This window comes from Gemmatimonadaceae bacterium (assembly GCA_019752115.1).
Classification (GTDB): domain Bacteria; phylum Gemmatimonadota; class Gemmatimonadetes; order Gemmatimonadales; family Gemmatimonadaceae; genus Gemmatimonas.
This window is the reverse complement of record JAIEMN010000077.1, coordinates 1-57,329: the sequence shown is the minus strand read 5'-3', so window position 1 is coordinate 57,329 and position 57,329 is coordinate 1. Positions and strand designations below refer to the sequence as shown.

The following is a 57,329-nucleotide window of genomic DNA, read 5'->3' as shown; positions in this document are numbered from 1 at the left end:
TCTATCTGGCTGGACTCATGGTGGCCGTTCAGCTGAGGCAGCCTCTCTCGCGCGGCGAGTAGCTACGGCACCGAACGGGTCGCTGCTGCCGACGGGGCTGTTTGTGGAGAGCGACTGGCTCGCGACGCTCGACTGTCGCATTGTTATGAGGCCCTGCGGCGGAGCTTTGCGTTCGGTGGCAGCTGCGCGGCGCAGGCATTCCTGCGGCGTTCGGTATTCCTCGGTGATAGTCATGTTCCCTGCTCCTGACGTCTCGCTCGATGCGGTGCTCCTAGGCCCTGCCGACCCCGAAATCGTCGCGCTCGAAGCCGCGCTGCGACGTGCCCAGCTGGCCGCTGATGTTAGTGGCTTGGATGCGCTGCTGGCGGACGATCTGTTGTTCACCGGGCCCGATGGCGTCGTCGGGACGAAGGCCCAGGATCTCGCCGCGCATGCGTCAGGGCAGGTGCGGTTCCTCGGCCACGATCCAGAAGAACTTCGCATTCGACGCGTCGGGCCGAACGTCGCGATTTGCGCCCTCTCCACACGACTGGCGGTGGAAGTCGCGGGCTCGACGGTGCGCGGTCGCTTTCGCTATACGCGCGTGTGGGCGCGCGAACACGACAGACCGTGGCGGGTCGTCGGGGGGCACGTGGCCGCCGTCCCCGATGCGGGTGCCCCCCCGGCAGCTTGACGGTGGGACAGCGATTCGAAGGAGAATGCCGTGAGATCGAGTCCACGTCTGTCGCAATGTGCGACCCCGCGCGGAGGGGTCCTGCTCGCCGCGCTTGCCGTACTCGCGTGCGCCGGGCGCCGCGATCTCACGCCGCGCATGGACGCCGCGGCACTGACCTATCTGTCGTCCGCGCCACCGGATTCTGCGTTCGTCTCATTCGGTATCGCCCGCTCGCCCGACGGCCAGCTGTTCGCTCGGAGCGATTCCACGGGCGAACACGAGCGGCGGGTGGTCGTAATTCGCGTCGCGCAACGTGATTCCATCCCGGTCATCACGATTCGCGAGGCGGATCCATGGTCTGGAATCTCGCATCGGTACGCGTGGACCACGGATGGTACGGCGCTGCTCATACGCGGAAGCGGCGCAGTCACAGGACGCGAATCGCGCGTCCTGTGTCTCGTCTATCGAGTCGCCGAAGGGGACTTGCTCGAGCCAGACGCGTGTCCACCGTGATCGGCCGTCGGTGGCGTGAACCGAGCCGGACTCAGCCGAATGGATCGCTGCGGCCGACGAGGCGAATCCAGGAGGGCGACTGGCTCACGGCGTTCATCTGTCGCATTGTTATCGGGCCCCGCGGAAGATCTTTGCGTGAGCCCACGATCAGTCTCCAGTGAGGACACATGCCTCAGGGAAGGCGCCACGATCGGCCGACCAACGGCCTGAACCTTGTGCCGTTCTCCAGCATGGCTGGCGGCTGGCTTGGTCCGCTCCTGATGTTTTGGCTCTACATCTGGGGGCCACTGCGGCCATTCGCGTATCCCGCCGGCGATCTACTCCCGGACGCGTGGTTCTCGGTACTCGTCGCCGCGTGCATCGCGATGTGGTGGCTGCTGCCACGCGGCTACTTCGAACTGCGCGAGTTTGAACGCACCGGGCGGATCTACCGCCGGCTCGGGGTTCTGCTCTTTCGGCGCTTTGCGCCGAATGGCGATTTCGCCAATCGGTGGGAGCGTCGCGCCAATCCACACTTCCGAGTCATCCGGGGGCGGCGCTCCGCGGAAGCGTTCCTCGTGCGTACGGAGCAAAGCGAGCGAGGACATCTGGTCCTGTTGGCCTTGGGAGCCGTATCTGCCGCGTACGCCCTCAAGGTGGGATGGTTCGGCTGGGCGTTGTACTTGAGTGTGGGAAACGTGCTGGTGAACGTCTATCCGATTCTCTTGCAGCGCTATACGCGATCCCGCTTGCGCGCGGTGCTCGGAGAGCGCCTGCACAGGTAGGCGACCACTTCGGGGCGCCACACACCGCGTCGTCCGGCCCGTCTGCGCGCTACGGCTGTACCCGAGCGAGGAACGCGCGCATCTCCTGCTCGACGCGATCGCCCGCGCTCAGGAAGACGTAGTGCGTGGCGTTGGTCAACGCGACGATCGTGGCACCGGGAATTCCGGTGCGGAATCGCTCGCGCCCCGTGGTGGTCACCCGATAGCCGATGCGATAGGTGGAGTCGGCGAGCGCGCGCAGTGTGGGGGGCAGCGACCAGTACCCGTCGATCAGTACCTCCGGCCGATCGGGTGGCAACACGTTGAAGATGCCCAGTACGGGCACGCGCACCTTGGTGAAATCGATGACGGCCGTCCCAAGAATGACCTTGCCTACGGCGTCGGTCGCGACCTCACCCTCGAGCCGACCGTCGGCCCGAAAGCGCATCAGCGTGGATAGTTCGCCAACCGGCACGGGGCCACCGATGTTCTTCAGTCGTGTCATGTACCGGGCGAACGCCGCGGGCGAGGCGGAGTCCGCGGCGGACGGCTGTGGCGTCAGTGCCTCTTGCGACGGCATGCTCGCGAGCTCCTTCACGCGCGCCGGGCCGTAGTCATAGGCATCCAGGTAGATCAGCGCGTGCAGTCGCTCCGGTGCCGTTGCCGCAAGCGTGCTCAGTTCATCTCCGGCGATCGAATGCCCCGCCAACACGGCACGGCGTGCGCCAAGGCTGTCGAGCACCGTGACGATATCGCGAGCGCGTGTCGCGGCATCGTAGCCACCCGTCGTGTTCGTCGACCGGCCGAAGCCGCGCCGCGTGACGGCCACGACGTGAAAGCGATCGCGGAAGCGCAGAGCGAAATCGTCAAAGATGTGGGCACTGTTGCCCAACCCCGACAGAAACACGAGCGTAGGGCCGGTACCGCCCCAGTCCAGCACCTCGAGCTGCACCGACGGCGCAACGGTTATGAGGCGCATCTGGTGTGGTGACGGATCGACGGGGGAGCCACCGGCGATCACCAGAGCGGCAGCAAGCACCAGTGGCTTCACGGGTCTCATCTCCTTGAGCGGGCGCGTCCGGGACAGGTATTTCGATAGGGCGGCGGGGCGTTGGCGGCCGTCCCCGGCACCGGCGTCACATCCGGCGCCCGTGCATCGGCACCTTCAGCTGGTATACGATGCTTTCATCGGGGGAGCCTTCGAGCGTGTCCACACCGTAGCGCACGGCTCGCGGGTCGCCATTGACCATGGTGCCGAGGAGGCGGTCCCAGAACGAGAACACGTTGCCGAAGTTGGTGTCCGTCCAGGGCAGTTCCATGTGGTGATGGAACTTGTGCATGTTGGGGGTCACGAAGACCCAGCTCAGGGGGCGATCGATCCACGCCGGCACGTTGATGTTGGCGTGCGTCAGATACGTGAAGAAGATCGTCACCACGCGATAGAAGACGTAGAACGCCAACGGGATGCCAAACACCAGCACGGTGGCGGCGGAAAACAGCTCCCGAATGACGTAGTCGAGCGGGTGGTGCCGAGTGCCCGTGGTGGCATCGACGTGCGTATCGCTGTGGTGGACGAGGTGAAGCCGCCACATCCACTTCACGTGGTGCAGCAGGTAGTGGGCGAACCACTGCGCCACGAAATCGAGCGCCAGCACCGCGATCACGAGTTCCACCCACATGGGCCACGCCACCAGGTGGAGCAACCCGAAGCCGTGCGCGTCCGACCACACGTACGCGCCGGCCATCGCGGCCGTGAACAGCCCATTGATCAGCATGGACGTGGTCAGGAAGAACAAATTGACGCGGGCGTGCTTCCACTTCGAGTACGGGAAGCGCACGAGCGGGACGGCGCCCTCGAGCGCCCAGAAGATTGTCAGGCAGGCGAACGCCCAGCCGAGCTTCTGCCCCGACGACATGGTCGCAAAGAACTGCGCGAAAGAATTCATGGCTCGAAGCTGTGCCGCAACGCCGGCCAAGTCCAGCTATCGCGACGCGGCGGCTCCCTTCAGCAGCGCCGCGAGGTCCGTCGTGACAATGCGCTGCGTGGTCTGATATCGCAGATAGACGACCGTCTTGCCGTCCGGCGTGAACTCGCCACCGAGTTCGTTTTCAGGTGTGTGCGTGAGCCGGCGAATCGATCCGTCGGCGATCGTGAGCAGGTAGAGATCGTTGGCGCCCTGGTCGGGGAGTCGAAACGTGACCTGCTTCGCGTCCATGGTCGGCCACCCGAGGTCGGCATTGGCAGGGAGAAGCATGCGCCCACCGCCGCCGGTCGTCGACAGCAGCATGCCCCGGTGGGTTCCTCCAGGCTGCTCCACCATCGCGAGCATGGAATCTGCCGACAGCGGTCGATAGCTGAAGGTATTGGAGCGGCTCCAGATCTCCTGCAGGGTGCCGTCATCCCGGACACCCACGACTCCGAACTGCCCGCCCTTCGGGTTGAGCAGCATGGCATACTGGCCCGGATAGCCGGCGCGCGCGAACAGATCGATGATCGCGCCGTCATTGGTCACCCGGACCGGGGTACCGCCAGCGCGCGGCACCCGCCAGAGATCCCCCAGGCGACTGTCGCGGTCGGCCTTGAAGAGCACCTCGGTGCCGTCGGCACTCCAGATCGACGCGTCTTCAGCACCGGGCCAATTCGTAAGCTGGCGCGGAGCGCCGCCCCCCACGTCCACGATCCAGACGTCCCGACTTCCGCCACGATCCGACGTGTAGACGAGCGACTGCCCGTCGGAGGAGAAGAGCGGACGGGAGATGTCGTACTCACCGGACACGAGCGTGCGGATGGCGCCACCGGTGACCGGAAGGACCCCAAGCTCACGCGATCCACCGCCGCGGTTGACGATGACGGACGCCGTTTTCCCATCGGGGGCGACCCAGAAATCACTGAGCCGCACTGAGTCGGGCGTGAGTCGGTGTTCGCCACCCGTGGCGACATCCATTGCCCAGAGGCCGTTCCGCTCGCTCGCGACGTTGAACGCCACCCGTAACGAACCGGGGCGCCACACGAGGGAGTTCGTCTCCTCGTCCCGGCTGTTGGTGACGCGGTGCTCTTCACCGCCGGCGGCGGCCACCACCCACACGTCGGTTTGTCGCCCACGATCGGAGAGGAACGCCACCCACGCCCCATCGGGTGACCACGCGCCACCGAAGTCGTTGCGCACGTTGTGCGTGAGCTGGCGCGGTGCGGCACCGTCGATCGGAGCGATCCACAGGTCCGCCGTCCCGGTGCGCCGCGACTCGTACAACACGGATTTGCCATCGGGCGACCACGGTGCTGTCACCGCCAACTCGAACCCCTCGGTGGTGAGCTGCCGAGGCGTGGCACCGAGACTGTCCATGACCCACAGCGTGTACTTCGAGCCGTCTCCGATACTGACCAGGATCTGCGGCCCCACCGGGGACGGTATGGCATTGTACGGCCGCTGCTCACCGGGCAGCAGCGGGCGCGTCGTCCCGTCGGCGATCGAGAGCAGGTCGGTGCGTAACGATCCATCGGCAGATGACCGCAGGAAGGCCAGCGCCCGCCCGTCGTGAGTCCACCCGATCGGTAACTCGATTCCCGCATCACGGGTCAGGCGATCCAACTGGCTGGTGGCGAGCGTGACGGCGACCACGTCCATGGCACTGAACTGGTTCGATGCCGCCGCGATCCGCGAACCATCGGGGCTCCAGACGGGCGAATTGGCGCCGCCGCGAATGCCGAGCGACTTCGGATTGCTCAGGTCGGCATTGGCGACCCAGAGCATCTGGTCCGTCGTGGAGTCGCCCGCCGGCGCCCAGTAGGCGACCTGGCGGCCATCCGGCGAGAATGCGGGATACGCATGTCGGGCGCTGTCGGGCGAGAGCGCCACCACAACGGGCGTTGCGGCGGAGGATGCGGTCTCGCTCTTGGTGCACGCGGTCACCGCGACGGCCAGCCCGAGCAATGAGGTGAGGGCCCAGCGCTTCATTTCCGTTCTCCCGATGCCGGTGTTCCACTCAGGGCACTGCCGATGCCGCTGGCCACCAGGGCCACGACTTCGCTCTGCGCCGCAAGCACGTTGCTGACGTTGCGTTCGTAGCTGTCCGACCAGAGCACGCGCGTGCTCACCGGGTCACTGAGCTGCACGTTGATGCGCATGACGTCTCCCGCACGAAACACTGTCGTCTCGACGATGCCGCCGAGCGCCAGTTCCTTGGCGATTTCCTCGGTGCTCTTACTGCTCTTGTTGTAGCGCATCATCGCCGAGCGGGATGCCACCCCCGTCACGTTGGCGCGCGTGAGCGCGCTGGTGAGCGCGTCGTGCATCGCGGCGACGAACACGGAGTCCTTCCCGGAGATGTCTTCGATGGGCATCACGCCCAGTTTTGCGATGCGCGGGGCGGAACCGGCACTCCCGTTGGATCGATTCAGCAGCAACGCACCGGCGGCACCACCAAGCACCAGCACCGCCGCGGCGACCGCCAGCCACGGTCTGCGCGCCCCCGCGGGCCGTGCCACCGTCGCCTTGTGCGGCGCGGTCTGCGCCGGGGTCATGCCCCCACTCGGCGCATTGGGAATTTCTTCGAGTCTCGCCAGCAACGCCTCGGCGCTGGCCCAGCGATCGGTGCGGTGCTTGGCCAGGCAGCGCATGACGGCGTCACCGAGGATGGCCGGCGTGCCGGGGCGCACCGTGCGGATGTCCGCCGGCGTCTCCATGACGTGCGCGGCGAGCATGGCCTGCGCCGTGGGGGCCTCGAACGTGGGGCGACCGGCGAGCATCTCGTAGGCCAGCAGCCCGAGCGCGTAGATGTCGGCGCGCGCGTCCACGTCCGCTTCGCCCATGGCCTGTTCGGGGGCCATGTACTGCGGCGTGCCCACCGCCATGCCCGTGGTGGTGGCCGCGTCCGTCCCGGACGCGGTGACGGCCTTGGCGACCCCGAAATCGGTGACAATCGCGTGGCGCCCGGACAGCAGCACGTTGGCGGGCTTGATGTCCCGGTGGATCACGCCGCGCGCGTGCGAGTACGCGAGCGCGTCGGCCACTTCGTGCATGATGCGGATGACGTCCCCGATCGGCAGCTGGCCGTCGCGATCGAGCCGGTCCCGCAGCGACTCCCCCTCCACGAAGGGCATGACGTAGAACAGGAACCCGTGCACCTCGCCCGAGTCGTACAGCGAGAGGATGTGCGGGTGGTTGAACTGGGCGACCGTGCGGATCTCGCGTGGAAAGCGATCCGCACCGAGGGCCGCGGCCAGCTCCGGCTTGAGCACCTTGAGCGCGACGTTGCGGTGGTGCTTGCGGTCCTCGGCCAGGAACACGGTGGCCATCCCGCCGACCCCGATCTCGCGGAGAATGGTGTAGCGGTCCGCGATCGCGCGGACGAGGTCGGCAGGCGGGGTGCTCACGGCGTGAACGATACGGCACGGCGAGGGACTCGGACAGGGTCGCCGGGCGCCGCCACCACCCGCAGCAGCAGCCGGCGTCATGCCGCTGTCTCATACGGCTGAACTCACGTCGATGGACGGCGCGTTGAACCGCGGTAGAGACGCGACGGGGTAACGAACGGGCTCGCGGGACAGGTTCGCGAACCCAACGGCTTGACACGCGGTGAGCGACGGGACCAACGTCCCGCATGCAGGAATGGCTGAGTCGCCTCACCAACGCCCTCGCCGGGACGTTCCGCCTCGAGCGCGAACTCGGCGCCGGGGGAATGGCGACCGTGTATCTCGCGCAGGACGTGCGACACCAGCGCGCGGTCGCGATCAAGGTGCTGCGTCCGGACGTCGCACTCGCTCTCGGCCGCGAGCGCTTTCAGCGCGAGATCGCCATCGCCGCGCCGCTCGCCCACCCGAACATCGTCGCCGTCCTCGACTCCGGGGAGGCAGACGGGATGCTGTACTACGTGATGCCGTACGTGCCCGGCGAGTCGCTGCGCGCCCGCATGCAACGGGAGGGAGAACTCCCGATCGCGGATGCCCTGCGGATCGTGCGTGGCCTCCTGCGCGCCCTCACGTATGCGCACGCGCACGGCGTCGTGCATCGCGACCTCAAGCCCGAGAATGTGCTGCTCGCGGGCGACGAACCGCTGCTTGCCGACTTCGGGATTGCGCGCCCCTCAGCGCCATCGCCGGACGAGACGCGCCTGACGTCGACCGGCATGGCCGTCGGGACTACTGCGTACATGTCGCCCGAACAGGCCGCCGGTGATCCCCGCGTCGATCATCGAACCGATCTGTACGCGCTGGGTATGCTCTGGTACGAGATGCTCGCCGGGGCCCACCCGTTCGCCGCGCTGTCGCCCCAGCAACAGGTGGCGGCGCACTTCACGCACGCGATCGAGCCCGTGCACGCCGTACGCCCGAGTGTCCCGGAGTCGGTCGCCGCGATGCTCGCGCGCTGTCTTGAGAAGAGACCCGCCGATCGCTGGCAGGACGCGACCGAGCTCCTGCGCCAGCTCGACACCTTCTTGGCGAAGGGGACGGGCGACTCGTGGCGCGAAGGCGCCCCGGTTCCGATGATGCGGGCGTTCCGCCTCGACGAGGAGGTCCTCGTTCGCATGACGGATGGATTCGATCCGCGCATGCCGGGTGATGCGATCCGCTATCTCGACAACGGGAGGATCTCCGACACCCTCATCTGCTACCTGCCGCGCTGGGGGATCGACGCGACCGACGGGGTGGATGTCCTGCAGCAGACGCCGTTCCGCGCCATCAGCCCGGAGCTCTTCGGCTTCGATCCGGATCGTCGCTACCGCATCGCGCTCCCGATTGACGACCACCTCGTCCTGCTGGGGGCGTTGCTGGAGTCGGTTGCGACGACGAGCGGCGCGACGCGCATCGTCGTCGTGGGCTTTTCCACCGGCGCCGACCTCGTGATGCGGCTCGCCGCGGCGCCGCGCGAACGCGTGGCCGCGCGGATCGACGGCGTGCTTGCGATCGGCGGGAATCTCGCGACCGAGACGGCCTTCCTGAGCAGCGTCCTCGCGCAGTTGGGAAACGCGCGGGAGGATGGGCTCCTCCCCTTCCTGCTGCGCGTCACCGGCCGACAGGAGCAGCTGCAGGACTGGCTCGATGTGAACGAATACCTCGTGCGCCTCGTGCGGCGGTTCCGCGCGGATCCGGCGATCCTGCGCAACTTCGCGCACGGCATCGCCTCGCCGTTCGCCGAGGAGGGGGCGCTCGTCCCGTTCGTCCGCTGGTACCGCGCCCTCGCCGAGCGTGGGAGCCGGATCCGGTGCGTCTTCGAGGACAACGCCACGTACCGCGGGCTCGTCCGGCAGCTGCAACCGACGGGCACGGGTTCGCCGTTCGGCGCGAGCTACCAGCCCGGCTCCCTCACGATCGAGCCGGGGGCGGGGCACTTCGACCTCGAACGCCCGGAGATCGTCCTTCGCCACCTCGACCAGTTCGTGCAGCTGTTGCGTGGGGCCTAGGTGATTCGGCGTATAGGGTCGGGGCGACGCGCAGCGGCGCCGCCACCACCGCGGTCGCTCTTGCACCGCTGTCCGCCAATGCTCAATTCGACGTGATGCGAACACGCTTCCTGATCAGCGCTGCGGTCTGCACCATGGGCGCGGCCGCCGCGAGCGACGTCCCGGCGCGCCCGGGGGCCAGCGTCGGCCCCGTCCCGATTCGCTTCACCGCCCACCCGGTGGACTCGTCCGTGGTCGACGGCTACCAGGTGGTCGTCGCCGACATCAACCACGACGGGCGCCCCGATCTCCTCGCCCTGAGCGAGGAGCTCGCGTGGTACGAGAGCCCCCGCTGGCAGCGGCACGTCATCGTCGCCCGTGGCGAAGATCCCATCAACGCGGCGGTCGCCGACCTCGACGGCGACGGCATCCCCGAGATCGCGCTCGCGCACGGCTTCTCGACCCGCTACGCGGAGAGCGCGGGATCGCTCACGCTGCTCACGCACGTGGGCGATCCGGCGGGCCCCTGGAGCCGACGCGAGATTGACCGCGTGCCGACGTCGCACCGCCTCCGCTTCGTGCAGGTCGATGGCGACGCACAACCGGTGCTCGTGAACGTTCCGCTCATTGGCGCCCAGTCGGTCGCGCCGGACTATCGCGGCACGGTGCCGGTGCTGGCGTACCGACCCGGCGCGTGGACGCGCGAGGTGATCACCGAGGAGCTTCACGGCGTCATTCACGGCATGCTGGTGGCGCGATGGCCGGGCGAGTCGTACGAGTCGGTGCTGAGCGCGGGTTTCGAAGGGGTACACCGCTTCCACCGCGAGCAGGGCAGGTGGGTACGCGAACGGCTCGTTCCGGGCGACCCGAGCGCGTGGCCCAAGAGCGGGGCGAGCGAGATTGTGGTTGGTCGCGCCGGGCGCGCGCGGTTCCTCGCGACCATCGAGCCGTGGCACGGGAACCAGGTGGTGGTCTATCGCGAGGCCAACGGCGCCTGGACGCGCCACGTCATCGACTCCACGCTCGTTGACGGCCACACGCTGGTGCTCGGCGACTTCGACGGCGATGGCACCGACGAACTCGTGGCCGGCGAGCGGCAGGGGCGCAAGAGTGCCTATCTCTACCGCCTCACGAATGCCAAGGCTGACACGTGGACGCGCATGACGCTCGACGACAGTCGCATGGCGGCCGCAGGTTGCGCTGTGGCGGACCTGAACGCCGACCGGCGCGCCGACGTGGTGTGCCTCGAGCAGGCGCGACTCACCTGGTATGAGAACCGGCCGTAACGCGCGCGCCTTGGCGCGGGGGGCTGTGTTGAGGCAACGGTCGCGTCGTGCGGGTCGCGTCTACCAACGGGGCTGACACGTGGGGGAGGCTGGCCCGCTGCGCGGAACCGCTGCATTGTTGTGAGACCCCGCGGCCGAAGTTGGCGGTAGGCAATTCAATCGGAGTGCGTAATGACGGATGTTCCCGTGGCGCAACGCGACGCTCGACTTCCCGGGCGTTTACGCTTCGGTGTGGCGGTGCTCCTGATAGAGGCAGCCTGGTCGTTCTGGCTACTGATCGGCGGCACCAGCGGCTCCCTGATCGCGACCGCATGGGGGCAGACGTTCCTGTTGGCGGCACTGCTGGCCGCGCTCGTGCCTCAGTGGCAACGGACGGCCGCGGCGCCGCTGGGTTCAGTGCGCCTCGCGCCGCGTCGCGGTCGGACGTTCGGCGCCGCGGTCGTCGCCGGGTTCTACCTGGGCGCGGTGCTCGCATATGGCTTCTCGTTTCGACACGCGTGGAGCGAGGTGGCGCCGTGGAGCACCGGTGCGGTGTTCCTGATCGCGGTGTACGGCGCGCTCCTCGGCGTTCCCTGGCTGCTGTGGCGGTCGCTGCGATGAGCGCGCCGGCAGGCGCCGCGGTGTTGGGCGGGCGCGCGCGGCAGCACGTGGCGTTCTGCGGTTCCACACCGTGATCGCGTCCTTCTCGATTTCCTCTCCTCTTCCGTCTCCCCCTTCCGTGTCGCTCGCGATCGATTGCAGTGGTCTGCCGGACGGCGTTGCCCGGGTCGCACGCGCATTGGCGGCGGCGGCGGGGGCGCAGGCGGTGGTCCTCGCTGGCTCCCGGAGCTCACCGGCGGCGGTCGATGCGGCCAGCGATTGGGACCTGACCGTCTACTATCGCGGCGCCCTCGATCTCACACCGCTCGCCGCGTTCGGCGACGTGCACCCGCCCGGCTCGTGGGGCCGCCTGATGAACGGGGGCGCGTGGCTCACCGTCGATGGCCTCGCGGTGGACGTGATGCTCCGTGACCTCACCGTGGTCGAGCACTGGACCGCGGAGGCGCACCGCGGCGTGTATGAGCTTGACGCGATCCTCGGCTATCTCGCTGGGCTTCCCACCTACGTGCTCATGGCGGAACTCGCTGCCGGCCGAGTCCTCGCGGGCGAGCTCCCGGTTGTCGGCGCGATGCCACCGGCGCTCGTCGCCGGGGCCCTGCCGCGATGGCGGTTCGCGCGCGACTTCAGTCTCGAGTACGCGCGCATGCACGCGGCCCGGGGGAACGTGGTTGGCGCGGTTGGACAAGCCGCGAAGGCCGTGGTCGAGGAAGCGCATGCGCGTCTGTGCGCGCGCGGGCAGTGGGCGTTGAATGAGAAGCGCATGCTCCGCATGGCCGGACTCAAGGACGCCGAGGTGCACTTCCAGTCGCTCCCCGCGGCCACCTCAGAGGTGGCGTCGTGGCTCCACGCGCTCGAGGACCTCTTGGCCGGCCGTCCGCGCACGACCGGATAACGGCGCGTTCGCCGGAACCATTGCCCCCTTCGGTCATGCCACACAAACCGAACGCTAATGAAATGCGCCGCGCCGCCGCGCGCCGCCTCGGACGAAATCTCGTGGCCATGACGGAGGCATCTGAGGCCGAGTTCGAGCAGGTGGATGAGGTAGTTGGCGGGGGGATCAGCTACCTGCTCGGCACGGTCTTGCTCGCGCTGTTCGGCGCGATCCTCGGCAGCGGTTGGGCGCTCTGGCTGCAGGGCCTCGTCGGAGTTGCGGTGGCCGCTCTCGTGGTCGTCGCGCGCCAGGTATGGCGCGCCAACACACCGCCGCCAGCACCTCCTGATCCGGATCCCCCGTTTGTCCGGGTGACGCCACGCCGTCGCCGCAGGGGAGGAGGTCGCAACCGCCGTTGATGGGGCCCGACCGGTGTCGCACGGCCGTCCCGTGCCTCACCGATTGCTTGTGGTGCGCGACGTCGCGCGCTGCCGCCGACGGGGTGCATCACGAATGGCGACTGGCTCGCGGCGCTCGCCGGCCGCATTGTTCTGAGGCTCCGCGACAGCACCTGGCGTGCGGTGACACCCACCAGCGATTGATTCCGTCCACTCCGTCCACCGAGGATGCGTCGCCATGACACGTCGGTTGCTCGCGAACCTCACGTTGATGGCGCTGATCGTGAGTTGCCTGGTGCAGGTCGGCGCACAGTTGTTCGCGGTCTCGATGATCGCGCGGGTCCTCCAATCCGCGCCCCCGCGCTCCTTTGCCATCCTGGAAGGGCCTTACCACTACGACAGCAGCGCCTTTTGGGACGTGGTTCCGGCGCTCACCGGCGGACTGTTTCTGCTCGCCCTCATCGCCAATTGGCGGACGGACCGTCGAACACTCCTCGGCGGCGCCTTTGCGCTGTTTCTCCTCGCCGGTGTGGCGGCGGGCACCTTCGTCGAACCGATGTTCGACCGGCTGGTCGCCGGGGGCTATCGCGACGTCGTAGACCCGGCACTGCAGGCGCAGGCGGCGACCTGGTATGCGTGGGATCGCGCCATCTGGGTGCTCGGTCTGGCCGCCGGGATCCTGCTGCTCGCCGCACTGACCCGGCCTGTTATCCACCGCGCCACCTAAGCGGGCGTTCGCTCGGTTAGTAACGCTTGCCGATATTAACGGAATGCGTTAACATTCTCCCGTGATCACCTCGTTCGCCGACCCGGCTACGGAGCGCCTCTTCCGGCGTGGGCGGCCCCGTAGTCTACCGCCCGAGCTGCACCGGCTCATGCTGCGCAAACTCGTGCTCCTCGACGCGGCGGAACGGCTGGAGGATCTGCGCGTGCCACCCGGAAATCGGCTGGAGAAGCTCCGAGCCGATCGGGCGGGTCAGCACAGCATTCGTATTAACGATCAGTGGCGCCTTTGCTTTCGCTGGGAGAGCGGGAACGCGCTGGACGTCGCGATCGTGGACTACCACTAGGAGGAGCCATGGCCACAAAGAAGCTGGCGCCGATTCACCCGGGCGAGATCCTCCAGGCCGACTTTCTGGAAGCGTTCGGGCTCTCGCAGTACCGGCTCGCCCAAGACATGAGTGTGCCGGCGCGACGCATCAATGAGATCGTGCTCGGGAAGCGTGGCATCACGGCGGACACGGCCCTGCGCTTGGCGCGCTACTTCGGAACGAGCGATCGGTTCTGGCTCAACCTACAGGCGCGCTTCGATCTCGAGACGCAACGGGACCTGCTTGGCGCGCGTCTCGAAGAGGAAGTGCAGCCACTGCAGCACTGAACAGCCGGGAAGATAGGTGACACTTTGTCCGGGGACATGGTTAACAGTCTTTCTTGAGTGACGGCGCGCCGGTAATGGTGCGTGTGCGCTCGTCGAATCGACCGAGCAGGGTTTGGTAGTAGAGCACGTTCCAAATGCCATCGTCGATCTCTTCCAGGCCGATCATTTCGTCGTTGAGCGCCTGACTGAGGAACTGTTGGCCGTTGTGCAAGCGGAAGGTGCCGGCGCTGCTGACGCGCCGTACTTCGAAGTGGCCGGGATATGTGGGCGGGGTGACGCGCCTGGGAAAGGGGCGGGTCGAGGGATGCCAGCGCGAGGCCGGCGTCTCGTCGTTGAGGGCTTCATGCGGCCTGATCTCGTTGTACGTCTGCACGAACGCATTGAACACCCGCTGTTGCAGATTGGCATTCGCGGCCGCGGGCTTCGCGGCTTGCGCCTTCAGTACTCGATGCATGCGTTCATGGGCGCCGTTCTCTTGCGGACTTGCTGGCGTTATCCGTTGATGCACGATCCCGAGTTGCAGCCACCACGCGTTGAGGCGATTCAATCCGTGAATGCCATTCGAAGCGAACGGTGCCCCGTTGTCACTGCGGATTGCATCCGGGAGTCCAAATCGACGGAAGAGCTGTCGCAGCTGGCGGCGCACGCCGTCCGCTTTCACGTCCGGAAAGCTCTGGCAACACAGCACATAGCGACTGAAGTGATCGACGATGGTCAACGGATAGCAATAGATGCCATCACGGGTCCGAAACTGTCCTTTGAAGTCGATGGTCCACACTTGATTGGGCGCCGACGTCTGCAACGGCGCGGCACCCGGGTGCTTCCAATGCGTGCGCGAGCGGCGGCGTCGAACACACCCGTTTCTCGCCAAGATGTCGAAGATCGTGCTCCGTGCCGGCCACTCGGCGGTCGGGTCCTTGGTCTGCAGTCGCTTCAAGATCTTTCGAGCACCCCATCCATATCGGGCGTGCTCCGCGAGGATCAGCGCGACGGTGTCGGCCGACGTCTCGCTGGGCGAGCTCAGCGGGGCACGGCTGTGTTCACTCAGTCCCGCCACGCCAGCGGCCAGGAAGCGCTCGCGCCATTTGTACCCGGTGTTGCGACTGATCCCGTACCGGGCGCACAGTTCCGTCATGGTCCACAGGCCGCTGGCGAGGTCCTGCGCGAAGTGATGTCGCTCGAACATGGGATTGGTCTCCAGCCAAGGCATCGTCATCACTCCGAAAAGGGATTCGGAAAGTGTTAACCATGTCCCCGGACAAGTGTGAACCATGTCCCTGTACTGTACCCACGCGAGCTAACGGGTCGCTGCTGCCGACGGGGCTGATCAAGGTGAGCGACTAGTTCGCTGCGCTCACCTGTCGCATCGTTATGAGGCTCCGCGGCAGAGCTTGGCGTTCGCTGACCGCCCGTCTGAACCGTTTGATCAGTTGGTCCACGCCTAACTCTCGCAGATCAGGAACTCCGCCGCGCTGCACTGTTGCCCATTTTCACCTCGCCAGTTGCGAGTCGCGACGAATGCGGTCGGGCACGCGGTGGTGTGACGCGCTCCGACCGATCGCCATTTCAGCAGATCAACCGAGGCTATGAGCGACCGCCTGTTCGCGTATGACCGCCGGATCGTGGTCAATAGTATTCGCGCCACATTGGCGCCGTGGCAGGACAAGCTGATCGCAGTGATCGGCCTGCTCATGCTTGTCGCCGGACTGCGCACCTCACTCGCGCATCGCCCATGGACCGAAGCGTCGTGGGCCGCTTTGGCCGTCGGAGGTGCAGTCGGCCTCACGGCGGGACGAGTGATCGCGGTGCGCCTGGCTTTCCATGCCTGTGACGGTGCCTTGGCCGCCGATGCGTTGCGCGCGCCGACGCGCCAACGCTACCTGATCGCTGGGCACGCGGTCGGGTTGCTCGTGCTGGCCGTCGTCACGCTCGTCGCCCGTCCCTCCCTCATGCTCGTGAGCCTGCCGGCCTACGCGGCCGGTGCCCTGGTCGGTGGTGGGATACTCGGTTTCGGCCCCTCCGAACGAGCCGTGCAAGCGCTGCGATACCGGCGGATGATCAGATCATGGGTGCAGCATCCGCGAGCCGGAATGGTCAGTGCGGCAACGTTGTCGTTGTCACTCTGGCTTCTGGCAGGCGTTGTGGGCACCATCGCCATCAGGGCCATTGCTGGCCTTCAGGCGGCCATCATGGTCCTGGCGCTGACCGTCGTTGAGCATGGACTCGTTCGCTTTTTGACGATCGCGGGACAGAGTCCATGGCAGATCATTGCACGACACGCGCGGGGCGCGCTGCTGTTTGTGGCACTGGCTCCGCTCATGTGCGCACTGGCCGTGGATGTGATGGCGGCCGGCATTGTCGCGGCGATCGCGATCGCGGCCTTGCTGCTCATGACCATGCGCATCTTGGCCTATCGCCTTCACGGCAAGCGCTCCGCTGATGTGCTTGTCTCGATCCTGGTCGCGCTGCTGATATTGGTCGCATTCTCTCTGCCCATCATGACGCCCCTCGTCGCGATCGCCATGCTCTGGCTGTTGCTGCGGCGGTCAGCGACAACGACGTGGATGCTCGCGTGACGCCGATCGTTCACCTTGATGCCGTATCCGTGGAGCGCTCCGGGGTGCGGGTCATTCACGGCATCAGTTTCGCCGTGAGCCGGGGATCGTGGTTCGGCTTGATTGGGGCGAACGGATCGGGCAAGTCTACCCTGCTGCGCGCCGTCGCCGGCCGGTTGCCATTTGCCGGTGGGTCCTGCCGCATTGACGGCGATGAACTGAGCATGGATCGAGCCGCACGCGCAACACGATTCGGTTTCGCGCCTCCGACTGACACGCTACCCGATGCCTTGCGGGTGCGCGAGCTGCTGGAGCTGATCGGCGGAAGCGTGGACCACTTCTCCCCGCGCATGGCTCCGCTGCGTACCGCCCTCGGACTGGATGCCCTACTTGACCGCTGGATCGGTGACTGCTCGGCCGGGACGCGGCAGCGCATTGCGATCATGCTCGCCTTTGTGGGGGACCCGGCGTTCGTGGTACTGGACGAGCCATTCAATTGGCTCGATCCGGTCGCCAGTTTTGATCTACGACACGCCCTGCGCGTGATGGTTGATGGCGGCCTCACGCTGATGACGGCGCTGCATGATCTTGGCACACTCGCGAGCGCGTGCGATACCGGGCTGGTGCTCGCGGATGGCAAGGTCGCCATGGCGTTGGACGAGGAGCTCCTTCGGTCCGCCGCCAGGAATCCGCAGGCGTTCGAACAGCGAACGATCGAACTGCTGCGGGCCAACAGCGCGCTGGCGGTTCCTGGACGCGTTTGGGGAGAGGACGAATGACTCCGGTTGCCGACGGTCAAGGCGGAACTACGGACCGACGTCGGGGCGACCGCTGACAGTCTCGTCGAAGACGGCAGGCTTGTACGCGGCGTTTACCGCGCACGTGCTGCCGTCGGGCGTGTCGTTCGGCGGGTTGCCCGAGCCATGTCTCGCGTCCGCTCGCGCCGCGGGCGACCGGTCTGCATACTCGGTGAGTGCGATGGCGAATCCATTCCAGCCAGTGCACCGTGCCCGAGTCCACATCCGCGAAGCGAACGCCTCCCACGTGGCTGCTTGGACTCGCCAATCTGTACGGTCTCGGACTCCTCGCGTGCGCGGTGATGGCGGGGCTCTTCACGTGGCGGCGGCGGCGTCCGTCGCTGCATCGCATCGATAGCCTGGCGTAGTTCGGCAACGCTGTGTGTCTTCCCACCTTCCTGGAGAGTGCGGTCGCATGGATGCATCGAAGCGGTCAGCGGTAGCAGGGGCGGCAGGCGCGATGGATCGACGGGAGGCCCTCGCCGCCTTGCTCGCGTGCGCCACGTTGCCATGGGTGCCGACGAGCGCCGCGGCGCTGCCTCGCGGTGCTGCGGATGCGGACGACGGGCTCCTCTACCGTACGCTGGATGACGTGGCGCAGGCGTTGCGGCGAGGCGAGCTCACCGCCGTGCAGCTGTTGGAGCAACAGCTGAGCCGTATCGAGCGGCTCGATGGTCGCTTGCACGCGTATCTCACCCTGATGCCCGAGTCGGCGATGGCCGAAGCGCGACGGGCGGATGCTGAGTTTCGCGCCGGACGCATACGGAGCGCGCTGCAGGGCATTCCGATCAGCGTGAAGGACTTGTGTGATACCAAGGGCGTCCGAACGACGGCGGGGCTGGCGCAGTTTGCGAACCGCGTGCCCACCGTGGACGCGACCGTGGTGGCCCGGTTGCGGCGCACGGGCGCGGTCATCGTCGGCAAGGCGAACCTGTGTGAAGGGGCCATGACGGGCTATGCCCGAACCTATCCGGTCCCGATCAATCCCTGGGTCGCCGACCGCTGGCCGGGTGGTTCCTCGAGTGGCTCGGGCGTCGCCGTCGCAGCGGGGCTCTGCTTCGGCAGCATCGGGACGGATACCGGCGGGTCGATCCGCTGGCCGTCCTGTCAGAATGGAATCGTTGGCCTCAAGCCGACCTTCGGACAGGTGAGCCGACATGGGGTATGGGGCCTGTCGCACTCATTGGATCACGTGGGGCCGATGGCCCGTTGCGTGCTCGACGTGGCGCACATCTTCGACGCCATCGCCGGAGCCGATCCGCTCGACGCGACGACCCGTGGGGCGCGCGCGAGCACGAGTGTGGCTGCGCTGCGGGGCGCGCCGTCACTGAAGGGGGTTCGGGTGGGTATCGACGAGACGTATCTGTTGTCCGGCATTGAGCCCGCGCAGATCACGGCGGCAGGGCAGGTGCGCGACCTCCTGCGCGACTTGGGGGCGACGATCGTCCCGATGCAGCTGCCCGACATGGCGGGGATCTCGGCGCAGCTGTGGCCGATCATGCAGTATGAAGCGGTCCGGATCCACGCCCGTCTGTATCCGGCAACGCGCGAGCAGTACGGCGCGTACTTCCGCGACTTTCTCGACGCCGGCCAGAAGGTCAGTCAGGCTGACTATGAGAAGGCCCAGCGCGAGCGCGCTGAGTTCAGCCGCGCCTTCCGCCGCGCGCTGCGCAGCGTCGATACGGTGCTGGCGCCCGGTGGGCGCTTCGGGGCATCCATTCAGCCCGAGGTGTTCTATGGTGGTACCGACACGTTAGCGGCGGTGCTGGCCACCTACATCGGCTCCTACTCGCCGCCGCTGCGCGCCATCGACTCGCTGGCGGCGCCGATGAACCTGGCCGGCACGCCGAGCGTGTGTCTCCCCACGGGTTTCGACGCCGATGGCCTGCCCACGGGCGTGCAATTTGCGGGCGAGCGCTACACCGAGGCGGTCCAGTTGCGGATCGCGTACGCCTGCGAACGTGCGCTCGCACGGCCGGCGCGTCACCCCGCGCTGGACGCGTAACGCGAGCGCAGATTGGCCATGAGGATGGGAGCGTCCTGCCGATGGCCGCTTGATGCATTCTCCAATTTGAAGATCTCCATGACCGCCACCTCCGATCCCTTCCTGCATCGCGTTGACGCTCGGCCAACGCGTTCGCCCTCCGCGTTTCCCGGCGCGCGCCAGCCTCTGGCGCCACACGCCGAGCCGCTGCTGCCGGCGCGGCGCGCATTCGGCGCGCGTCTCATGGCACGCGCGTTCGTATTGAGCGCGGCTTCGCTGATCGCGCTGCGGGCGATCGCCGGGTGGGTCGCGCAGCCGCTGCTCCCCGCCGGGTACACCAATCCGAAGTGGAAGGTTGAGCTGACTACGACGTCCGCGCAGCCGACCGTGGCGGTGGCCTTCCATCGTGAACACGGGCTGCATCTCTATCGCATTCCCGGGAATGCGTCAGGTGACGACCGACGGATTCTCCCCTTCGACATGGCGCATGGCGAGCTCTATCTGCTATCGCTCGGATGGGGGCAACTCGACGTGCGAGGCCGCGGCCCTCGCTGGGCGGAGATCGCCTCGTTCTCGGCGGTCGGGCGGACCGTCCGCGTGTTCAGTCACGCGATGGACACGGGGATTCGCACGGGCTGGTAATCCCCGCATATCACGAGTCGCGGCGGCGTTCGATCCAGGCGCCACCGGTGCGGCCATTGGATGCACTGCAGCGGCAACGGGGCGGAATCGATGCCATATTCGGACGTCCGCGCGTCCCGTCGCCGACTCGGTCGGCGCGCGGGCGCCGCTGTTGGTGTGGCGCACGCCGAGCATGGAGAGGGGCGCATGAGGCAGACGTATGCGCTGGAGATCGCCTTTGTCGTACTGGTTATCGCGCTTAGCCTAGTCGGGTTCTCCAGCCTGTTGACCGGCGATCAGTCGTGGCCAGACCCGTACCAGTCCCTGCACATCGTGACCAGTGTGGCCTGGCTTCTGCTGTTGCTCGGTCAACTCGTCTTGCTGCGTCAGCGGAACTTTCGCCGGCATCGGGTCATCGGCACGTCGATCTTCGTGGCGGGACCGATCGTCGTGGCCAGCGTGTCGCTCCTGACCGTGCATTCAGCCGCCAAGGACGCGATCGTCGGACGCGCCGACACACTCGTGGTGCAGAATGTCGCGTTCACCCTGGAAGTCGCGCTGCTCATGCTGCTCGCCTTCGTGCTGCGGCGGAATCGTCAGGTGCACGGGGCACTGCTGCTCAGCACCGCCTTGATGTTCATGGCGATCGCGTTGTTCTTCACCCTGATCAGCTACGTCCCGGGGTTTCGGGCCGAGGGACCGGGAACGCCACCCCGATTTGCGGAGGCGGGACAGATGAGCGCGATCGTGGGCGCCGTCGTCGGCCTGCTGTTCTTCCTGAGGCGTTGGCGAACCGGGTGGCCGTGGCTCCTCACCAGTGTGTTCTTTCTGGCCGACGGCTACGTCCAATTCCTGGTGGCCCAGGCCGATCAGACGAAGGCCATGACCGCCCTGGTCGCCTCCCCGGGGCGTGCGACAGGTTTCGTGCTGGGATTCACCGTCTTTGGAGCGCTGCTCGCGCTGGCGTGGCGGGTGAGTCAACCACGGCGGCCTAATCGCGAGCTGATGTCCGCCGCCGAGAGTGCGTGAGTGCAAATCGTGCCGCGCACGCCGTTCCGTCGCTCGCGCCGCCGGTGCTCAGTGTCTGCGCTGGGCGTCCGGCACCAGTTGCAGGGCCAGGCGCACACTCACGCGGTTCGACGGGGGATTCCCGATCACCGTCAGTACGCCGCTCCATCGCCGAGCGGTTGAATCACGAAGCGTGAAGGTGGTCACCGCCACGCTCGCCGTCTTCGTGCGTTCGGCGTCCGTCCATCCCGCCGCCAGCAGCTGGCGGCGATAGTGCTCGGCGATGTCGGTGACCGGAAGATCGGTCATGATGCGGGCATCGGCATACGCCTCATCAATGCCTCCCCCGGATCCGCCGCCGGTGGTATTCGCGCCGGGCATGGGAGCAAGGGCGGGGATCAGGTTCATCGCGGCACTGCCGCTGCGGTCCGTGGGCGCGCGCATCGCGTCCGGATCGCAGATGGGGCGCGGTCCCGGTTGATGCGTGAGCGAGACGACGGTTTCCGTTCCGCGAGCCTCGGTGACGCTCACCATGAGCAGGTCCCGGTTGCGACAGTACATCGGGTTGGGCGTGGCTGACCCGGTGAACCCACTGCTCTGAAAGCCCGGTCGCGAGACAACGGGAGGCGCGGGTGGTGTCGCCCAACCGGCGACGTCGAAGCGCCGACGGAGGGTGTCCAGCGTGGCGAGCCGCGTCCACGGAAAGGACACGATCGAGGTCTCCGTACCCTGACCATACCGGGATCCGTGCACGTACCCGCCACGGAGCACGTTCGAGTCGAGTACCGAGATCGGCTGTCCAACCGCGAGCCTGGCGCCGCCGAGGAGGTGGCGCACCAGTTCCGTGGGGACCATCGAGTCGATGCCAACCGGGGGGCGGGTGATCGTGGTGCGGAGTGAGGGCGCCGAGATGTCGAGGATGACGGACGCGGCGACCGCGGACCGGGCGGTGGGTCCCGCCGGCGGTGCGGCGAAGTTCACCGGAGCGATCCGCAGGCTGGTGATCCCGGGCTCGAGTGCCGTGATCACTCCACCGCGCAACGTCGCCATCGCGTTGTCCTGCAGACTGAAGCTGGGGACAAAGCCAGCCACCGGACGGCCCGCGGAATCCAGTGCCGTGACCTGTATGCGGTTGAACGGGACGGCTTCGCCAACGGCCAGCGTGATGCGAGCCGGCGTCACGCGCAACGTGCGGACGCGCGCCGACGCGTCCATCGCCACCCGCTGGGACTCACGAATCGCTCGCGCTCGTGCCGAGGTATCGGTTGCGAGCGGGAGGCCACCGCCGACGCGCTCGGCCGACAGCACGGCCGTGAGCTGCGGCGTGGGCGTGGGCGTGGGCGTGGGGGCGGACACGGGTGCTTTTGCGCTGCACCCCATCAGGAGCAACGCCAACATTGCGGACCGAAGCGTGTGCATCGGGCTACCTCCACATGGCAAGAATTCCATTGCACGGGTCGCGAAGAGCGGAGCGACGGCGAGAGCAGTATGCGCTTGATCACCGCGCCCGGCAAGCAGAGGCGTTCGGCGTCGCGCGAAGCGGATACCAGCTCCGGGGCGGTGGGCAGCGCGGGTCGCCACCGCGAGCGTAGGTATGCAGATTTCGATCCCATCTCGCCTCCGCCGCAAGCCCCCCACCTTCGGGCGATTCTCCACGCGCAACCGATCGTACTCCCGATGCTCCATTGCCTTCTGCTGGCGTCGCTGTTCGCCGTAGCCTCGCCCTCGCCCGCCCGCGCCGCGGCGGATTCCGTGCAGACCCGCTTGCAGCGGCTCGCCGACAGCGTCGTCGCCGCGCGGCCGCGCATGCCGGGGCTCATCATCGCGGTGGAACAGCCGGCTACGGGCAAGCGCTGGAGTGTGGCCGCGGGACTCTCAGATACGGCGCGCAAGATCAAACTTTCTCCTGATCAACCGGTGCGCCTGGCGAGCAACACCAAGACCTACACCGCCGCCGCGGTGCTGCGGCTCGTGGAGATGGGGAAGCTCGCGCTGAGCGATCCGCTGGCCAAACATCTGCCGCCGGCCATCGACTCGCTCCTCCGCGGCGATGGCTATGCGACCGACGTCATCACCATCGAGCAGGTGCTGAACCACCGGGCGGGATTCAGTGAGCACCCGTCCGTGCGCAGCTTCCTGACCATGCTACGCACCGATCCACAGCATCACTGGACGCCGCGCGAGCAGCTGCAGTGGCTCGTGGACAGCCTGGCGCCGGTGGGGCCGCCGGGGGCGCAGTTCCGCTATTCCGACGACGGCTACGTGCTCCTCGGGATGATCGTGGAGCGGTATACCGGAAAGCCCCTCGGGCCCGCGGTGCGGTCGCTCGTACGCTTCGACAAGCTTGGGCTCAAGCACACCTGGTGGGAGCGGCTGGAGCCGGCCCCGCGCGGGGAACCGGACCGCGCGCACCAGTATCTCGGCGGGCTCGACGCGTATGGTGTCGACCCGTCCTTTGACCTCTTCGGTGGCGGCGGCATCGTGGCGCCGATGGCCGATCTCGCGCATTACCTCACGGCGCTGCTGGGCGGCGAGGTGTTCGACAAGCGCGAGACCCTCGAGACCATGAATCGCCCGCGAAGCCCGGAGATGAACGGGTACGGCATGGGCCTCTTCGGCTCCACCGCGGGCGGCCTCACCGGGCGTGGCCACAGCGGCTTCTGGGGAACGACCGCGATGGTCTTCCCGGACGCCGGGGTGACGATCGCGATCGCCATCACGGACCAGGGGGAGTTCCGGCAGGCGAACGCCGTGATGGGTGCGGTGCTGAAGCTGGTGACGGCGGATCGGTAGGAGCTGCGTCCACCGCTTCGTGCGGGGGCGCGTGGCGGCGCGTGACCGGCTCTCTCAGAACGCTTTCGCCGCCACGAAGCCCGCCACGGCTTGCCACCAGGCCGACTGGCCCTGGCCCTGCATCGTGGCGGCGCACAAGGCCATGCCGAGATACGTCAGGAGGGGAATGGGCGATTTCTTCTGGCGCAGGTCGAACACCAGCCACACCAGAGGCAGCACAAGGAACGTCAGCCCCAGCACCGCCCCCGCGATCTGCGGCGGCAGATTCGCCAAGGCGAATCGCCCGAGCCCAGGCCCCAGCATGATCAGGCCAATGCCGGTGAAGAACCGCATGTGCCAGTCCGGCCGGCGACGGTACGCGATGCCCAGCGCATACAGGATCCCGATGTAGACCACATCCGGGAGACCGGTGCGACTGAGCACCGCCAGCGCATCCGTCTCGCTGAGATGATGGACGAGCAGATTCTTGTGGTACTGCGCACGCGCCATCAGAAAGAACGACGCCAGGAGCAGGGGCATCACCACGTACGACGCCTTCCCCAGCGCGCGATGCGTGCGGAACCGCTTGGCGCGAATCAGAAAGGCTTGCGCGATCAGCATGCCAATCCAGGTCAGCCCGATCGCGGCGTGCACATGGAAGGCCCAGTCGTACCCCGTAAACGCTGGAAATCGACTGAAATAGCTTGGAAAGAAGCCAAGCACGGTGAAGCCGAGCACCACGAGAAAGAAGAACCCGACGTTCCGCTGCAGCAGTCGTTCCATGGGGCCTCGAGATGGGGGAGGTGCTCCATGCGTATCTTCCGGTGTCGGCCTTGCTTTCACAAGGCGTTGCAGGGACCGCCGATGCAACCCTTCGTAGCACCACTGAGGATCCATATGCAGAGACGGGCGTTTGGTCGCTACTTCATGGCCCTTGGGCTGGCGTTCGGCGCCAGCAGCCGCTCCATCGCTGCGCAGCGTCGGCTGCCGGTGCTCGACATGCACATGCATGCGCGTGAGGCGGCCCACTATGGCGCGACGGGGCTGCCGCTTTGCGCGCCGGTCACGCGGATGCCGCGATGGGATCCACGCGCGCCGTTCGGCAGCGATACCACGGCGCCCGCGCCCTGCGCCTCGCCTATCGTATCCCCGGCCACGGATTCCGCGCTCCTGCGCGCGACGCTCGCCAGCATGACCCGCTTCAACGTCATCGGCGTGCTGGGCGGCACACCGGAGCTTGTAGCGGCGTGGCAGCGCGCCGCGCCCGGGCGGTTCATCGCCGGGCTCGATCTCCGTTTCGACGCCGCGACCGGTGCGGCCCGTGCGGCGACCGCTGAGGGCGTCACGCCGCGGCTCCTGCCGATCGACACGGTGCGCGCGCTCTACGACGCTGGCGCGTTCACGGTGCTGGCCGAGGTGATGAACCAGTACGCGGGGATCGCACCCGATGATCCACGTCTCGAGCCGTACTGGGCCTTCGCCGAGGCTCGCGACATTCCGGTCGGGATTCACGTGGGGGGTGGCGGCCCGGCGGAGCCGTACACCGGCTCCCCGGCGTTTCGGGCCCGCCTCCAGAGCGCACTGACACTGGAAGAGGTGCTCGTGCGGCACCCCAAGCTGCGACTCTACGTCATGCACGCGGGCTATCCGCTGCGTGAGGATCTGCAGGCGTTGCTGTTCACGCATCCGCAGGTCTACGTAGAACTCAGTATGGCCGTCAACGTCGAGGCGCGGCCGGCGTTCTATCGTTTTCTGCGGGAGTTGGTCGAGGCCGGCTACGGCGACCGGATCATGTTTGGCTCGGACCAGATGGTGTGGCCCGGCCTCATTGATGCGGGGGTGCGCTCGATCGAGGCCGCCCCGTTTCTGAGCGTGCAGCAGAAGCGCGACATCCTGTACAACAATGCGGCGCGATTTCTCCGGCTTTCACCGGCGGTGATCGCGCAGCATCACGGGCGCGTCACTCTTCCAGCAGCTCGTCCAGGTTCTCCACGCACGTCGGGCAGATCCCGTGACTGAACAGCGCGTCGGAGTGCGCCGAGATGTATTCCTCGAGGCGCTCCCAGCTGTGATCGTCGGCGCGAATCTTCTTGCAGTAGCTGCAGATTGGGATGATGCCCCGGAGTTGCTTGAGCTGCGTCTCCAGGCTCGCCCGCAGCTCCTCCTGTGTCTGCGCCAGTCGTTCGGCCGCCTGACGTCGCTCCGTGATGTCGGTGACGAACACGGTCAGGCCGGTGATGTGCCCCGTGCCGTCGTACAGCGGAGAGTAGCGGTTCTCCCAGTACGTGCGTTGTAATTCCGCGTCGCCGTACTCCTCTTCCAGGAGTAGGTTCTCGCCGGCCAGTGCGGCGTCGAAGTTCGTCTTCGCTTTCTGCCGGTCGGCGTCGTCACGGATGACGTCCAACATGCACGTCCCGATGTCGATGGTCGCGCCCCAGATGTGCTGCATCGTCTGCGCGTGCGCCCGGGCGAACGAGGTATAGCGGTACGCACGGTCCAGCGAGAAGAAGATCACGCCGTGCGGGCTCTCCAGGATATTCTGGAGGAGCAGGAGCTGTTGCCGGTTGCGGTCGAGCTCCTGCAGGGCCGCTTCATGCGACAGGCGCATGCGATACCTCACTGCGCAGTACGTTATGCTATCGTCCAGTGACCGGAGCCAACCCGGGATCAGCCGTTCGACGTGGATAGAGCAAGTATACGCGCCGGTTGCCCGGACGCGAATGGAGTGCGAACCCCCTGAGGTGGATGTCACGCGCATGACCCTGACTCATGGCCCCCTGCACGCCGCGATCGGTCGACACTTCATCGAGCACGGCCGGGCGCCCTCCATTGCGGAGCTCAGCCAGCAGTTCGCGCTCGATGCGGCGATCGTCGCCGATGCGCTGCGGGCGCTCGCCGACTACCACGGCGTGGTGCTGCATCCCATGAGTGGGGAGATCTGGGCGATGCACCCGTTCTCCGCCGCGCCCACCCTCTTCTGGGTGGAGAGCGGCGGCAAGGGGTGGTGGGGCAACTGTGCCTGGTGTTCACTGGGGATTGTCGCGTTGCTGGGGGCCGACGCCACGATCAGCACGCGGCTGGGCGGCGAGGCCGCCCCGGTCACGCTGCGGATCGAGCAGGGCGCGGTGATTCCGCCCGACCATTACGTGCACTTCCCGATTCCCATGATGCAGGCGTGGGACAACGTCACCTACACCTGCAGTACCATGCTCGTGTTCGAGACGCCCGACGCTGTCGATCGCTGGTGCACGCGGCATGGCATCCCGCGCGGCGATGTCCAGCCGCTCTCCACGGTGTGGGCGTTCGCGCAGGCGTGGTATGGACGCCATCTCGACCCGGCGTGGACGAAGTGGACGACCGAGGAGGCGCGTGCGCTGTTCGCGCGCTTTGGCCTGACCGGTTCCACGTGGGCGCTTCCGGCTTCGACGGAGCGATTCTGAGCCGAGGCGAGCGAGGGCGCGTCCGGGCGCCGTGAAACTCTCGGGCGACGTCGCCCGGTAGTACGCGCATGGGATGGTCGTCTCGTCCATGTCGTCGCCTTCATATCGCCTTCATATCGCCTCCATACCATGCGCCTGACGCGTCCGCTGCTCTCCGGCCTGCTCATGGGGCTGAGTCTGCTCCTGCGCCCCACCGCGGGCGCCGCCCAAACGGTGGCGGATACCGCGAACGGGCTCACCGCGGGCCCGATGTTCGACGCGCTCGCCCGCATGGACAGCGTGCTGTTCGACGCGTCGTTTGTTTCGTGCGATGCGAAGAAAGCCAACGCGATCTTCACCGACGACGTGGAGTTCTATCACGATCAGACGGGGCTCGCGGTGGGCGAGCAGGTACGCGAGGATACGCGACGGCTCACGGCCTCCTGTCCGCGAGGCCACGGTGTCACGCGGACCCTGATCCCCGGCAGCCTGCGCGTCTATCCGATCAAGGGCGTCGGCGCCGTACAGATGGGCGTTCACCGCTTTGATGAACGCGGCGCCAGCACCAGCACCCTCACGCGGTTCGTTCATGTGTGGCGCCTGGATGACGGCGTGTGGCGGCTCGCGCGGGTGTTGAGTCTGGATCATCACCCGATCCCTCGGCCGTCAACGGACGATCGCACGGGCGTGGACCACCCCGCGACGGGCAGGCCGTAGCGCCGCGACCGAGCCTGGGTTGCCGCGCCTCGCGGACGCGCGTCACCGGCCACACATTGCGGCGCATGCCCCACGGTGTGGGGCTCGATCCGTCCTCCTCGCCCACCGACTCCTCGTGACGCTTCCGCATCGATTCCTCGCCGCGTTTGCCCTGCTGCTGACCACCGCCGCCCGCAGCGTCGCGCAGGCACCCGCCAGTGAGCTGACCCGGCTGCTCGAACGCGACCTCGCCACGTACCCCGCGCGAGCCGGCGTCTACGTGAAGAATCTGCGCACCGGCGAGGAGGCCATGGTGAACGCCGATCAGGCGTTCAATAGCGCGAGCGTCATCAAGCTCGCCGTCATGGTCCGGGCGTTTCAGTTGGCCGATCAGGGCACGCTCGATCTCGACGCGCGCAAGGAGATCCGGCGTGCCGACATCCGGCCGGGTTCGGGCGTCTTTCAGTTTCACACGCCGGGGCTGCAGCCCACCGTGCACGATCTCCTGCTCGAGATGATCATCACGAGCGACAACACCGCCACCGACATGCTGGTGTCGCTTGTGGGTGGGGTGGACAGCCTGAATACCTGGCTCAAGGCGTCGGGCTTTACAAATACAGAGGTGATCGGCCCGGGCTACCGCTATCGCCGTCGCGTGCTCGCGGCCTTCCATCCGATGTTCGCCAACCTCACGGCCGAGGAAACGACGGGGCTGGAGTACGCCGAGACCGACAACCCGCTCTTTGCCCAGTATGCCTCGCTGTTCGTGGGGGAGCGCGCCGCCTGGGTGGCCATGATGCGGGACCCCGACGCGCGGAAGCGGCTGCGGGCGTTGCGCAATGAGATCACCATTGCCGACCGGGCCTACTGGCTTGGGGCCATGACGCCGCGCGAGACGGGGCGCCTGCTCGAAGGGATTGAGCGGGGAACGCTCGCCTCGGCGTCGAGTAGCGAGCGCATGAAGGTGCTCCTGCTACGGCAGCAGCTGGGAGCGCGCCGCATTCCCCACTTCCTGAGTGTGCCGGTGGGCCACAAGACCGGAGACAGCCAGGTGATCGCCAATGATGTCGGCCTCGTGTACACGCCCAAGGGCACCCTTGTGCTCTCGTTCTTCACGAACGGCGTCACGGGGCCCATGGGCGAAGCCGAAGACCGCATCGGGCGCACGGCGCGCGCAATTGTGGATTATTTCGACCGGGCTGTGTCGCCGCCGTCGCGGTGATACTGCTTGGTGTTGACGTCCACTCGGCTCGAGCCGCTACCGCCCGACGAGCCGCAACACCGCCTCGCGCACCGCCGGCCAGGTCACGGCCTGCGGTGACATCACCTCGTGGTGCGCCGCCTTGGGCACTACGACCACGTCCACCCGATCACCCGCCGCGCGCGCTTTGGCCGCATACGCCTCGAGATTCGCGCGTGGCATGATGCGGTCGGACTCGCCGGCGAGCATCACCTGTGGCACGCCGAGGGGCAGCCAGTTCACCGGCGACGCGTCGCGCCAGCGATCGGGCACCTGCTCGGCGGTCCCGCCGAGCAGCTTGGGGATGGTGCCCTCACCGCAGGCGGCGTCGCCATAGCGGTTGAAGTCCACGAGATCGCCCGGACCGCCCAGCGCGACGACGCCGGTGAGCGGGAGCGGGGCCGGGGCGTGCAGCGCCGACGAGGCCGGCAGCTGTTTGCGGGCCGCGAGCCAGAGCGCGAGTTGGCCCCCGGCCGAATGGCCGACGGCAACGACGTGCGTAAGATCGAGCGGGTACCGGCGCGCGATCGCGCGCAGTGAGTCGGCCGCCGCGCCGACGTCCGTGATGGTGCCGGGCCAGCCGCCGCCGGGGTTGTCGCGCCGGCGGTACTCCACGTTCCATGTCGCCACGCCCGCATCGCGCAACGCGTCGCTCAACGCCGCCGCGTTCTTCGCCGCCGCGTAGTCGTGCACCCAGCAGCCGCCGTGAATCACGATGGCCACCGCAAAGGGACCCGTGCCCGAGGGCAGGCGGAGTTCGCCAAACTGGAGCGAGTCGGTGCCGTAGGCAATGACGGCGTCCGGTGCCTTGCTCGGCAGCGCGTTCACATCGGCCGGGCGCAGGAAGGGCTGTGCGTGCGACAGCGCCGGCGTGGCGAGGGGCGTGCCACCGAACAGCGTCAGACAGGAGAGCGTGGCCGTGTGGCGACGGGTGAGCCGCCGGAGCGCTGCCGCGAGCAGCACGTGCAGCGTGATGATCGCGCCGTCGGAGGCCATGTTGAACCAGAAGCCGAACCGCCGCGGATCCGGATGCCAGAGCCCGTCGTAGAGCGCCTGAATGAGCGATACGCAGAGCAGGTCGGCGGCCACCAGCATCCCGACGATCAGCGCGACGCTGGCGAGGAGACCGCGTTGGCGCGTTCGCGTTGCCCCCCATGTGGTCCCGTACACCGCCACGGCCGACGCCCCCACGAGCACGGCGGTCGCACTCAGCGCCACCGCCCACGTCGGATGGAAGTCGCGCGTCGCCAACAGCCACGCGACGTACAGCGCGGCCCAGACCGCCGCATGCCGGGCAAGGCGGGGCGTGTGGCGTGCCGAGCGATCGGGCTCCGAGGGTGTGGTCGTCGTCATGCTGCAACGTTGGTGCGGAGCGCGACCGATCGCCACCGTTCCTCCACGCGGGTGGTGCTTCGTGCCCTTCGCGGTCCCCTTCGTGCCCCTTCGCGGCAGTTCCCCCCACCCGCTAGCCAAGCGCAGCGCCGCGCTGCAAGCTCCACGGGAACGCTCCTTGACCTGGCGAGGCAATAATGGCAGAACCGGTACTGCATGAGTCGGATCGCATGATCCAGAAGTGGGGGCTGCTCGTGGCGTGCGGTATCTACGCGGCCGCGGCAGTCGAGGCATGGCTGGCCCGTGGCGCCCTCGATCAGCTACTCAATGCGGCCGGTATGCTGGCGGGTTTTGCCATGCTCGGGCTGCCCGTGTGGTTGCCGCGTCACTGGAGCGAAGGCACCAACGCGGGCTACGCCTACGGGCCGCTCCCGCGATTGCTCCGCATCCAGCGGGTCGGGATCGTGCTCGGCTGCGCGCTCGTCATCGCCGGGGTCGTCGTTGGCTGGAGATCGTCGCCGGAGCCGCTGCATCGCGCACTGGCGCTCGTCATGGCGGTCATGGCCGCCGGCGTCGCGCGTGGCGCATGGCGGGCACGCCGTATCCTGGGCGTGCCGTCGGCGCGCCGATGAGCCGTCTCTTCACGCTTCGCACGGGAATGCCCACATGAATTGCGCTGCCTGCCGCACCCCCATGGACTCCCTCGGCCAGGTCCCCATCCGAGTCGGTGGCACCTCCGGCGGATGGCACCTCCTGCTGGGCGAGTGGGCTGACGTGACCGAAGGCGTGTTTCCCCTCGACGTGTATCGCTGCCCGCGGTGCAAACGGGTGGAATTCTTCGATCTGGACGAAAGCCTGCCGGGACGCTGATTCGTCTTGCGGGCCCCCGGGTTGGGGCGGAACTTCTCCCCATCTCCCACCCTCCCGGAGTCCGCGTGCCCCGTCCGCGTTACCCGTGGTCCCCGTCGACCCTCGTCGGCGGTCTGTGCCTTGTGCTTGGTAGCGCGCCCGCGAGCGCGCAACGCTCGCTCGCGCCGCTCGCGCCGAGCGGGCAGTCCGTGACGCCCGTCTTTGAAGGCTGGTACCGGAATGCCGACGGCACGTATTCGCTGTCGTTCGGCTATTTCAATCGCAACGACAAGGAGCGCGTCGAGATCGCGGTGGGCGACAGCAACTTCGTGTCGCCCGGGGAGCCCAATCAGGGGCAGCCCACGCACTTCGCCCCGCGGCGCAACTGGGGCGTGTTCACGGTCGTGGTCCCGGCGAACTTCGACCCCAAGGCCAAGGTCACCTGGACGCTCATCTCGCGCGGTCAGAAGACGGCCATTCCCGGAAGCCTCAACCCCGACTGGCAGATCGACGCCATCGAAGGGGAGGCGAGCGCCAACAACACCCCGCCCGCGCTGCGCTGGAGTGCGAGCACGCCGGAGGGGCGGGGCCCCGGCGGCGTGAAGGGCGGGCCGGTCGACGCGAAAGTCGGGGTGCCCACTGCGCTCACGATCCTGGCCACCGACGATGGCGCCACGAAGACGCCGGTGGACCTGAGCTGGTACAAGCACCAGGGACCCGGCACCGTGACGTTCTCCACGCCGACCAGCCGCCTCACGCCCACCGGCGGGACCGGCACCACCACCGCCACCTTCTCGGCGCCCGGCACGTACCTCGTGCGCGTGCGCGCGGGTGATGCCGCCGCCAGCACGGCCGGTCACTCGCAATGCTGCTGGACCAACGCCTTTGTCACCGTGAGGGTTACGCCATGAGCATGCGTCGAGGAATTCCGGCGGGGCTGTTGATCACCCTCGCGGCGCGCGCGCTGAGCGCGCAGACGGTCGCGAGTGCTGGCACCGCGGCCGGTGCCAACGTGCCGACCTATGCGAAAGACGTCGCCCCGATCTTTCAGGCGCGCTGTCAGGAGTGCCATCAGCCGGGTTCCATCGCGCCGATGTCGCTGCTGACCTACGATGACGCCAAGAAGTACTCGCGTCGCATCAAGGCCAAGGTCGAACAGCGCCTGATGCCCCCCTGGCATATCGATCGTACGGTGGGCATTCAGCAGTTCGCGAACGATCGGAGCCTCACCGACGCCGAGGTGAGCACCATCAGCCGCTGGGCCGATGCCGGAGCGCCGCTCGGCAATCCGGCGGACCTGCCGGCCGCGCGCACCTTCCCCGATCCCAATCGCTGGCAGCTCGCCGAGAAGCTCGGCAAGCCCGATCTGATCATCAAGAGCAAGCCGTACACGCTGGCCGCGCGGACGCAGGACAAGTGGTTCCGTCCCGAAGTGGAGACGGGCCTCACCGAGCAGCGCTGGGTGCGCGCGATTGAGATCAAGCCGGTCCGCGACCACGACCGCAAGATCGTGCATCACGTGCTCGCCTATCTGCTCCAGCCGGAACAGGGCGTGACGGGGCTCGCGAGTACGGCGCACGAGCATCAGAGCAATGCCGGCCTGTTCATGGAGTGGGCGGTGGGCAAGACGGGGCAGATCTTCCCGGCCGATGCCGGCAAGTTGATGCTCCCCGGCTCCAAGATCCGCTGGGAAGTGCACTACCATGCGATCGGTGAGGAGATCGCCGACAGCCAGGTGGAGATGGCGATCTACTTCTACCCGAAGGGCTTCGTGCCGCAGCATCGCACGGTGCTGCGCATGTTCGACCTCTCGCGTGGTCGCGATCTCGACATCCCGCCCAACGAGAAGACGATCACGCAGAACTACTATGTGATGCCGGCGCCCGGGCGCCTCGAGAATTTCCAGCCGCACATGCACATGCGCGGCAAGGCGATGGCGCTCGAGGCGGTGTATCCCGATGGCAAGACGGAAGTGATCAGCCAGGTCAGCAACTTCCAGTGGAACTGGCACATCAACTACATCTACGCCAGCGAAGCGGCGCCGCTGCTCCCCAAGGGCACGACGCTCATCTTCACCGCGTGGCACGACAACACGGCGGCGAACCCCAACAATCCCGATCCGGCGCAGTGGGTGGGCTGGGGGGATCGCACGGTGGACGAGATGGCGCACAACTGGATCGATGTGACGTATCTCGAACAGGATGAATTCGACAAACTCGTCGCCGCCCGCGCGGCGAAGAACGCCAAGAAGGCCGCTGCCACGCCGAGCCCCAGTCGTCCATGATGTCGTTGGTCACCACGCCGCGCCTGCGCGCGGCCGCCGTACTCCTGGCGCTCGCGGCGCCAGCTGCCTTCGCGCAGCGCGCGCCCATGTCCACCGCCAAGGGGGAGTGGCCCAGCTACAGTGGCGATACGAAGGGGTCGCGCTACGCGCCCTTCGATCAGATCACCGGCGCCAACTTCAACACGCTCGAAGTGGCGTGGCGCTTCAAGACCGATGCGCTGGGGCCGCGGCCGGAGTTCAAGCTCGAAGGCACGCCGCTCATGGTGGGCGGTGTGCTGTACACCACCGGTGGCACGCGCCGCGCGGTCGTCGCGCTCGATGCGGCGACGGGTGAGCTGCTGTGGATGCACAGCGAGAACGAAGCCGAGCGCGGGGCCGCGGCGCCGCGTCCGCTTTCGGGGCGCGGACTCGCCTACTGGAGCGACGGCAAGGACGCGCGCATCCTGTACACCACGCCGGGCTATCGCCTCATCGCGCTCGATGCCAAGACGGGTGCGCTGGTGAAGAGCTTCGGCGTGAACGGCGTGGTTGATCTCAAGAAGGAGATGGACGACCCCATTCTCCCCGATCTCACCACCGGCGAGATCGGCTATCAGGGAGCGCCCGTGGTGGCGCGCGATGTGGTGATCATTGGCGCCGCGTTCCGCGAAGGCGGCACGCCTAAGAGCTTCCGCAACAACAAGGGCGACATCCGCGGCTTCGATGTGCGCACCGGCAAGCGGCTCTGGAGCTTCCACACCGTGCCGCGGAAGGGCGAGCCGGGATACGACAGCTGGCTCAACAACTCGGCGGCTGATGCCGGCAACACGGGCGTCTGGACGCAGGTCGCCGCCGACGAAGAACTCGGCTTGGTCTATCTCCCCATCGAAAGCCCCACCGGTGACTACTACGGTGGCCATCGTCCCGGCGACAACCTGTACGGCGAAAGTCTGGTCTGTCTGGATCTCAAGACCGGCAAGAAGAAGTGGCACTACCAGATCGTGCATCATCCCATCTGGGACTTCGATCTCGCGGCGTCACCGATCCTTGCCGATATCACCGTGGGCGGGAAGCCGATCAAAGCCGTCGCCCTGCCGACCAAGCAGGGGATTTTGTATGTGTTCGACCGCGTGACCGGCGTGCCGGTGTGGCCGTTCGAAGAGAAGCCGGTGGAGAAGGGCGATGTACCGGGCGAGTGGTACGCGCCCACGCAGCCGTTCCCCACCAAGCCGGCGGCATACGCGCGCAACGGCGTCACGCTGGATGACCTCATCGACTTCACGCCGGCGCTCAAGGATGCGGGCCGTCAGGTTGCCGCGAAGTACAAGCTCGGGCCGATCTTCACGCCGCCGGTGGTGAGCAAGGCGGAGGGGCCGTTGGCCACGCTGTCGAACGGGCCCACGAATGGCGGGAGCAACTGGCCCGGCGGCTCCTACGATCCGGAGACGCAGATGGTGTACCTCTCGGCGTCGAACAACTCGCCGAGCCCGCTCGGCCTCGTAGCGCCACAGCCGGGGCAGTCGGACATGAAGTGGGTGCGCGGCTTTGCGCCCGGCGCGCCGCGGGGCGGGCTCACGGTGCAGGGGCTGCCGCTGCTCAAGCCGCCCTATGGCACCATTACCGCGATCGATCTCAAGACAGGTGACATCGCCTGGCAGGTGCCGCACGGCGAAACGCCCGACGCCATCCGCACGCACGACGCGCTCAAGGGGCTCACCATTCCGCGCACCGGCCAGTCGGGGAGTGTGGGGACGCTCGTCACCAAGACGCTGGTGATTGCCGGCGATCCCGAAGTGACCAACGTGGCGCCGCGCGGGCGCGCCGCGATGCTGCGCGCGTACGACAAGGCCACGGGCAAGGAGCTCGGCGCCGTGGCGATGCCCGCGCCGCAGAGTGGCTCGCCGATGACCTATGTCGTGGACGGCAAGCAGTACCTCGTGGTGGCGGTGAGCGGTGGCCCGTACTCGGGGGAGTACATCGCGTATCGCCTGCCGGTCGCGCGCCGGTGAGTCGTCGCGTGTCCCGATGGATCGCCGGCGCCGCGCTGCTGCTGCCGGTGGCCGCGGCGTTTCGCACCGCCGGTGGCGGCACATTGCCCCAGGAGCGCACCGTCTGGGACAGCGTCTACACCACGGCGCAGGCCGAGCGCGGGCAGCAGGCCTACGCCAAGGAGTGCGCCCGCTGCCACGCGGCGGAGCTCACCGGTGCCGATGCCGCGCCGGCGCTCACCGGCAGCGCGTTCACGAGCGCCTGGAACGGGCAACTGCTCGATGCGCTGCATGAGCGCATTCAGACCGCCATGCCCACAGACACGCCGGGCGTGTACAGCAAGGCGATGGTCACCGATGTGATTGCGTTCGTGCTCAAGTACAACGGCTTTCCGGCGGGGAGTGCGGAGCTGACGCACGAGAACGGGGCGTTGCATGGGGTGCGGTTTGTGGTGCCGAAGCCGGCTACGGACGCTCCATGAGGCGGATGATGCTCAGCGCGGCGATCGCGCTCCTCGCCTGCACGCCGCACCCACACACCGAGCCGGTCTCGCTTCCGTACTCCGTCTCGTTGCGGATGGCATCGAGTGAAACGCGACGGCCGTACCGGATCTGGGTGGCTCTCCCCGAAGGCTATCGTCGGGAGCAGGGGCCGTATCCCGTGTTGTACGCGGTGGATGCCAATGCGGAGTTCTTCACCGTGGTGGAAGCGGCGCGGCTGGCCGCTGAAGATGGCGACATCCCGACGCTCATTGTTGTGGGTATTGGCTACGACACGCCGAATCGGACGATCGCCGAGATCTTGGGGCCGCGCGGGCTGGACTTGACGCCCACAGTGGATTCGGCGCGCCTGCGCACCGAGACGGCGTCGGCCAAAGCCTCAGGCGCGGCACCGCCAGCAGGGTTCGGCGGCGGCCCGGCGTTTCTCCGCTTCATCAAGGCAGATCTGGCGCCCTACATCGAGCGCGAGTTCAACGGCAGTCCCGACGGACGCGGATTCTTCGGGCACTCGCTCGGCGGTCTCTTCGGCGTGTACGCGCTGCTGCAGGGCGAGGGCTTCTTCTCCCGCGTGCTCGCCGGGAGTCCGTCGCTGTGGTGGGACAATCGGGCCATGTTCGCGGCGGAGTCCGTGTTCGCGTCCCGGCATCGTGCACTGCCCGCGAAGGTGTTCCTGGCCGCGGGTGAGCTGGAGACGCGTCTGGGCCCCGACACGGAAGCGTTCGCGGAACAGCTGCGTGCACATCAGTACGAGGGACTGACGCTGCAGACGGTCCGCTTCGCCGGCGAGCGACATGATCCGGTCATTCCGGCGACGATCAGTCGCGGCCTTCGCTTCCTCTACGCGAAGTAACCCGCCTCACTTCCCGTTTCGACTGAGCACCTGCATGCGCATCACACCTCGCCTGACCCTGCTGTCGATTGGTCTGCTGACGCCGATCGTCTCCCCGGTCGCCGCGCAGAGCACCACCCCCACCATCGACGCGATCATCTCGCTCAAGCGCGTCGGCTCTCCCGAGATCTCGCCCGACGGCAAGTGGGTCGCGTACACCGTGCGCGAGACGAACTGGGAGCAGAACAGCTACGACACGAGCATCTGGCTGGCGGATGTGCGCACCGGCGCTGCGCGGCAGCTCACGCGGGGGCGGAAGTCGAGCACGAACCCCACGTGGGCGCCGGATGGACAGCGCCTGGCGTTCGCCAGCGATCGCACGGACCGCCGACAGCTGTATGTGGTGGATGTGCGGGGCGGGGAAGCCGAGCAGCTCACCACGGGTGAGGACAGCCCGGGGGCGTTTGCGTGGGCGCCCGATGGCAAGAGTCTCGCCGTGCTCTACGCCGATGCGCGCAGCGACGACGACAAGGCGCGCGAGGCGCGGCTCGGCGAGTTCGATGTGATCGATGCCGGCTACCGGATGACGCATCTCTGGGTGCTCGACGTCGCGACGCACGCGCGGCGCCGCATCACGGGTGGCGCGTACACCGTGGGCCGCTTCAGCTGGTCGCCGGATGGCAAGCAGATCGCCTTCGATCATCGCATCAATGGCGCGAACGCCAACGGCGGGTCGGCGGACATCTCGGTTGTTGAGGTGGCGACGGGCACCGTCCGCCCGCTGGTCACGCAGGCCGGGCCGGATGCGAACCCCATCTGGTCGCCCGACGGATCACGTATCGCGTTCGAAAGTCAGCTGGCGAGCCCGTCGTACTTCTTCACGAATGCCCACGTGGCCGTCGTGCCGGCGACGGGTGGCGCCATCACCGATCTCAGCGCCGCGTTCGACGAGAATCCGGGGCTGATCAAGTGGGTCGGCTCCACGATCTACTTCTCGGCGTCGGCTAAAACGTCGAGCTATCTCTTCGGGCTCGACCCCCAGACGCGAAAGACCACACGGTTCGCCGTGACCGACGCGTGGGCCGGATCGGCGTTCACCCTGAGCAGCGACGCGAGCATGGCGGCGTTCGTGGCAAGCGACCCCGTCACGTTCCCGGAGGTGTATGCCGCGCCGCTCGCGACCATGAAGCCGGTCAAGCTGTCGGATGTGGGCGCCGTCACGGCCGGGTGGCGTACGGGCGCCCTCGAGGTGATCTCGTGGAAGAGCAAGGATGGCGCGGTGATCGAAGGAGTGCTGCACAAGCCGGTCGGCTTCGTGCCCGGCAAGCGGTATCCGCTGCTCGTGGTCATTCACGGTGGCCCGACCGGCACGTCGCGCCCGGTTCCCTACAGCAGCGCCACGACCTATCCGATCGATCTGTGGACGGCGAAGGGCGCGCTGGTGCTCGAGCCGAACTATCGCGGCAGCGCCGGCTACGGTGAGAAGTTCCGGTCGCTCAACGTGCGCAACCTGGGCGTCGGCGATGCGTGGGATGTGCTGTCGGGGGTCGATCATCTCATCCAGACCGGCCTGGCCGATTCGGCGCGCGTAGGCGCGATGGGGTGGAGCCAGGGCGGCTACATCTCGATGTTCCTCACCACGCACGATGCCGCCCGCTTCAAAGCGATCAGCGCCGGCGCCGGGATCAGCGACTGGATGACGTACTACGTCAACACCGACATCACGCCGTTCACCCGCCAGTACCTCAAGGCCACGCCGTGGGATGATCCGGCGATTTACGCCAAGACGTCGCCGATGACGTACATCAAGGGCGCCAAGACGCCCACGCTGATTCAGCACGGGGCGACCGATCAGCGCGTGCCGCTGCCGAACGCCTTCGAGCTCTATCGCGGCCTGCAGGATGTGGGCGTGCCGAGCACGCTGATCGTGTATCGCGGTTTCGAGGGCATCGGCCATGGGCCGTCGCGCCCCAAGTCGAGCCGAGCGCTGATGGAGCACAACCTCGCGTGGTTCGGCAAGTACATCTGGGGTGAGGCCGACCCCAAGTTCTGAGGCGAGCGGTAGACGCCCGTCTGCGCCGCCTGCGCCCTCTCTCTTTCTTCCATTGCTCTCCATGTCTCGCCTTGCATCGTCGCTCTTCGCGCCGACCCGCGGCCTGCTCCTTCCGTTCCTCGCGGTGACGGCGGCGGCCTGCGCCTCCACCGAGCGGGCACGCACCGACTCCGCGGCAGCCGAGCCCGCGCCAGCCGCTGCATCAGCAGCCGCCGCCACGCCGGCGCTCGGCCCGGGCGAGGCGATGCTCCCGGTGCGCGGCGGGCGCATCTGGTACAAGCAGTCCGGGCAGGGGAAGGGGCTCCCCATGGTGCTCATCCACGGCGGACCGGGGGCCGGCAGCTTCTATCTCAAGCCGTTCGAAGCGCTGGGCGACGATCGGCCCATCATTCGCTACGATCAGCTGGGCGCGGGGAAGTCCGACCGGCTCACCGACACGACGCTGATGGTGATTCCGCGCTTCGTGGAGGAGCTCGATTCGCTACGGCGCGCGTTGCACGTCGAGCAATGGATCCTCAACGGACATTCGTGGGGCACGGTGCTCGCGCTTGAGTACTACAAGGCGCACCCGGAGCATGTCGCCGGCATCGTGTTCGGTGGCAGTGTCTTTGACTGGAAGGCCTACGCGCAGGAGACCGAGGCGTGGACGAAGACGCTCTCCGATTCCGCGCAGCGTGCGGTGGCGCAGTGGAAGCGCGATGGGAACGACAAGGCGCCCGGGTTCACGGCGGCGTCCGATGAGTTCTATGCGCGCTTCGTGTTCCGCACGCCCAACAAGGTGGACCTCGATTCCACGATGTCGATGTACGGCCAGCCGCAGTACGTCTACATGCAGGGCGCCTATGAATTCGTGGTGACCGGCACGCTCAAGAACTACGACCAGACAGCGGTGCTCCCGACTATCAAGGTGCCGGTGCTCGTGACGACCGGCGAGTTCGATGAGGTGGGCCCAAAGACCGTCGAGCGCCACGCGAAGATGATTCCGGGCGCCCGTTTCGTGCGCTACGCCGGGGCGTCGCACATCACCTCGTGGGATGCCACCGAGGCGAACGTGCGGGATGTCCGCGCGTTCGCCCGTGAGGTGGATGCGCGGAAATGACGGCCCGCCGCGTGCTATAATTGCCGAATGGCTGACGACCTCGCCGCCCTGACGCAGACCCTCGGACACCGCTACCGCCTCGAGCGTGAACTCGGGCGCGGCGGCATGGGGACGGTATACCTCGCGCGCGACCGCTCCCTCGATCGGCCGGTCGCGCTCAAGGTGCTCCCGCCGTCGCTGGCGGAGGTCCCCGAACTGCGCGAGCGCTTTCTGCGTGAAACACGCACGGCCGCCGGCTTTTCGCATCCCAACATCGTCCCGGTGTTCTCCGTTGAGGAACATGGACAGGCGTTGGCGTTCGCGATGGGGTTCGTGGAAGGCGAATCGCTGGCCGCCAAGGTCGCGCGTGAGGGGCCGATGTCGCAGCGCGCCGTCGTGCGCCTCCTGCAGGATGTGGCCTACGCGCTCGCCTATGCGCACGGGCGAGGCGTGGTGCATCGCGACATCAAGCCCGACAACATCATGATCGAGCGCGCGACCGGTCGTGCGCTCGTCATGGACTTCGGCATCGCCCGCGCCATTACGCCGGTGAGTGACGCGAAGGCCGGGCTCACGCGCGTGGGCGAAGTGGTCGGCACCCCGGAATACATGAGCCCCGAGCAGGCGACCGGCGATCATGTCGATGGACGCGCCGATCTCTACTCGCTGGGGCTGGTTGCGTGGTATGCGCTGACCGGCGACACCGCCATGAGTGGCGACAGCACGCAGCGCATTCTCGTGCGGCAGCTCACCGAGCCGGTGCCACCGCTCGGGCCGCTCCGCCCCGATCTGACGCCGGCGCTGGTGGCGGTCGTGGATCGCTGCTGCGAAAAGTCGGCCGAGGCGCGCTACGCGACCGCCGAAGCATTGGTGGAAGCGCTCGACGCCACGCAGCTGGTGGCGGCCGAGATTCCGGTCGCGGTGCGACTGCTCGCGACCGAACTGTCGTCGGTCACGACGCGCGCGCTGTCGGCGGTGGCGATGCTGGCGCTGGGGACGGCCATGATCCTGAGCAACGGCAATGGCAACGTGCTCGCGATCGGCCTCGTCGTGGCGGCCACCGCGTGGGTCATTTTCATGAATGCCCTGCGTGAGATCCGTCGCTTGCGCGGCGCGGGCTACTCGGCAGCGGAGTTGCAGCGGCTGTTGGGGATGACGCTCGCCGAGCAGGACGAGGAGCGGGCGCGGCGGGCTCTGGACCCGGTGCTGAGGAAGCGTCGTCGATTCCGCGTCATCCTGAGTTGGGCGATGCTGCTCTGGCAGGGGAGTGTGTTCGTCATGCTGCGGTCTCAGGCCGATGCCAACGGCAATGTGAAGCTGACGGGCAACGTCGCCGGCGTGACGTTTTTTGCCTCGCTGCTGGCCAGCGCCATGGCCATGGCCATTCTGCTCACCTCGCCCTTCCGTCGATCCTTTCCGCAGCGCCTGTTCGCGTTCACGTGGCTGGGGCCGATCGGCCACGCCGTCTTTCGCTGGTCGGCGCCGCGCGGATCCGCCTCGGCGAGCGTGGCGACCCTGGCGCCGCCGACGCGGCCGGCGCCCGTGGCCGTCACGACGCGCCCCGTGCCGACCGCGACGGCGAACACACCCTCCCTCGAGCGACTCGCGGCCGACGTCGCACAACTCACCGCGCGCGTGGACGCACTCGAAACCCGTCGTCCACGAGAGTCCTGATGCCCGTGCACGCGTCCGCATCGGCGGAGACGCGCTGGACCGTCACGCCCGTGGTGCTCGTCGCCGGGGCCGTCAGTTCGGGCGCCCTGGTGTTGTTGGCTGGCAATCTCTCACCGTTCGCCATCATCGCGGTGGGGCTCGTGGCCGGCCCACATCTGTTCTTCCTACGCCAAGTACGTGAAGAACTGCCGCGCGTAGCGTTGGTGGACCTCGCGGTCGCGCTGCTGCTGCTCGTGACCTCCATCGCGGCGTACCGGCCGTCGATCGTTCGCGGATCCTCTACCGCGTCGCTGATCTTCCTGTTTCTGCCGCTGGCGCAGGCCGCCGCGGTGCTCGTCGCCATGCTGCTGACGAAGCTGATCCGATGGCGGGCGTCTCGTCCCTGACCGTTGCTGCGGCTCCGCCCGCCGAGTATCTATGGAGTGGACCCGAGGCGCATCCCGCCCGATTCACTCGCATTGGGGACACAATGATCCGGAATCGTTCGCGCCGCGTGGCGCTGCTGCTGTCGTTGGTCGTGGCTGGTGCATCGGCCACCCCCGCGCTGTCGCCGGTGGCGGCACAGGCGGCGCCCATTGTCGAAACCGTCGTGCCGTTCGATTCGGCCGGCCGTTTGCTCGTCCTCACGCCATCGCTGGTCTCGCGATTTGGCCTGGTGCCACCGACGTGGCCGGTCACCGGCGCTTATCAGGAGGCGCGGCTCTTTCTCAGCAGTCGCGATGGGTACGTGCTCGTGGCGCGGCTCGCCGACGGCGCGATCTATCGCTACGCGCTCTCCGACAGTGACTTCGCCGCGCTGCGGCGCGCCGTGGAGGTCGCCGTCGTCGCACAGGGGAAGTTGGGCACCAGGCCCGTTGGCGTGAGCAGCAGCCTTGAGGTCTCGCAGCCGGCCGGCAATGCCTTCGTGCGCAATCAGACGTTGCTCGGGGTGATCGCGTATGGTCCGGCCACGGCCGCCTTGCTCAGCAAGTCGAGTGGCGCGGCCGCCGCTGGCGGCTACTTCCTCGCAGCCGGCACGAGCTTCTTCGTGGCCGCGAACACCGTGCGCCATCGAACCGTGACGCGGGCGCAGGCGGCGCGGGCGGCGCATGGGGGCGTTCGTGGGGCGATCACCGGCCTGGGCATCGCCAATATGTACAACGCGAACGGTGGCCCGGAGTGGGGCGCGCCGATTCTCGCCGGCGCACTCATCGGCACCGCGGCCGGTTTTCAGCAGGCGCGGGGGCTGACCGACGGGGAAGCGGCGAGCGCCGGACTCTTCGCCGATCTCGGCGCGCTCACCACCCTCGGGGTCGGCGGGAGCCTCAACGCCTTCCGGCGGCGGCAGGAACTGCGGACCTATACCACCGTCACGCCGGGCGGCACGTTCACGAACAGTTACACCACGACCGATACGCGCATTCGCGGGACGGGGCAGGTCACCATCGGTGCGGCGATCGGCGCCGAGGTGCTCGGCTATGCGCTCGGGCCGCGCTATGCACGCCGCGCGGCGTACAACGTCACCGCGGGGGATGTCACGGCGGTGTTTACGAGTGCGCTCCTGGGCGGGCTGACCACCTCCGGGTTCGTGGGCGAGAGTGCGAAGCCGCCGGCGCGTTTCGCGCTGGGGACGGCCGGCATGCTGCTGGGGGCGTGGGCCGCCGACCGCGGCATGGTTCGCACGGCCGACCGCACCGCGGCCGATGGCACGCTGTTGCAGCTCGGCGCACTGGCCGGTGCGCTGATGGGTGGGGGCGTGGCGGCGCTGGCCGAAGCGGAAGGGCAGGGCGCGGCGCTGATGGGGGGTCTGGGCGGAGCGCTCGGTCTCCTGGCCGCCGACAACATCATCAAGCCGGTGAAGGACGCCGGCCCGCTGCGCGGGATCATGCAGAGCGCGTCGCGTCGACTGGAGGATCGAGTGCAGCTGTCGATTGGGCCGGTCACGTCGGTGCGGATCGCGTTCTGAACGCGTGCTGATCCCGTTCTGATCGTGCGGGAGCAGTCGCCCACCTCATCGGCGCGTGCCGTAAAGGATGTCGCGCGATAGAATTGGGCGACCCCTGCGCGGAGAATGGATGAGAACAACGGCGAGACGCTGGCGAGCCGTCGCCAGCGCGCTGCTGCTGGCAGCGAGCGCCCGGCCGAGTGAGGCGCAGCCCTTTGTGGAGCAGCGCTTCAACGGTCCCGTCGTGCCCATCAACTATGTGGACGCGGGGAAGGGGCCGCCCATCGTGCTGCTCCATGGCGATAGCCAGAACTGGCGCGTGTGGGAGCAGAATGGGATGCTCGCCGACCTCGCGCGCGACTACCGCGTCATCGCGATCGATCTGCGCGGGCGCGGCAAGAGCGGCAAGCCGCACGATCCGGCGGCCTATGATCAGCAGTTGCCGGAGGATGTCATCGCGTTGCTCGATCACCTCAGGATCAAGCGTGCGCATGTGCTTGGGTATTCCTACGGCGCCCATGTCACCGTCGAACTGCTGACCCGCCACGCCGATCGCGTCATCACGGCGATCCTTGGTGGTGCGGCGGGGCGGATCAGCGTGACCGATGCGCTGCTGCAGCAGTACGAGCTCGAAGCGCGGGAGCGCGACACCGACTGCCGCTCGCGCAGTCAGGTCAACCGCCTGTCGCCACCGGGGTCGCCGCCCCTTTCCGACTCGCTCTTTCAGGTGATGCGTGCGGCCTGTTTTGCCGATCCACTCATGGACAGCAAGGCGCTGGCGGCGTCGAGCCGCGGATCGAGTCGGCACCCCATCACCGAGGCGCAGGTCCGCGCGATCACGACCGTGCCGCTGCTCGGGGTGGTCGGGACCGAGGATCCCTTTCTCCCGGATTTCCAGAAGTTTGTGCGCTGGAATCCCGCGCTGGTGCTCGTCACCATCGAGGGCGGGACCCATGGGAGCGTACAGCTGCAATCCGCGCCGCTGCTCGCCGCCGTGCGCACCTGGCTGGGCGTCTATCGCCAGAAACCCTGACCCCAAGCCGCGGCGATGCGCCTCCCGCGCGTCCGCGAATTGCGCGCCATTGACGACTGCTTCGCCGATGCCGCCAATCGCATGGACTGGGCGCAAGCGGTACCGCACGGCCGTCATCTGCGGTTCAGGAAGGGGAGGGCATACTGGAACAGCCGTTCCACCTCTCCCCGGGCCCACTCATGCGTCGCTCCCTGCTGTTCCTCCTGGCCGCCACGGTTCCCGCTGCGGCGGGCCTCCCTCTGGCGACTCTCGCGGCCCAAGCCCCGACCTACCAGCTCTCGCGGAAGATCGCCATCGGCGGCGAGGGCGGGTGGGATTACACGACTATCGATGGCGACCGCCTCTATCAGTCGCATGGCAACACGATGGTCGTGGTGGACCTCGCGAAGGAGACGGTGGTCGGCACGCTCGCCAACACCAACGGCATTCACGGCGTGGCCATCGCGCCCGAACTGGGCCGCGGCTTCACCAGCAACGGTCGCGATACCACCGTCACGATCTTCGACCTGAAGACGCTCGCGGTCATCAGCACGGTGAAGGTGACGGGGGCCAATCCGGATGCGATTCACTACGACGCCGCGAGCAAGCGGATCTTCACCTTCAATGGCCGCGGGCTCAACGCCACCGCCATCAATGCCGCAACCGGCGTGGTCGACGGGACCATCCCGCTCGGCGTGAAGCCCGAGTTCGCGCAGACGAACGGCAAGGGGCTGCTCTTCGTGAATCTCGAAAGCGATACCGGCCAGATCGCCGTGATCGACACGAAGACGCTCAAGGAAGTGAAGCGCTACTGGTTGCCGGGGTGTGAAGGGCCGTCGGGGCTGGCGCTCGATCGCGCGAACAACCGGTTGTTCTCGGTGTGCGGCAACAAGCAGATGGCCGTGAGCGATCCGAGCACCGGCAAGGTCGTGGCGATGGTGCCGATCGGCCCGGGCGTCGATGCGGCGACCTATGACGCCGATCGCAAGCTCGTCTTCGCCTCGAACGGTGGCGATGGCACGGTGAGCGTGGTCCGCCAGGAGAGTGCCGACAGGTACACCGCGGTCGCGACCGTCGCCACGAAGCGCGGCTCCCGCACCATGGCGCTCGATCCGAAGACGCACCGGCTCTATCTCGCCACGGTGGACTACGGGCCGGCGCCCGAGACGCCCGCGGGCGGCCGCCCGGCGCGCGCCCCCGTCGTCCCCGGCTCGTTCGGGGTCCTCGTGGTGGAGTCCAAGTAGTTGCCGAGTCGCGGCACGCGAAGACTCGCCCTTCTGGTCACGTTCGTCAGCCTCGGTGTTCCCCGGCGGAGCGCCGAGGCGCAGACCGTTCGCCCGGTCACCCGCGCCGATGCCATTGCGAGCGCGCGTGGTGCCGGCGCGCGACTGCGCATCGCGCGTGCCGATTCGAGCGCGGCCGGCGCGACGCTCGCTATCGCCCGGCAGTTCGAGAATCCGCTGTTGGGCGGCCAATACACCGGGAGCGCACCGCGTGAGCACTACACGCTCGATGTGCCGGTGGACCTGCCGTGGATTCGCCGCGCGCGGGTAGGCGTCGCGCAGGCGGCACTCGTCGCAGCCGACCAGCGCTTCCAGTTCGAGCGCGAAGCGGTGGCGTACGATGTGGACACCATGTACACGCGGGCGCAGGTCGCCATCGCGCGGCAGGCGCTGTCGGCGCAGTCGGCGCGCGACGCCGACTCGCTGCTCACACTCGCACGGCTTCGGCGCGACGCCGGTGATGCGAGCGAATTCGATGTTCAGCTGGCCACCGTCGTGGCGGGGCAGCTCGCCGGCGCCGCGAGTGCCGACTCACTCGATGCGACGAGTCTGCTGCTGACGCTGCAATCCCTCATGGGGCTGACGGCGGCGGAGGTGACCATTGCCCTCACCGACACGTTGGCGCCCTCGCCGGCAGCGCTCACGCCTGAATCAGGCACGCCGCTGCTGATGCGGGCGGCGCAGGAAGATCTGCGTGCGGCGCAACTCGCGGTGACGTTTCAGCAACGCAGTGTGATTTCGGGGACCTCGCTCTCGGTGGGCTATGAGACGCGTGATCCGAACGGGACCGGTTCGAGCCTGCTGCCCAGCTTCGGGCTGGCGTTGCCGCTGCCACTCTTCAACCGCAATCGCGCGGCGGTGGCGCTCGCGGAGTCGCAGCGCCGCCGCGCCGAAGCCTCGCTGCGGCTCGCCGAGAGTGAACTCGCGGCCGCGGTGGCGCGCGCGACGCGCGCCCTCGCGGTAGCCACTGCGCGGGTGGCCCGCAGCCGCCAGTTGCAGGGGAACGCGGAACGCGTCGCCGCGCTGTCGCTGCTCGCCTATCAGGAAGGCGCCGCCACGTTGCCGGCGGTACTCGAAGCGCAGCGTGCGGCGCGCGAGGCCCGCGCCCAGTATCTCGATGATGTCGCGGCCGCGCAGATCGCCGCGGGACTCGTCCACCTGCTCACCTTCAGCGAACCGGCTCGGCCGTGATGGCACTCCCGCAATTCCCCTGTCGGATCCGATGGAGTGCGCTGCTGCTGCTGGCAGCGTGCACCACGCGCGAGCCGGCGCAGGCCACCGCCGATACGGCCGACGCCAAGGCGGCGGCCGCTGCACCGAGCGCCGAACCGGCGGGCGACGAACCGAAAGTGCAGGCCGTCGTCGCGGCGACCGTGGTGCCGGTACAGCAGACGAGTTTCGATGAGACGCTCGACGTGGTGGGGGCGGTGGTCGCGCATCCCGGGCGCGTCGCCCAACTCGCGGCACCGGCGCCGACGCGCGTGGCGCGGGTCGGCGCGATCGTCGGTCAGTCGGTGGCCGCGGGCGCGATGCTGGTGGAGTTCGAGGTCGCGCCGTTCGAAGCCGCGAAGGTTGGAGCCGATCGGGCGCTTGAAGTCGCCGAGAAGGCGCTGGTGCGCGCGCAGCGCCTGGCGGACGCGGGAGTGTTGCCGCGCAAGGAGGCGGAAGCCGCGCAGGCCGACGTCGCGAACGCCCAGGCCGCCGCGGTGAACGCGCGGCGCGCCCGCGAACTGGCGGTCCTGCGCGCCCCCTTCGCGGGCGTGGTGACGCGGCAGCTGGCGGTGCTCGGCGGGAGCGTCGACCCCAGTCAACCGCTGGTCGAAGTGGCCGACCCCAATGCGCAGGATGTGCTGCTGACCGTCTCTCCCAGCGATGTGGCGCGGGTGCGCACCGGTGGTGCCGTGACGCTCTTCAGTGGCGGCAGCGCTGGCGCGCCGGAAGGCACCGCGGTCGCGACCGGGCGCGTGGCCGATGTGGGGGCGGCGGTGGACAGCGCGGCCGGCGGGGTGTTCGTCCGGGTCGCGATCCGCACGCGGCAGCGCCCGCTGCGCTTTGGCGAAACGCTGGTGGGGCGGGTTGGGCTCGGAACGCACGCGAACGCGCTGGTGGTGCCCACCGAGGCGCTGGTGCCGAACGGCGAAGGGTATCGCGTCTTTGTGGTGGACAGCGCTGGGGTGGCGCACGCGACCGATGTGCAGGTAGGCGGGCGATCAGCCACCGGTGTGTGGATTCGCGAGGGGCTTACCGCTGGCATGCAGGTGGTGACCGGCGGGGCGTACGGCATGGATGACGGGGCCAGGGTGGCGCCGGTGAAGAAGTGAATCTCCCGCTTCGCCGCCTCTCGCTGTTTGATGTCCTCGCGTCGCAGCGACGGCTCATCTACCTGCTCGTGGCGCTGCTGAGCCTCGCCGGGGTATGGGCGGCCACACGCCTGCCGAGCGCGATCTATCCCGAGCTCACCTTTCCGCGCGTCACGATCGTGGCCCAGGGATCGAGCCTCGGCGCGCGCCAGGTGATCTTTGGCATCACTCGCCCCATCGAGGAGGCGGTCAGCATCGTCCCCGGTGTGGTGCGGGTGAAGAGTCGGAGTATTCGCGGCGCCAGCGAGATCAACGTGACGTTCACGGAACGCACCGACATGGAGACGGCGCTGCAGCTGGTGCGGACGCGAGTCGAGCAGATTCGCGGCGATCTCCCTGCCGATCTGCAGATCGAGATCGAGCGGCTGACGCCGAGCCTGTTTCCGATCCTCAACTACAATCTTGAAGGCGGCGATGCCGCGACGCTGTACGACATCGCCCGCTATCAGATCAAGCCGGTGCTGTCGCGCATTCCGGGCGTGGGGCGCGTGGACGTGCAGGGTACCGATGTCCGGGAGATCGAGGTCATTGCCGACCCGGCGCGGCTCGCGGCGGCGGGGCTGACGTATGACGCGTTGGCGCAGGCCATCAAGGCGGGGATTCAGGTCGACGCCATTGGACGCGTGGCGCGGGACTACAAGCAGTACCTCGTGATCACCGCGCAGGAAGCGCATTCGGTGGAGGATATCGCGAACGTGGCCGTCCGCGGAACGCTCCGCGTGCGCGACGTAGCCACGGTCGTGCCGGGTACCGAAGACCATGTGCGACTGGTCGCGGGCGACGGCAAACCCGCCGCGCTCATCAACGTCACGCGTCAGATTGGCGGGAACGCCGTGGCCGTACGGGACAGCGTGGCGCTGGCCGTGCAGGCCATTGCCCCCACGTTGCCGCCGGGGGTGCACCTCACCCCCGTGTATGATCAGGCCTCGCTGGTGGTAGATGCCATGACCTCCGTGCGCGACGCCATGCTCATCGGCGCGGCCCTGGCGGTCGTCATCCTGCTGCTCTTCCTGCGCCATCTGCGCATCACGGCCATCAGCGCGGCCTCCATTCCGCTCACGCTCGCGGTGAGTGTGTTCGTCATGCGGCTCGCCGGGCAGACGTTCAACCTGATGACCCTCGGTGCGATGGCCATTGCCATTGGCCTGGTGATCGACGACTCGGTAGTCATCACTGAAAACGTGGTGCGGCATCTGCACATGACCCGCAACCGCACCGCCGCCGTCCGCGATGCGCTGGGCGAGATTTTGTGGCCCGTGACCACGAGCACGCTCACCACGGTAGTCGTGTTTCTGCCGCTTGGGCTGCTGGAGGGAGTCGCCGGCCAGTTCTTTGCGGCGCTGTCGCTCACGCTCACGATTTGCGTGCTCGTGTCGCTGGTGCTGGCGGTGACGATCATTCCCCTGCTGGCGGCGCAGTTTCTGACCGCACGCGATGCGGAGCTGGAGCAGGCGTCGACGGTGGCGCCCGGAATACTGGCGCGCCTGGGGCGAGCCATTGACCGGATCTCTGATCGGTATGCCGATCTGTTGGGTCGCCTGCTGCATCGCCCCGGGCTCATGATCGGCGCGGCCGCCCTGCTTGTCGCGGGCGGTGCCGTGGCGTATCTGCGCGTCGGCACCGGATTTCTTCCGGAGATGGACGAGGGCTCGTTCATTCTGGATTACTGGACGCCCGGCGGGACCGCGCTCACCGAGACCGATCGTCAGCTCCATATCGTGGAGCGGATTCTGGCCGGCACGCCTGAAGTGGAGAGCGTGTCGCGGCGGACGGGCGCCGAACTGGGGCTCTTTGCCACCGAGCAGAATCGCGGCGACATGAGTGTGCGCCTCAAGCGACGCGCCGAACGGGACCGCTCCATCGAGGAAGTCATCGACGAGGTACGCGGCAAGGTGGCGGCAGCCGTGCCACGCGTGCGGACCGAGTTCGTGCCGATTCTGAGTGATGTGCTCGACGACCTGTCGGGGTCCTCGCGCCCCATGGAGATCAAACTCTTCGGATCGGATCTCGCCAAGCTCGAGGGCTACGCCAAGGTGATCGGCCCGCTGGTGGCGAAGGTGGAGGGACTCGAGGACTACTACGGCGGGATCCCCGAACCGGCTGCCGAACTGGCCATGGCGGTCCGCGGCCCCGAGGCGGCGCGGCTGGGGCTGAGCCCCACCGATGTGGGCGCCGCGGTGAGCAGCGCGCTGCTGGGTGTTGCGGCGGGCGAGGTACGGCTCGACGATCGGGCGATTGCCGTCCGAGTGCGCGCGCCGGACGCGGTGCGGCTCGATGCCGAACGGTTGGCCGCCTTACCGGTGGTGTCGCCCCTCACCAAACAGGCGACGCCGCTGTCGGCCCTCGCGACCTTTCATGCGGCCGATGTGCGCAGCGAGTATCTGCGTGAGAATCAGCAGCAGCTGGTCGCCATTACGGCGGGTGTCGAGAACCGGTCCCTGGGTGATGTGATGCGCGAGGTGCGCGCGATTCTCGCGGCACATCCCGCGCCCGCCGGTATTCGCGTGGAGGTGGGCGGCCGATATGCGAGTCAGCAGGAAGCATTTCGCGCCTTGCTGCTGGTGCTGGCGCTCGCCGCGCTCAGTGTGATGGCCGTGATGCTGCTCCAGTTCCGCTCGTTCGCCGAGCCGCTAGTGGTGCTGCTGGCTGCACCACTGTCATTCGTGGGCGCTCTCCTCCTGCTGCTCGCCACCGGCACGGCGCTCAATGTGTCGAGCTTCATGGGGCTCATTCTGCTGGTCGGCCTCATTGTGAAGAACGGCATCATTCTGCTCGACTTCACGCGGCACCGCATGCACGAGGCCGATGTGGACCTCGAGACGGGCATTCGCGACGCCGCGCGCGTGCGGCTGCGCCCGATTCTCATGACCACGCTCTGCACGCTCTTCGGGCTGCTGCCGCTCGCGCTTGGCATCGGCGCCGGCAGTGAGCTGCAGAAGCCGCTCGCCCTCGCGGTCATCGGCGGGCTGGCGCTCTCCACGCCGGTGACGCTGTTCGTGGTGCCCGTGTTGCTGGTAGCGGTGCGCGGGCGTGGCTGGCGCGTGCCGACCGAAGCGGCGCACGCAAGTCACTGAACACCGAACACGCGCGCTAGCGGCGGACCACCCGAAACGCGAAATCACGCCCCAGCCCAGGCTGACCCGGACCGCCGTAGGCGAGGGTAATCCACAACACGGCCAGATGCTCCAACTGGCGTGCACGCGTGAGAGGGCCGGCATCGATGCACTCAAATCCGAGCGACGTGGCCAACTCGGCGGCGACGTCCTTGGCCGATGCGTCATTGCCGGCGGAGAACATCACGCTCGCCTCGCCCGCATACCGCGGCTCGGCCATGTTCGCGTAGCCGGTGGTATTGAAGATCTTCACGACCCGAGCCTGCGGAGCGAGCGCCTGCACCTGCTCGGCACCCGACTCACCCTGCGCCCCGTGCTGGAGCGCGAAGCCTGGTCCGAGCGGATTGGTGGCGTCGAGCAGCACCTTGCCGGCGAGTGCCGCTGCCTGGGTAGTGACCAGCGGCGCTACGGCATTCCACGGCGTTGCCAGCACCACCACATCGGCGTCGCGCACGGCATCATCGATGGACGCGACGCGCACATGCGGTGGCAGTGGCGCCGAGGCATCGAGCCCCTTGATGGCACCCGTCCCGCGCGAGGGATCGCGCGTGCCGAAGGTCACCGCATGGCCGAGGGCGGCCCAGCGCAGGCCGAGCGTCCCGCCAACCATACCGCTGCCAAGAATCGCAATCTGCATGCGCACTCCGAATTAAAGGACAGCCAGCGCCAGCAGATGCGCGGCCAGCGTGTCGGGCTGCGCGGCGAAGGGCGCGTGCCCGGTCTCCATCGCAATTACCGGCGCGCACGGCCGGGCCGCAAGGAACTGCGCCTGCAGCGCCGGCGTCACGGCACGGTCGAGGGTGGTGGTCACGTAGCTCCGCGGGACCCGGCCCCAGCGCGCATCGCTCACCGTGAGCGGGGTGCCGAACGGGGCGGTGGCCTCGGCGCGGCTCCCCGCGATCAACGGCGCCGCGACCGTGTCGGCGACATCGTGGAAGAACAGCGCGGGCATGAGCACCGGGTCGATGCCAATCGTGGACCAGTCGGCTGCGGGGCGCATTGCCGGGGGCACCTGCGAGGCGGCATCCTGCTGATCGCGAATCGTCTCGCCCGCACCGAGCAGATACGCGGCGACATACACCAGTCGCTGCACGCGCTCCGGGCGCTGCTCGGCGACTGACGAGATCACGATGCCGCCCATGCTGTGCCCCACGAGGACGACCGGTTCCGCCGCGGCATCGACCTCGCGCAGCACGCGCGCCGTGTACGCCTCGAGCGTCTGGCCGGCGAGCGGCGTGGAATCGGCACCGTGCCCGGGCAGATCCGGGGTGCGCACCGTATGGCCAGCGGCCTGCAACCGCGCCGCGACCGGCGTCCAACAGGTGGCATCGAGCCACGCGCCATGCACCAATACGAACGTCGACATGCGGAAGACTCCTAGGCGCCGAGCGCCTCGATGACGGCGCGCGCGGTTTCGGCGCCTGAGAAATTCTGTTGACCGGTCACCAGATTGCCATCACGCACCGCAAAGGGGCGCCAGAGGCCGGCCTGGATGTAGTTCGCGCCGAGCGCCTTGAGCGCATCCTCGATCCGCCAGGGCATGACATGCCGATCACGGGGCAGGGCGCCCATCGCCCACACCGCCTCGTCCGCGAAGTCCTCTTCGACGTTCGCGAAGCCTGTGACCGTCTTGCCGCGCACGAGCGGCGTGCCGTCGGCGAGCATGGCGTCGCGCAACAGCGCGGTGCCGTGGCAAAGCGCGGCGGCCACCTTGCCGCGTTCGTAGAAGCGCACGAACAGGTCGGTCAGCGCCGGCGTGTTCGCAAAGGTGAACATCGGCGCCTGGCCACCGGCCACGACGATGGCATCGAAGGTCTCGATGTCGAGGGCGCTGATGGGCGTGGTCGTCTCGATCAGGGCCGCCAGCGCCGGAGTGTGGATGAACCCCATGCTGATCAGGTCCGAGGCGGAATAGCCGCTCGGATCCCGCGGGTCGCTGTAGGCATCGGCCACGACGGCACCGCCTGCCGGACTGAAGAGGACCACCTCGTAGCCCCGTTCGGTGAACTCGTAGTAGGGATGAGTGAGCTCACTCCACCAGAAGCCCACCGGCCACCCGGTGGTGGTGGAGACGGCGGGATTGGCCAACACGAGCGCGATGCGTTTGCGACGGGTGGCTTGGAGCGGATTGCTGTTGCGGAGACTCATGGCGCGGGCGGGTCAGGGTGGTCTGGTGTGTTGACCGCCACGCTAGCATTGTACGGTAGTCCGCAACAAGAACGCACCTGAAACTTCCATAGGTACCAATTGGTGCCTATGGATCCACTCGGCTTCTCATGCCTCGCCCCGTCAAGCGCGCTGCCAGTGCGGCCTCGCCCACCGATTTCTTTCTGCGCTTTCCCGGCAGCACGCTCGTCATCACGCTGCTCGCCGACAAGTGGACGATCCCGGTGATTCATGAGCTCTCGCGCGGCACGCGGCGCACCGGAGAGCTCAAGGACGCCCTCGGCAGTGTCTCGCAGAAGATGCTCACGCAAACGCTGCGCATGCTCGAACTGTCGGGCCTCGTCGAGCGAAAGGTGTACCCCGTGGTCCCGCCGCGCGTGGAGTACTCGCTCACCCCCATGGGCGAGAGCATCAACGAGCCGCTGGCCGGCCTCTGCGAATGGGTCGAGCGTCACGGCGCCACCCTCGCCGCCCTCCACGCCCGCCGCCAACGCGCCGCCGCCAAACGCGAAGCCACCGCCTAAAGCCGCAGTACGTCTTCCCGCCGTACGTCTTCCCGCCGTACGTCTTCCCGCCGTACGTCTTCCCGCCCTCCCCCCCGTCTCGTGTCCACGCTCCCCGACACCTACCTCCGCGCCGACAGCGCCGCGATGTTCGGCAAGCTGGGCCGCGACGTCGAACAGGCGCTCGCGGCGTACGCGGCGGCCCCCGCCGAGAACGCTGCGGTGCACACCGACATGCTTCACGCCGCGGCCGACGCGGTATGGCGGTACTTCGTCGTCCGCGAAGCGTGCGGCCTCAACGACCACACGCCCATCATCGAGACCTACGCCATTCCGCCGGACGTGCTGGCGCGCGTCGGCACGCCTAAGCCCGCGTTCCCGCGGTAGTCAGCGCTTCGCCGCGAGCTGTCGCCCGAGAATGGCCGACAGACGCTCGGCGACGACTCCGGGGTGCGTCATCTGCGGCACATGCCCGTTCACGGGGAGCACGTCGAGTGTGGCCTGGGGAAGCCGCTTCTGCAGCCACACACCCACGATGGGCGGCACCGCCGCGTCGAAATGGCTCTGCAGCAGGTCCACCGGACAGGTGATCTGCGGAATGAGCGCCCGCATGTCGAGCTGAAAGACGAGGCGCACCATGTCGAGCGCAATATCCGGACGCATCTCGAGCAGGTTGCCGATGAAGTGATCCAGATGGGCGCGCGTGGCGTGCTCGCCAAGGGCGATCGGCGCGAAGCCGGCGATCCAGCGTTCGAGATCGATCGACGCCGCTTCCACCAGCGCCTCGATCTGCAACGCCGTGAAGCCGCCCCAGTAGCCCACATCGTCGATGTAGCGCGGCGAAGCGCCGAGCATCACCAGCCGGGCGACGAGATCCGGTGCGGTCTTCCAGACGAGGCCACCGATCATCGCACTCATGGAGTGGCCGACGAACACGACCTCGCGCACGTCCAGCGCGCGCAGCATTGCGACGACATCCGCCGCGTGTCCCGCAAGCGTGGTGTGTCGCCCGGGGATCCACGCGTCCGGGGGCGTGCCCGCTGAGCCCGCGTAATCGAAGCGAATGACGCGCCACGCGGCGGGGATCGTCGCCGCCACGGCGTCCCACGAGGCGGTCGTCGTGCAGAAGCCGTTGGCGAGCACGACCACAGGGGCGTCGGCACCGGCGGTGCCGGCGCGTTCCCTGACGCGAAGGGTCTCGAGGATGGAGGGCACGATACCAAGCAATCTCTCGCTGGTTCGTCCCTTCGGAAGACTCGCGTGCTGCGGCAACGAATGGCCGCGGCTTCATGCCGCGGCGAGAATCTCGGACAGCACCTGCACGTTGATGTTGCCGCCGCTCACCACACACACCACCCGGCCACCACCGGCCATCCCACGGCACGCCGCAGCGACACTCGACGCCCCGGCGCCCTCGGCGATGACGCGGACGCGCGTCGCGAGCTGCCGAATGGCCACGCGGATGTCGTCGATCGACACCACGCACGAGCCCGCCAGGAGCGACTGCGCCAGCGGCCACATCTCGTCCAGCACGCGCGCACTGCCGATCCCGTCCACGAAGGTGGGGGTGTACGTGATGCTGGCGGGCGCACCGGCCGCCAGCGCCGCACTGAAGGCCGCCGAGGTCTCCACCTCGCTGGCGAGCACACGGGCCTGCGGACGCCGCGCGCGCAGCGCGGTCGCGATGCCGCAGGCGAGCCCGCCGCCGCCATAGGGCACGACCACGGTGTCTACATCCGGCAGGTCCTCGAGAATCTCGAGGCCAATCGTCCCATTGCCGGCCATGACCCGCGGGTCGCTCACCGGGTGAATGAACAGCCCATCCATTCCCGCATAGTAGTGCGTCATCATCACCTGCCACCACTCGGCAAACGGCACGCGAATCACGGTGCCCCCGAGGCGCGTGATCGCGTCGATCTTGGCCTGCGGCGCGTGATCGGGCACGATGGCGGTGCAGGGGACCCCGCGCGCGCGGGCCATCCACGCCACGCCCTGTGCCATGTTCCCCGCGCTGCAGGTGTAGACCCCACGCGCCAGCTCGTCGGCCGACGCCAGCGCCATCGCGTTCGCCGCGCCACGAATCTTGAAGGCGCCGATCGGTTGCAGCGTTTCGAGCTTGAGCCAGATCTCGGCCGGCGTGTCCTCCACCGGCAAGCGGACCAGCGGCGTGCGCACGGCCACGCCCCGCAGGCGCGCGGCGGCGGCTTCGATGGCCGCCAGATCGAGCGTCTCCGCGTGATCAGTCATGCGTGCGCTGTCCACCGATCTCCACCGCCACGCCGCGGCCGAGCGCCCGGGCCTGTTCGTACACGTAGTGCGTGGCGGCGATATCCTCCACCGCCAACCCGAGACTCTTGAACAGGGTGATGTCGGCCGCACTGGTGCGACCGGTGAGCGTCCCACGCAGCACGTCCCCCACTTCGCCCACGATGTGTGCCTCGGTGATCGCCCGCTCCTTGAGCGGAAACAGGTAGTCACCGGCTTCGTGGATCGTACTCTCCTTGCGATCGACAAAGAGTCGCGACACGACCACCGCCGCCGTATCGAGCTCGCGCGCAAAGGCCACGCTCGACCCCACGGCGTTGATGTGGGCCCCGGGGGCGATCCAGATGCCGTCGAGGATCGGCTCCTTGGCCGCCGTGGTGGTGCAGATGAGATCGGCGCCGTCCACACACGTGCGCACCGATGGCATGACCTCCACCGTGAGACTGTGCCGCGCCGTCATGCGGGCCGCGAAGGTCCGCGCGTTGTCGGCGGAGCGGCTCCACACCCGGACCCGCCGCAGCGGGCGTGCCACGCGCATGGCCGCGAGATGCGTCTCGGCCTGCGTCCCCGAGCCCAGGATGGCGAGATCGCCGGCGTCGTCACGGGCGAGCGCCTGCGTGGCCACCCCACTCACCGCGGCGGTGCGAATCGCCGTGATCTCGCTCGCATCGGCAATGGCTACCAGCCGCCCATGGGTGGTCTCGTGCAGCAGCACGACGCCGATGTGACTCTCGAGCCCCACCGCGCGATTGCCGCTGAAGACGCTGACATCCTTGAGCCCCATCATCCCGAGCCCCGGCAGCCACCCGGGCATGACGCCGAGCGCCCCATTGTTGGCCGGCGAACGCAGGATACTGCGCAACGGCTGCACCGCCTCGCCCTCGGCGAGCGACACGAGGGTCTGATGCATGACGCGCATACAGGCGTCGATGGGGAGGAGGTCGCGGATGTCCTGGGCGGAGAGGATGAGCGTGGGCATGCGGACAATCTGCGAGCGGGGCGGGATTTTCGGAGGGCGGAGGTCAGAATTGAGTACCCCCTGAGAGCTCAGGGTGAAGAACGTCAGGGGGAGGAGGTCAGGACGGCACGCGGTCCTGAGCGCTTCCGCCTGAGTCCTGCCCCCTGATCTCTCGGGGGTGACTCTGTTCAGCCGGGATGATCGGTAACGCTTGGACCGGGATGATGGGTAACACTCGCGGAGCCGGGAGCGAGTCGGTCAG

55 protein-coding genes are annotated in these 57,329 nt (G+C 67.9%); 40 read left to right on the top strand and 15 right to left on the bottom strand.

The features are described 5' to 3' along the window. The first annotated feature begins 232 nt into the window (after positions 1-232). Together K2R93_21820 and K2R93_21815 are read left to right on the top strand one after the other, a co-directional pair. A complete protein-coding gene (locus K2R93_21820) occupies positions 233-673 on the top strand; it encodes a nuclear transport factor 2 family protein (protein MBY0492489.1) in 441 nt (146 codons plus the stop codon). Positions 674-1,335: 662 nt separating this feature from the next. Further along, positions 1,336-1,932, top strand: a complete 597-nt coding sequence (locus K2R93_21815) for a hypothetical protein (GenBank protein ID MBY0492488.1) — start codon at positions 1,336-1,338, stop codon at positions 1,930-1,932. Between the two features lie 49 nt (positions 1,933-1,981). Here K2R93_21815 and K2R93_21810 read toward each other — a convergent pair whose 3' ends face one another. The 4 genes from K2R93_21810 to K2R93_21795 form a co-directional block, all read right to left on the bottom strand. Beyond that, positions 1,982-2,962, bottom strand: coding sequence for an alpha/beta hydrolase (locus K2R93_21810; protein MBY0492487.1), 981 nt, complete (start codon positions 2,960-2,962; stop codon positions 1,982-1,984). Positions 2,963-3,047: 85 nt separating this feature from the next. Next, positions 3,048-3,857, bottom strand: a complete 810-nt coding sequence (locus K2R93_21805; protein MBY0492486.1) for a sterol desaturase family protein — start codon at positions 3,855-3,857, stop codon at positions 3,048-3,050. 36 nt (positions 3,858-3,893) lie between these two features. Continuing rightward, on the bottom strand, positions 3,894-5,867 hold the full coding sequence (locus K2R93_21800) for a hypothetical protein (GenBank protein MBY0492485.1): 1,974 nt from the start codon (positions 5,865-5,867) through the stop codon (positions 3,894-3,896). After that, positions 5,864-7,285: a protein kinase gene (locus tag K2R93_21795; protein MBY0492484.1), complete on the bottom strand. Its 1,422-nt coding sequence runs from the start codon at positions 7,283-7,285 to the stop codon at positions 5,864-5,866. The genes K2R93_21800 and K2R93_21795 overlap by 4 nt, the downstream gene beginning before the upstream one ends. 227 nt (positions 7,286-7,512) lie before the next feature. Between K2R93_21795 and K2R93_21790 the strand changes: the two genes are divergently transcribed. From K2R93_21790 to K2R93_21755, 8 genes are all read left to right on the top strand, one after another. Then, the gene (locus tag K2R93_21790) at positions 7,513-9,312 is read left to right on the top strand and encodes a protein kinase (GenBank protein MBY0492483.1); all 1,800 of its coding nucleotides are present in this window, start codon (positions 7,513-7,515) and stop codon (positions 9,310-9,312) included. Positions 9,313-9,407: 95 nt separating this feature from the next. After that, the gene (locus K2R93_21785) at positions 9,408-10,577 is read left to right on the top strand and encodes a VCBS repeat-containing protein (GenBank protein MBY0492482.1); all 1,170 of its coding nucleotides are present in this window, start codon (positions 9,408-9,410) and stop codon (positions 10,575-10,577) included. Positions 10,578-10,748: 171 nt separating this feature from the next. After that, positions 10,749-11,177 (top strand): hypothetical protein, encoded by a 429-nt coding sequence (locus K2R93_21780; GenBank protein MBY0492481.1) that lies wholly within the window; start codon positions 10,749-10,751, stop codon positions 11,175-11,177. Positions 11,178-11,295: 118 nt separating this feature from the next. After that, a complete protein-coding gene (locus K2R93_21775; protein ID MBY0492480.1) occupies positions 11,296-12,069 on the top strand; it encodes a hypothetical protein in 774 nt (257 codons plus the stop codon). A gap of 35 nt (positions 12,070-12,104) precedes the next feature. Then, a complete protein-coding gene (locus K2R93_21770) occupies positions 12,105-12,467 on the top strand; it encodes a hypothetical protein (protein ID MBY0492479.1) in 363 nt (120 codons plus the stop codon). Positions 12,468-12,684: 217 nt separating this feature from the next. Beyond that, positions 12,685-13,173, top strand: a complete 489-nt coding sequence (locus K2R93_21765; protein MBY0492478.1) for a hypothetical protein — start codon at positions 12,685-12,687, stop codon at positions 13,171-13,173. A 61-nt stretch (positions 13,174-13,234) separates the two neighbouring features. After that, the gene (locus K2R93_21760) at positions 13,235-13,516 is read left to right on the top strand and encodes a type II toxin-antitoxin system RelE/ParE family toxin (GenBank protein ID MBY0492477.1); all 282 of its coding nucleotides are present in this window, start codon (positions 13,235-13,237) and stop codon (positions 13,514-13,516) included. A gap of 8 nt (positions 13,517-13,524) precedes the next feature. Further along, the gene (locus tag K2R93_21755) at positions 13,525-13,824 is read left to right on the top strand and encodes a HigA family addiction module antidote protein (protein ID MBY0492476.1); all 300 of its coding nucleotides are present in this window, start codon (positions 13,525-13,527) and stop codon (positions 13,822-13,824) included. Positions 13,825-13,864: 40 nt separating this feature from the next. Here K2R93_21755 and K2R93_21750 read toward each other — a convergent pair whose 3' ends face one another. Further along, positions 13,865-15,040, bottom strand: coding sequence for an IS481 family transposase (locus tag K2R93_21750; GenBank protein ID MBY0492475.1), 1,176 nt, complete (start codon positions 15,038-15,040; stop codon positions 13,865-13,867). A 370-nt stretch (positions 15,041-15,410) separates the two neighbouring features. On the opposite strand from K2R93_21750, the gene K2R93_21745 reads away from it, so the two are divergent. The 6 genes from K2R93_21745 (at position 15,411) to K2R93_21720 (ending at position 20,810) form a co-directional block, all read left to right on the top strand. Next, on the top strand, positions 15,411-16,400 hold the full coding sequence (locus K2R93_21745; GenBank protein ID MBY0492474.1) for a hypothetical protein: 990 nt from the start codon (positions 15,411-15,413) through the stop codon (positions 16,398-16,400). After that, positions 16,397-17,158 carry an ABC transporter ATP-binding protein gene (locus tag K2R93_21740; GenBank protein ID MBY0492473.1) on the top strand — a complete coding sequence of 254 codons (762 nt, stop codon included), beginning with the start codon at positions 16,397-16,399 and terminating at the stop codon, positions 17,156-17,158. The genes K2R93_21745 and K2R93_21740 overlap by 4 nt, the downstream gene beginning before the upstream one ends. A 227-nt stretch (positions 17,159-17,385) precedes the next feature. Beyond that, positions 17,386-17,544 (top strand): hypothetical protein, encoded by a 159-nt coding sequence (locus K2R93_21735; GenBank protein MBY0492472.1) that lies wholly within the window; start codon positions 17,386-17,388, stop codon positions 17,542-17,544. 92 nt (positions 17,545-17,636) lie between these two features. After that, positions 17,637-19,181, top strand: coding sequence for an amidase (locus K2R93_21730; protein ID MBY0492471.1), 1,545 nt, complete (start codon positions 17,637-17,639; stop codon positions 19,179-19,181). Positions 19,182-19,259: 78 nt separating this feature from the next. Next, positions 19,260-19,802 carry a hypothetical protein gene (locus tag K2R93_21725; protein MBY0492470.1) on the top strand — a complete coding sequence of 181 codons (543 nt, stop codon included), beginning with the start codon at positions 19,260-19,262 and terminating at the stop codon, positions 19,800-19,802. Positions 19,803-19,988: 186 nt separating this feature from the next. Next, positions 19,989-20,810: a hypothetical protein gene (locus K2R93_21720; GenBank protein ID MBY0492469.1), complete on the top strand. Its 822-nt coding sequence runs from the start codon at positions 19,989-19,991 to the stop codon at positions 20,808-20,810. Between the two features lie 48 nt (positions 20,811-20,858). Here K2R93_21720 and K2R93_21715 read toward each other — a convergent pair whose 3' ends face one another. Next, positions 20,859-22,145: a hypothetical protein gene (locus tag K2R93_21715; GenBank protein MBY0492468.1), complete on the bottom strand. Its 1,287-nt coding sequence runs from the start codon at positions 22,143-22,145 to the stop codon at positions 20,859-20,861. A 321-nt stretch (positions 22,146-22,466) separates the two neighbouring features. Between K2R93_21715 and K2R93_21710 the strand changes: the two genes are divergently transcribed. Beyond that, positions 22,467-23,582 carry a beta-lactamase family protein gene (locus K2R93_21710; GenBank protein MBY0492467.1) on the top strand — a complete coding sequence of 372 codons (1,116 nt, stop codon included), beginning with the start codon at positions 22,467-22,469 and terminating at the stop codon, positions 23,580-23,582. A gap of 54 nt (positions 23,583-23,636) precedes the next feature. Here the strand turns inward: K2R93_21710 and K2R93_21705 are convergent, their stop codons facing one another. Next, the gene (locus tag K2R93_21705; protein ID MBY0492466.1) at positions 23,637-24,344 is read right to left on the bottom strand and encodes a hypothetical protein; all 708 of its coding nucleotides are present in this window, start codon (positions 24,342-24,344) and stop codon (positions 23,637-23,639) included. Between the two features lie 114 nt (positions 24,345-24,458). Between K2R93_21705 and K2R93_21700 the strand changes: the two genes are divergently transcribed. Next, positions 24,459-25,580, top strand: coding sequence for an amidohydrolase family protein (locus tag K2R93_21700; protein ID MBY0492465.1), 1,122 nt, complete (start codon positions 24,459-24,461; stop codon positions 25,578-25,580). Here the strand turns inward: K2R93_21700 and K2R93_21695 are convergent. Continuing rightward, on the bottom strand, positions 25,522-26,169 hold the full coding sequence (locus tag K2R93_21695) for a PAS domain-containing protein (GenBank protein MBY0492464.1): 648 nt from the start codon (positions 26,167-26,169) through the stop codon (positions 25,522-25,524). The two genes, K2R93_21700 and K2R93_21695, sit on opposite strands and share 59 nt — an antisense overlap. Before the next feature lie 148 nt (positions 26,170-26,317). Between K2R93_21695 and K2R93_21690 the strand changes: the two genes are divergently transcribed. The 3 genes from K2R93_21690 (at position 26,318) to K2R93_21680 (ending at position 28,898) form a co-directional block, all read left to right on the top strand. Further along, complete coding sequence (locus tag K2R93_21690) at positions 26,318-27,001, top strand: alkylmercury lyase family protein (protein ID MBY0492463.1); 684 nt, start codon at positions 26,318-26,320, stop codon at positions 26,999-27,001. Between the two features lie 129 nt (positions 27,002-27,130). After that, positions 27,131-27,697 (top strand): nuclear transport factor 2 family protein, encoded by a 567-nt coding sequence (locus K2R93_21685; protein ID MBY0492462.1) that lies wholly within the window; start codon positions 27,131-27,133, stop codon positions 27,695-27,697. A 115-nt stretch (positions 27,698-27,812) separates the two neighbouring features. Continuing rightward, positions 27,813-28,898 (top strand): class A beta-lactamase-related serine hydrolase, encoded by a 1,086-nt coding sequence (locus K2R93_21680; GenBank protein MBY0492461.1) that lies wholly within the window; start codon positions 27,813-27,815, stop codon positions 28,896-28,898. A 36-nt stretch (positions 28,899-28,934) separates the two neighbouring features. Here the strand turns inward: K2R93_21680 and K2R93_21675 are convergent, their stop codons facing one another. Continuing rightward, positions 28,935-30,269 (bottom strand): alpha/beta hydrolase, encoded by a 1,335-nt coding sequence (locus K2R93_21675; protein MBY0492460.1) that lies wholly within the window; start codon positions 30,267-30,269, stop codon positions 28,935-28,937. 176 nt (positions 30,270-30,445) lie between these two features. Between K2R93_21675 and K2R93_21670 the strand changes: the two genes are divergently transcribed. The 17 genes from K2R93_21670 (at position 30,446) to K2R93_21590 (ending at position 51,136) form a co-directional block, all read left to right on the top strand. Beyond that, positions 30,446-30,880 carry a hypothetical protein gene (locus tag K2R93_21670; GenBank protein MBY0492459.1) on the top strand — a complete coding sequence of 145 codons (435 nt, stop codon included), beginning with the start codon at positions 30,446-30,448 and terminating at the stop codon, positions 30,878-30,880. 34 nt (positions 30,881-30,914) lie between these two features. Then, entirely contained in the window at positions 30,915-31,118 is a 204-nt protein-coding gene (locus K2R93_21665) for a hypothetical protein (protein MBY0492458.1), read from the top strand. A 65-nt stretch (positions 31,119-31,183) separates the two neighbouring features. After that, positions 31,184-32,008, top strand: coding sequence for a hypothetical protein (locus K2R93_21660; protein ID MBY0492457.1), 825 nt, complete (start codon positions 31,184-31,186; stop codon positions 32,006-32,008). After that, a complete protein-coding gene (locus K2R93_21655; protein ID MBY0492456.1) occupies positions 32,005-33,381 on the top strand; it encodes a hypothetical protein in 1,377 nt (458 codons plus the stop codon). The genes K2R93_21660 and K2R93_21655 overlap by 4 nt, the downstream gene beginning before the upstream one ends. After that, entirely contained in the window at positions 33,378-35,369 is a 1,992-nt protein-coding gene (locus K2R93_21650) for a pyrroloquinoline quinone-dependent dehydrogenase (protein MBY0492455.1), read from the top strand. The genes K2R93_21655 and K2R93_21650 overlap by 4 nt, the downstream gene beginning before the upstream one ends. A gap of 8 nt (positions 35,370-35,377) precedes the next feature. Further along, entirely contained in the window at positions 35,378-35,830 is a 453-nt protein-coding gene (locus K2R93_21645; GenBank protein MBY0492454.1) for a cytochrome c, read from the top strand. A gap of 5 nt (positions 35,831-35,835) precedes the next feature. Continuing rightward, positions 35,836-36,699 (top strand): hypothetical protein, encoded by an 864-nt coding sequence (locus tag K2R93_21640; protein MBY0492453.1) that lies wholly within the window; start codon positions 35,836-35,838, stop codon positions 36,697-36,699. A 34-nt stretch (positions 36,700-36,733) separates the two neighbouring features. Next, entirely contained in the window at positions 36,734-38,731 is a 1,998-nt protein-coding gene (locus tag K2R93_21635) for a S9 family peptidase (protein ID MBY0492452.1), read from the top strand. Between the two features lie 61 nt (positions 38,732-38,792). Continuing rightward, on the top strand, positions 38,793-39,830 hold the full coding sequence (locus K2R93_21630; protein MBY0492451.1) for a proline iminopeptidase-family hydrolase: 1,038 nt from the start codon (positions 38,793-38,795) through the stop codon (positions 39,828-39,830). Positions 39,831-39,857: 27 nt separating this feature from the next. Then, positions 39,858-41,483 (top strand): serine/threonine protein kinase, encoded by a 1,626-nt coding sequence (locus K2R93_21625; protein MBY0492450.1) that lies wholly within the window; start codon positions 39,858-39,860, stop codon positions 41,481-41,483. After that, positions 41,483-41,869 carry a hypothetical protein gene (locus tag K2R93_21620; GenBank protein ID MBY0492449.1) on the top strand — a complete coding sequence of 129 codons (387 nt, stop codon included), beginning with the start codon at positions 41,483-41,485 and terminating at the stop codon, positions 41,867-41,869. Before K2R93_21625 ends, K2R93_21620 begins: the two co-directional genes overlap by 1 nt. Positions 41,870-41,952: 83 nt before the next feature. Beyond that, positions 41,953-43,428, top strand: a complete 1,476-nt coding sequence (locus K2R93_21615; GenBank protein MBY0492448.1) for a hypothetical protein — start codon at positions 41,953-41,955, stop codon at positions 43,426-43,428. 109 nt (positions 43,429-43,537) lie between these two features. Continuing rightward, positions 43,538-44,440, top strand: a complete 903-nt coding sequence (locus K2R93_21610; protein ID MBY0492447.1) for an alpha/beta hydrolase — start codon at positions 43,538-43,540, stop codon at positions 44,438-44,440. Between the two features lie 179 nt (positions 44,441-44,619). Beyond that, a complete protein-coding gene (locus tag K2R93_21605; protein MBY0492446.1) occupies positions 44,620-45,663 on the top strand; it encodes a hypothetical protein in 1,044 nt (347 codons plus the stop codon). After that, a complete protein-coding gene (locus K2R93_21600; protein ID MBY0492445.1) occupies positions 45,664-46,893 on the top strand; it encodes a TolC family protein in 1,230 nt (409 codons plus the stop codon). Next, positions 46,893-48,023, top strand: coding sequence for an efflux RND transporter periplasmic adaptor subunit (locus tag K2R93_21595; GenBank protein ID MBY0492444.1), 1,131 nt, complete (start codon positions 46,893-46,895; stop codon positions 48,021-48,023). Before K2R93_21600 ends, K2R93_21595 begins: the two co-directional genes overlap by 1 nt. Next, the gene (locus K2R93_21590; GenBank protein ID MBY0492443.1) at positions 48,020-51,136 is read left to right on the top strand and encodes an efflux RND transporter permease subunit; all 3,117 of its coding nucleotides are present in this window, start codon (positions 48,020-48,022) and stop codon (positions 51,134-51,136) included. The genes K2R93_21595 and K2R93_21590 overlap by 4 nt, the downstream gene beginning before the upstream one ends. 16 nt (positions 51,137-51,152) lie before the next feature. Here K2R93_21590 and K2R93_21585 read toward each other — a convergent pair whose 3' ends face one another. The 3 genes from K2R93_21585 to K2R93_21575 are packed head-to-tail and all read right to left on the bottom strand — an operon-like array spanning position 51,153 to position 53,323. Beyond that, on the bottom strand, positions 51,153-51,812 hold the full coding sequence (locus tag K2R93_21585) for an NADPH-dependent F420 reductase (GenBank protein MBY0492442.1): 660 nt from the start codon (positions 51,810-51,812) through the stop codon (positions 51,153-51,155). 12 nt (positions 51,813-51,824) lie between these two features. Further along, positions 51,825-52,541: an alpha/beta fold hydrolase gene (locus K2R93_21580; protein ID MBY0492441.1), complete on the bottom strand. Its 717-nt coding sequence runs from the start codon at positions 52,539-52,541 to the stop codon at positions 51,825-51,827. 11 nt (positions 52,542-52,552) lie between these two features. After that, positions 52,553-53,323: a type 1 glutamine amidotransferase domain-containing protein gene (locus tag K2R93_21575; GenBank protein ID MBY0492440.1), complete on the bottom strand. Its 771-nt coding sequence runs from the start codon at positions 53,321-53,323 to the stop codon at positions 52,553-52,555. Positions 53,324-53,451: 128 nt separating this feature from the next. On the opposite strand from K2R93_21575, the gene K2R93_21570 reads away from it, so the two are divergent. Together K2R93_21570 and K2R93_21565 are read left to right on the top strand one after the other, a co-directional pair. Beyond that, a complete protein-coding gene (locus K2R93_21570; GenBank protein MBY0492439.1) occupies positions 53,452-53,865 on the top strand; it encodes a helix-turn-helix transcriptional regulator in 414 nt (137 codons plus the stop codon). A gap of 81 nt (positions 53,866-53,946) precedes the next feature. Next, the gene (locus K2R93_21565) at positions 53,947-54,231 is read left to right on the top strand and encodes a hypothetical protein (GenBank protein MBY0492438.1); all 285 of its coding nucleotides are present in this window, start codon (positions 53,947-53,949) and stop codon (positions 54,229-54,231) included. On the opposite strand, the gene K2R93_21560 is transcribed toward K2R93_21565, so the two are convergent. The 3 genes from K2R93_21560 to K2R93_21550 all read right to left on the bottom strand — a co-directional run bounded on the left by K2R93_21560 (position 54,232) and on the right by K2R93_21550 (position 57,088). After that, positions 54,232-55,059 carry an alpha/beta hydrolase gene (locus tag K2R93_21560; GenBank protein MBY0492437.1) on the bottom strand — a complete coding sequence of 276 codons (828 nt, stop codon included), beginning with the start codon at positions 55,057-55,059 and terminating at the stop codon, positions 54,232-54,234. Positions 55,060-55,131: 72 nt separating this feature from the next. After that, positions 55,132-56,091 (bottom strand): pyridoxal-phosphate dependent enzyme, encoded by a 960-nt coding sequence (locus tag K2R93_21555; protein ID MBY0492436.1) that lies wholly within the window; start codon positions 56,089-56,091, stop codon positions 55,132-55,134. Further along, positions 56,084-57,088, bottom strand: coding sequence for an ornithine cyclodeaminase family protein (locus K2R93_21550; GenBank protein MBY0492435.1), 1,005 nt, complete (start codon positions 57,086-57,088; stop codon positions 56,084-56,086). The genes K2R93_21555 and K2R93_21550 overlap by 8 nt, the downstream gene beginning before the upstream one ends. Between the last annotated feature and the right edge of the window lie 241 nt (positions 57,089-57,329).

Bases quoted from the DNA above. Each gene is read 5' to 3' on its own strand.
- K2R93_21695 (MBY0492464.1), bottom strand. From the start codon at position 26,169: ATGCGCCTGTCGCATGAAGCGGCCCTGCAGGAGCTCGACCGCAACCGG.
- K2R93_21610 (MBY0492447.1), top strand. From the start codon at position 43,538: ATGAGAACAACGGCGAGACGCTGGCGAGCCGTCGCCAGCGCGCTGCTG.
- K2R93_21635 (MBY0492452.1), top strand. From the start codon at position 36,734: ATGCGCATCACACCTCGCCTGACCCTGCTGTCGATTGGTCTGCTGACG.
- K2R93_21805 (MBY0492486.1), bottom strand. From the start codon at position 3,857: ATGAATTCTTTCGCGCAGTTCTTTGCGACCATGTCGTCGGGGCAGAAG.
- K2R93_21765 (MBY0492478.1), top strand. From the start codon at position 12,685: ATGACACGTCGGTTGCTCGCGAACCTCACGTTGATGGCGCTGATCGTG.
- K2R93_21685 (MBY0492462.1), top strand. From the start codon at position 27,131: ATGCGCCTGACGCGTCCGCTGCTCTCCGGCCTGCTCATGGGGCTGAGT.
- K2R93_21625 (MBY0492450.1), top strand. From the start codon at position 39,858: ATGGCTGACGACCTCGCCGCCCTGACGCAGACCCTCGGACACCGCTAC.
- K2R93_21665 (MBY0492458.1), top strand. From the start codon at position 30,915: ATGAATTGCGCTGCCTGCCGCACCCCCATGGACTCCCTCGGCCAGGTC.
- K2R93_21820 (MBY0492489.1), top strand. From the start codon at position 233: ATGTTCCCTGCTCCTGACGTCTCGCTCGATGCGGTGCTCCTAGGCCCT.
- K2R93_21710 (MBY0492467.1), top strand. From the start codon at position 22,467: ATGCTCCATTGCCTTCTGCTGGCGTCGCTGTTCGCCGTAGCCTCGCCC.
- K2R93_21575 (MBY0492440.1), bottom strand. From the start codon at position 53,323: ATGAGTCTCCGCAACAGCAATCCGCTCCAAGCCACCCGTCGCAAACGC.
- K2R93_21730 (MBY0492471.1), top strand. From the start codon at position 17,637: ATGGATCGACGGGAGGCCCTCGCCGCCTTGCTCGCGTGCGCCACGTTG.
- K2R93_21675 (MBY0492460.1), bottom strand. From the start codon at position 30,269: ATGACGACGACCACACCCTCGGAGCCCGATCGCTCGGCACGCCACACG.
- K2R93_21630 (MBY0492451.1), top strand. From the start codon at position 38,793: ATGTCTCGCCTTGCATCGTCGCTCTTCGCGCCGACCCGCGGCCTGCTC.
- K2R93_21595 (MBY0492444.1), top strand. From the start codon at position 46,893: ATGGCACTCCCGCAATTCCCCTGTCGGATCCGATGGAGTGCGCTGCTG.
- K2R93_21780 (MBY0492481.1), top strand. From the start codon at position 10,749: ATGACGGATGTTCCCGTGGCGCAACGCGACGCTCGACTTCCCGGGCGT.
- K2R93_21655 (MBY0492456.1), top strand. From the start codon at position 32,005: ATGAGCATGCGTCGAGGAATTCCGGCGGGGCTGTTGATCACCCTCGCG.
- K2R93_21770 (MBY0492479.1), top strand. From the start codon at position 12,105: ATGCCACACAAACCGAACGCTAATGAAATGCGCCGCGCCGCCGCGCGC.
- K2R93_21720 (MBY0492469.1), top strand. From the start codon at position 19,989: ATGAGGCAGACGTATGCGCTGGAGATCGCCTTTGTCGTACTGGTTATC.
- K2R93_21705 (MBY0492466.1), bottom strand. From the start codon at position 24,344: ATGGAACGACTGCTGCAGCGGAACGTCGGGTTCTTCTTTCTCGTGGTG.
- K2R93_21790 (MBY0492483.1), top strand. From the start codon at position 7,513: ATGCAGGAATGGCTGAGTCGCCTCACCAACGCCCTCGCCGGGACGTTC.
- K2R93_21815 (MBY0492488.1), top strand. From the start codon at position 1,336: ATGCCTCAGGGAAGGCGCCACGATCGGCCGACCAACGGCCTGAACCTT.
- K2R93_21570 (MBY0492439.1), top strand. From the start codon at position 53,452: ATGCCTCGCCCCGTCAAGCGCGCTGCCAGTGCGGCCTCGCCCACCGAT.
- K2R93_21745 (MBY0492474.1), top strand. From the start codon at position 15,411: ATGAGCGACCGCCTGTTCGCGTATGACCGCCGGATCGTGGTCAATAGT.
- K2R93_21725 (MBY0492470.1), top strand. From the start codon at position 19,260: ATGACCGCCACCTCCGATCCCTTCCTGCATCGCGTTGACGCTCGGCCA.
- K2R93_21755 (MBY0492476.1), top strand. From the start codon at position 13,525: ATGGCCACAAAGAAGCTGGCGCCGATTCACCCGGGCGAGATCCTCCAG.
- K2R93_21555 (MBY0492436.1), bottom strand. From the start codon at position 56,091: ATGACTGATCACGCGGAGACGCTCGATCTGGCGGCCATCGAAGCCGCC.
- K2R93_21650 (MBY0492455.1), top strand. From the start codon at position 33,378: ATGATGTCGTTGGTCACCACGCCGCGCCTGCGCGCGGCCGCCGTACTC.
- K2R93_21785 (MBY0492482.1), top strand. From the start codon at position 9,408: ATGCGAACACGCTTCCTGATCAGCGCTGCGGTCTGCACCATGGGCGCG.
- K2R93_21690 (MBY0492463.1), top strand. From the start codon at position 26,318: ATGACCCTGACTCATGGCCCCCTGCACGCCGCGATCGGTCGACACTTC.
- K2R93_21670 (MBY0492459.1), top strand. From the start codon at position 30,446: ATGGCAGAACCGGTACTGCATGAGTCGGATCGCATGATCCAGAAGTGG.
- K2R93_21620 (MBY0492449.1), top strand. From the start codon at position 41,483: ATGCCCGTGCACGCGTCCGCATCGGCGGAGACGCGCTGGACCGTCACG.
- K2R93_21580 (MBY0492441.1), bottom strand. From the start codon at position 52,541: ATGTCGACGTTCGTATTGGTGCATGGCGCGTGGCTCGATGCCACCTGT.
- K2R93_21640 (MBY0492453.1), top strand. From the start codon at position 35,836: ATGATGCTCAGCGCGGCGATCGCGCTCCTCGCCTGCACGCCGCACCCA.
- K2R93_21550 (MBY0492435.1), bottom strand. From the start codon at position 57,088: ATGCCCACGCTCATCCTCTCCGCCCAGGACATCCGCGACCTCCTCCCC.
- K2R93_21585 (MBY0492442.1), bottom strand. From the start codon at position 51,812: ATGCAGATTGCGATTCTTGGCAGCGGTATGGTTGGCGGGACGCTCGGC.
- K2R93_21750 (MBY0492475.1), bottom strand. From the start codon at position 15,040: ATGACGATGCCTTGGCTGGAGACCAATCCCATGTTCGAGCGACATCAC.
- K2R93_21615 (MBY0492448.1), top strand. From the start codon at position 41,953: ATGATCCGGAATCGTTCGCGCCGCGTGGCGCTGCTGCTGTCGTTGGTC.
- K2R93_21605 (MBY0492446.1), top strand. From the start codon at position 44,620: ATGCGTCGCTCCCTGCTGTTCCTCCTGGCCGCCACGGTTCCCGCTGCG.
- K2R93_21800 (MBY0492485.1), bottom strand. From the start codon at position 5,867: ATGAAGCGCTGGGCCCTCACCTCATTGCTCGGGCTGGCCGTCGCGGTG.
- K2R93_21700 (MBY0492465.1), top strand. From the start codon at position 24,459: ATGCAGAGACGGGCGTTTGGTCGCTACTTCATGGCCCTTGGGCTGGCG.